The 57,390-nt window shown below is 60.3% G+C and carries 50 protein-coding genes, 5 tRNA genes and 3 pseudogenes (2 of these 58 running past the window's edge); 29 read left to right on the top strand and 29 right to left on the bottom strand.

Annotation, left to right across the window (positions count from 1 at the left end; all coding sequences use genetic code 11):
• A protein-coding gene (gene leuC, locus QLG10_RS13530) for a 3-isopropylmalate dehydratase large subunit (RefSeq protein ID WP_020795490.1) crosses the window boundary here: on the bottom strand, positions 1–1,308 show its 5' portion. The gene continues 111 nt to the left of window position 1, outside the view; the window shows 1,308 of its 1,419 coding nt (coding positions 1–1,308); it begins with the start codon at positions 1,306–1,308; its stop codon lies beyond the left edge, outside the window.
• Positions 1,309–1,456: 148 nt separating this feature from the next.
• Here leuC and QLG10_RS13525 point away from each other — a divergent pair, with 148 nt between their 5' ends.
• The 10 genes from QLG10_RS13525 to QLG10_RS13480 all read left to right on the top strand — a co-directional run bounded on the left by QLG10_RS13525 (position 1,457) and on the right by QLG10_RS13480 (position 13,907).
• Positions 1,457–2,347 carry a LysR family transcriptional regulator gene (locus QLG10_RS13525; protein WP_020795491.1) on the top strand — a complete coding sequence of 297 codons (891 nt, stop codon included), beginning with the start codon at positions 1,457–1,459 and terminating at the stop codon, positions 2,345–2,347.
• A 65-nt stretch (positions 2,348–2,412) separates the two neighbouring features.
• The gene (locus QLG10_RS13520; RefSeq protein WP_282487510.1) at positions 2,413–5,691 is read left to right on the top strand and encodes an EAL domain-containing protein; all 3,279 of its coding nucleotides are present in this window, start codon (positions 2,413–2,415) and stop codon (positions 5,689–5,691) included.
• 271 nt (positions 5,692–5,962) lie between these two features.
• On the top strand, positions 5,963–7,426 hold the full coding sequence (locus tag QLG10_RS13515) for a PAAR domain-containing protein (protein ID WP_282487509.1): 1,464 nt from the start codon (positions 5,963–5,965) through the stop codon (positions 7,424–7,426).
• Positions 7,423–8,040: a hypothetical protein gene (locus tag QLG10_RS13510; protein ID WP_110749192.1), complete on the top strand. Its 618-nt coding sequence runs from the start codon at positions 7,423–7,425 to the stop codon at positions 8,038–8,040. Before QLG10_RS13515 ends, QLG10_RS13510 begins: the two co-directional genes overlap by 4 nt.
• Positions 8,041–8,166: 126 nt before the next feature.
• Positions 8,167–8,790, top strand: coding sequence for a CDP-alcohol phosphatidyltransferase family protein (locus tag QLG10_RS13505; RefSeq protein WP_282487508.1), 624 nt, complete (start codon positions 8,167–8,169; stop codon positions 8,788–8,790).
• A gap of 10 nt (positions 8,791–8,800) precedes the next feature.
• Positions 8,801–10,555 (top strand): bifunctional alpha/beta hydrolase/class I SAM-dependent methyltransferase, encoded by a 1,755-nt coding sequence (locus tag QLG10_RS13500; protein ID WP_282487507.1) that lies wholly within the window; start codon positions 8,801–8,803, stop codon positions 10,553–10,555.
• Positions 10,555–11,898 carry a phosphatase PAP2/dual specificity phosphatase family protein gene (locus tag QLG10_RS13495; RefSeq protein ID WP_282487506.1) on the top strand — a complete coding sequence of 448 codons (1,344 nt, stop codon included), beginning with the start codon at positions 10,555–10,557 and terminating at the stop codon, positions 11,896–11,898. The genes QLG10_RS13500 and QLG10_RS13495 overlap by 1 nt, the downstream gene beginning before the upstream one ends.
• Positions 11,888–12,343 (top strand): hypothetical protein, encoded by a 456-nt coding sequence (locus QLG10_RS13490; protein ID WP_033042383.1) that lies wholly within the window; start codon positions 11,888–11,890, stop codon positions 12,341–12,343. The genes QLG10_RS13495 and QLG10_RS13490 overlap by 11 nt, the downstream gene beginning before the upstream one ends.
• A gap of 9 nt (positions 12,344–12,352) precedes the next feature.
• Entirely contained in the window at positions 12,353–12,973 is a 621-nt protein-coding gene (locus QLG10_RS13485) for a lysophospholipid acyltransferase family protein (RefSeq protein WP_020795500.1), read from the top strand.
• Between the two features lies 1 nt (position 12,974).
• Positions 12,975–13,907, top strand: a complete 933-nt coding sequence (locus tag QLG10_RS13480) for a phosphatidate cytidylyltransferase (protein ID WP_110749201.1) — start codon at positions 12,975–12,977, stop codon at positions 13,905–13,907.
• 96 nt (positions 13,908–14,003) lie between these two features.
• Here QLG10_RS13480 and QLG10_RS13475 read toward each other — a convergent pair whose 3' ends face one another.
• The 11 genes and pseudogenes from QLG10_RS13475 to gltX all read right to left on the bottom strand — a co-directional run bounded on the left by QLG10_RS13475 (position 14,004) and on the right by gltX (position 20,051).
• Positions 14,004–14,453: an Hsp20 family protein gene (locus QLG10_RS13475; protein WP_020795502.1), complete on the bottom strand. Its 450-nt coding sequence runs from the start codon at positions 14,451–14,453 to the stop codon at positions 14,004–14,006.
• A gap of 133 nt (positions 14,454–14,586) precedes the next feature.
• Positions 14,587–15,546, bottom strand: coding sequence for a tRNA-dihydrouridine synthase (locus QLG10_RS13470; RefSeq protein ID WP_110749203.1), 960 nt, complete (start codon positions 15,544–15,546; stop codon positions 14,587–14,589).
• A gap of 55 nt (positions 15,547–15,601) precedes the next feature.
• Positions 15,602–15,697, bottom strand: a pseudogene (locus QLG10_RS13465) (outer membrane lipoprotein carrier protein LolA); the annotation flags it as partial.
• A 21-nt stretch (positions 15,698–15,718) separates the two neighbouring features.
• Complete coding sequence (locus QLG10_RS13460) at positions 15,719–16,156, bottom strand: thioesterase family protein (protein WP_008056333.1); 438 nt, start codon at positions 16,154–16,156, stop codon at positions 15,719–15,721.
• 49 nt (positions 16,157–16,205) lie between these two features.
• Positions 16,206–17,039 carry an alpha/beta hydrolase gene (locus QLG10_RS13455; RefSeq protein WP_020795505.1) on the bottom strand — a complete coding sequence of 278 codons (834 nt, stop codon included), beginning with the start codon at positions 17,037–17,039 and terminating at the stop codon, positions 16,206–16,208.
• Between the two features lie 29 nt (positions 17,040–17,068).
• Complete coding sequence (locus QLG10_RS13450; protein WP_020795506.1) at positions 17,069–17,608, bottom strand: TetR/AcrR family transcriptional regulator; 540 nt, start codon at positions 17,606–17,608, stop codon at positions 17,069–17,071.
• Positions 17,609–17,792: 184 nt separating this feature from the next.
• A tRNA-Glu gene (locus QLG10_RS13445) sits at positions 17,793–17,868 on the bottom strand.
• A gap of 79 nt (positions 17,869–17,947) precedes the next feature.
• A tRNA-Ala gene (locus QLG10_RS13440) sits at positions 17,948–18,023 on the bottom strand.
• A gap of 53 nt (positions 18,024–18,076) precedes the next feature.
• Positions 18,077–18,152 (bottom strand) — tRNA-Glu (locus QLG10_RS13435).
• A gap of 79 nt (positions 18,153–18,231) precedes the next feature.
• Positions 18,232–18,307, bottom strand: a tRNA-Ala gene (locus QLG10_RS13430).
• Between the two features lie 262 nt (positions 18,308–18,569).
• Positions 18,570–20,051, bottom strand: coding sequence for a glutamate--tRNA ligase (gltX, locus tag QLG10_RS13425; RefSeq protein WP_020795507.1), 1,482 nt, complete (start codon positions 20,049–20,051; stop codon positions 18,570–18,572).
• Between the two features lie 220 nt (positions 20,052–20,271).
• Here gltX and QLG10_RS13420 point away from each other — a divergent pair, with 220 nt between their 5' ends.
• Together QLG10_RS13420 and QLG10_RS13415 are read left to right on the top strand one after the other, a co-directional pair.
• Positions 20,272–21,360, top strand: coding sequence for an HlyD family secretion protein (locus QLG10_RS13420; protein ID WP_110749205.1), 1,089 nt, complete (start codon positions 20,272–20,274; stop codon positions 21,358–21,360).
• A gap of 49 nt (positions 21,361–21,409) precedes the next feature.
• On the top strand, positions 21,410–22,900 hold the full coding sequence (locus QLG10_RS13415; protein WP_177411591.1) for an MDR family MFS transporter: 1,491 nt from the start codon (positions 21,410–21,412) through the stop codon (positions 22,898–22,900).
• A gap of 105 nt (positions 22,901–23,005) precedes the next feature.
• On the opposite strand, the gene uvrB is transcribed toward QLG10_RS13415, so the two are convergent.
• Positions 23,006–25,021, bottom strand: a complete 2,016-nt coding sequence (uvrB, locus tag QLG10_RS13410; RefSeq protein WP_188264700.1) for an excinuclease ABC subunit UvrB — start codon at positions 25,019–25,021, stop codon at positions 23,006–23,008.
• A gap of 336 nt (positions 25,022–25,357) precedes the next feature.
• Between uvrB and QLG10_RS13405 the strand changes: the two genes are divergently transcribed.
• From QLG10_RS13405 to QLG10_RS13395, 3 genes and pseudogenes are all read left to right on the top strand, one after another.
• Positions 25,358–26,554 carry an amino acid aminotransferase gene (locus QLG10_RS13405; protein ID WP_033042130.1) on the top strand — a complete coding sequence of 399 codons (1,197 nt, stop codon included), beginning with the start codon at positions 25,358–25,360 and terminating at the stop codon, positions 26,552–26,554.
• Between the two features lie 123 nt (positions 26,555–26,677).
• A pseudogene (locus tag QLG10_RS13400) lies at positions 26,678–26,761 on the top strand (outer membrane lipoprotein carrier protein LolA); the annotation flags it as partial.
• A 42-nt stretch (positions 26,762–26,803) separates the two neighbouring features.
• Positions 26,804–27,007: a hypothetical protein gene (locus tag QLG10_RS13395; RefSeq protein ID WP_020795512.1), complete on the top strand. Its 204-nt coding sequence runs from the start codon at positions 26,804–26,806 to the stop codon at positions 27,005–27,007.
• Here QLG10_RS13395 and QLG10_RS13390 read toward each other — a convergent pair.
• Positions 27,004–27,234: a hypothetical protein gene (locus tag QLG10_RS13390; RefSeq protein WP_110749209.1), complete on the bottom strand. Its 231-nt coding sequence runs from the start codon at positions 27,232–27,234 to the stop codon at positions 27,004–27,006. The two genes, QLG10_RS13395 and QLG10_RS13390, sit on opposite strands and share 4 nt — an antisense overlap.
• Before the next feature lie 230 nt (positions 27,235–27,464).
• Here QLG10_RS13390 and QLG10_RS13385 point away from each other — a divergent pair.
• Positions 27,465–27,540, top strand: a tRNA-Asn gene (locus QLG10_RS13385).
• Positions 27,541–27,668: 128 nt separating this feature from the next.
• Here the strand turns inward: QLG10_RS13385 and QLG10_RS13380 are convergent.
• Positions 27,669–29,186 (bottom strand): nucleobase:cation symporter-2 family protein, encoded by a 1,518-nt coding sequence (locus QLG10_RS13380; RefSeq protein ID WP_110749210.1) that lies wholly within the window; start codon positions 29,184–29,186, stop codon positions 27,669–27,671.
• 255 nt (positions 29,187–29,441) lie between these two features.
• Between QLG10_RS13380 and QLG10_RS13375 the strand changes: the two are divergent.
• Both QLG10_RS13375 and QLG10_RS13370 read left to right on the top strand, forming a co-directional pair.
• Positions 29,442–29,724 (top strand): annotated as a pseudogene (locus QLG10_RS13375) (BrnT family toxin).
• 3 nt (positions 29,725–29,727) lie between these two features.
• Positions 29,728–30,051, top strand: coding sequence for a BrnA antitoxin family protein (locus tag QLG10_RS13370; protein WP_020795516.1), 324 nt, complete (start codon positions 29,728–29,730; stop codon positions 30,049–30,051).
• Between the two features lie 63 nt (positions 30,052–30,114).
• Here QLG10_RS13370 and QLG10_RS13365 read toward each other — a convergent pair whose 3' ends face one another.
• Both QLG10_RS13365 and xth read right to left on the bottom strand, forming a co-directional pair.
• Positions 30,115–30,942: an arylamine N-acetyltransferase gene (locus tag QLG10_RS13365; protein WP_282487505.1), complete on the bottom strand. Its 828-nt coding sequence runs from the start codon at positions 30,940–30,942 to the stop codon at positions 30,115–30,117.
• A gap of 96 nt (positions 30,943–31,038) precedes the next feature.
• Entirely contained in the window at positions 31,039–31,833 is a 795-nt protein-coding gene (gene xth / locus QLG10_RS13360) for an exodeoxyribonuclease III (RefSeq protein WP_110749215.1), read from the bottom strand.
• Between the two features lie 155 nt (positions 31,834–31,988).
• Between xth and QLG10_RS13355 the strand changes: the two genes are divergently transcribed.
• On the top strand, positions 31,989–32,288 hold the full coding sequence (locus QLG10_RS13355; protein ID WP_110749217.1) for a hypothetical protein: 300 nt from the start codon (positions 31,989–31,991) through the stop codon (positions 32,286–32,288).
• 53 nt (positions 32,289–32,341) lie between these two features.
• Here the strand turns inward: QLG10_RS13355 and QLG10_RS13350 are convergent, their stop codons facing one another.
• Together QLG10_RS13350 and QLG10_RS13345 are read right to left on the bottom strand one after the other, a co-directional pair.
• On the bottom strand, positions 32,342–33,748 hold the full coding sequence (locus QLG10_RS13350) for a DUF1254 domain-containing protein (protein WP_110749219.1): 1,407 nt from the start codon (positions 33,746–33,748) through the stop codon (positions 32,342–32,344).
• Positions 33,749–33,871: 123 nt separating this feature from the next.
• Positions 33,872–35,443, bottom strand: coding sequence for a GGDEF domain-containing protein (locus QLG10_RS13345; protein WP_110749221.1), 1,572 nt, complete (start codon positions 35,441–35,443; stop codon positions 33,872–33,874).
• A 208-nt stretch (positions 35,444–35,651) separates the two neighbouring features.
• On the opposite strand from QLG10_RS13345, the gene QLG10_RS13340 reads away from it, so the two are divergent.
• Entirely contained in the window at positions 35,652–36,122 is a 471-nt protein-coding gene (locus QLG10_RS13340; RefSeq protein WP_188264600.1) for a hypothetical protein, read from the top strand.
• A gap of 7 nt (positions 36,123–36,129) precedes the next feature.
• Here QLG10_RS13340 and QLG10_RS13335 read toward each other — a convergent pair whose 3' ends face one another.
• From QLG10_RS13335 to QLG10_RS13325, 3 genes are all read right to left on the bottom strand, one after another.
• On the bottom strand, positions 36,130–36,789 hold the full coding sequence (locus tag QLG10_RS13335; RefSeq protein WP_110749225.1) for a ribonuclease T2: 660 nt from the start codon (positions 36,787–36,789) through the stop codon (positions 36,130–36,132).
• A 145-nt stretch (positions 36,790–36,934) separates the two neighbouring features.
• Positions 36,935–37,723, bottom strand: a complete 789-nt coding sequence (locus QLG10_RS13330) for a 6-hydroxymethylpterin diphosphokinase MptE-like protein (protein ID WP_110749227.1) — start codon at positions 37,721–37,723, stop codon at positions 36,935–36,937.
• Positions 37,724–37,833: 110 nt separating this feature from the next.
• Positions 37,834–39,588, bottom strand: coding sequence for a L,D-transpeptidase family protein (locus QLG10_RS13325; RefSeq protein WP_282487504.1), 1,755 nt, complete (start codon positions 39,586–39,588; stop codon positions 37,834–37,836).
• A gap of 82 nt (positions 39,589–39,670) precedes the next feature.
• Here QLG10_RS13325 and QLG10_RS13320 point away from each other — a divergent pair, with 82 nt between their 5' ends.
• The 5 genes from QLG10_RS13320 (at position 39,671) to codA (ending at position 44,321) form a co-directional block, all read left to right on the top strand.
• Positions 39,671–40,372 (top strand): murein L,D-transpeptidase catalytic domain family protein, encoded by a 702-nt coding sequence (locus tag QLG10_RS13320; protein ID WP_020795526.1) that lies wholly within the window; start codon positions 39,671–39,673, stop codon positions 40,370–40,372.
• Positions 40,373–40,476: 104 nt separating this feature from the next.
• Positions 40,477–41,556 (top strand): hypothetical protein, encoded by a 1,080-nt coding sequence (locus QLG10_RS13315; RefSeq protein WP_020795527.1) that lies wholly within the window; start codon positions 40,477–40,479, stop codon positions 41,554–41,556.
• 75 nt (positions 41,557–41,631) lie between these two features.
• Positions 41,632–41,988 (top strand): 6-carboxytetrahydropterin synthase QueD, encoded by a 357-nt coding sequence (queD, locus tag QLG10_RS13310; protein ID WP_008056290.1) that lies wholly within the window; start codon positions 41,632–41,634, stop codon positions 41,986–41,988.
• 83 nt (positions 41,989–42,071) lie between these two features.
• On the top strand, positions 42,072–42,902 hold the full coding sequence (locus tag QLG10_RS13305; RefSeq protein WP_110749231.1) for an alpha/beta hydrolase: 831 nt from the start codon (positions 42,072–42,074) through the stop codon (positions 42,900–42,902).
• A 171-nt stretch (positions 42,903–43,073) separates the two neighbouring features.
• Positions 43,074–44,321, top strand: coding sequence for a cytosine deaminase (gene codA / locus QLG10_RS13300; protein ID WP_110749233.1), 1,248 nt, complete (start codon positions 43,074–43,076; stop codon positions 44,319–44,321).
• A 110-nt stretch (positions 44,322–44,431) separates the two neighbouring features.
• Here codA and QLG10_RS13295 read toward each other — a convergent pair whose 3' ends face one another.
• A complete protein-coding gene (locus QLG10_RS13295) occupies positions 44,432–45,424 on the bottom strand; it encodes a diaminopimelate epimerase (protein ID WP_282487503.1) in 993 nt (330 codons plus the stop codon).
• Positions 45,425–45,590: 166 nt separating this feature from the next.
• Between QLG10_RS13295 and QLG10_RS13290 the strand changes: the two genes are divergently transcribed.
• The gene (locus QLG10_RS13290) at positions 45,591–46,742 is read left to right on the top strand and encodes an MFS transporter (protein ID WP_282487502.1); all 1,152 of its coding nucleotides are present in this window, start codon (positions 45,591–45,593) and stop codon (positions 46,740–46,742) included.
• Between the two features lie 60 nt (positions 46,743–46,802).
• Here the strand turns inward: QLG10_RS13290 and QLG10_RS13285 are convergent, their stop codons facing one another.
• From QLG10_RS13285 to QLG10_RS13265, 5 genes are all read right to left on the bottom strand, one after another.
• A complete protein-coding gene (locus QLG10_RS13285; RefSeq protein ID WP_282487501.1) occupies positions 46,803–49,220 on the bottom strand; it encodes a TonB-dependent receptor in 2,418 nt (805 codons plus the stop codon).
• A 98-nt stretch (positions 49,221–49,318) separates the two neighbouring features.
• Positions 49,319–50,302 (bottom strand): FecR family protein, encoded by a 984-nt coding sequence (locus tag QLG10_RS13280; protein WP_282487500.1) that lies wholly within the window; start codon positions 50,300–50,302, stop codon positions 49,319–49,321.
• Between the two features lie 43 nt (positions 50,303–50,345).
• Complete coding sequence (locus QLG10_RS13275) at positions 50,346–50,843, bottom strand: sigma-70 family RNA polymerase sigma factor (RefSeq protein WP_282487499.1); 498 nt, start codon at positions 50,841–50,843, stop codon at positions 50,346–50,348.
• 85 nt (positions 50,844–50,928) lie between these two features.
• Entirely contained in the window at positions 50,929–52,284 is a 1,356-nt protein-coding gene (locus QLG10_RS13270) for an ATP-binding protein (protein WP_248679492.1), read from the bottom strand.
• Between the two features lie 20 nt (positions 52,285–52,304).
• Entirely contained in the window at positions 52,305–53,054 is a 750-nt protein-coding gene (locus QLG10_RS13265; RefSeq protein ID WP_248679483.1) for a response regulator, read from the bottom strand.
• Positions 53,055–53,174: 120 nt separating this feature from the next.
• Here QLG10_RS13265 and QLG10_RS13260 point away from each other — a divergent pair, with 120 nt between their 5' ends.
• From QLG10_RS13260 to tynA, 3 genes are all read left to right on the top strand, one after another.
• The gene (locus QLG10_RS13260) at positions 53,175–53,495 is read left to right on the top strand and encodes a hypothetical protein (protein ID WP_282487498.1); all 321 of its coding nucleotides are present in this window, start codon (positions 53,175–53,177) and stop codon (positions 53,493–53,495) included.
• Positions 53,495–54,166, top strand: coding sequence for a DUF3313 domain-containing protein (locus tag QLG10_RS13255; RefSeq protein WP_282487497.1), 672 nt, complete (start codon positions 53,495–53,497; stop codon positions 54,164–54,166). Before QLG10_RS13260 ends, QLG10_RS13255 begins: the two co-directional genes overlap by 1 nt.
• A 147-nt stretch (positions 54,167–54,313) precedes the next feature.
• On the top strand, positions 54,314–56,602 hold the full coding sequence (gene tynA, locus QLG10_RS13250; protein WP_282487496.1) for a primary-amine oxidase: 2,289 nt from the start codon (positions 54,314–54,316) through the stop codon (positions 56,600–56,602).
• A gap of 135 nt (positions 56,603–56,737) precedes the next feature.
• On the opposite strand, the gene feaR is transcribed toward tynA, so the two are convergent.
• Positions 56,738–57,390, bottom strand: partial view of a transcriptional regulator FeaR gene (gene feaR, locus QLG10_RS13245; RefSeq protein WP_282487495.1) — the 3' portion only. 262 nt of this gene lie beyond the right edge of the window; the window shows 653 of its 915 coding nt (coding positions 263–915); its start codon lies beyond the right edge, outside the window; it ends in the stop codon at positions 56,738–56,740.

The raw sequence follows: 57,390 nt of genomic DNA, 5'->3' as shown, positions 1-57,390 counted from the left end.
GCGGTTCGACGTGGAAGCGCAATGCTCGCCAGACTCCAAGCGGTCCGGGTTCATCGCCAGGCACATCGAGCAACCCGGTTCGCGCCATTCGAAACCGGCTTCGAGGAAAATCTTGTCCAGGCCTTCCGACTCAGCCTGTGCCTTCACCAGGCCCGAACCCGGCACCACAATGGCCTGCTTGATCGTGGAGGCCACCTTGCGGCCCTTGGCGATCACCGCCGCAGCGCGCAGGTCTTCGATCCGCGAGTTGGTGCAGGAGCCGATGAACACACGGTCCAACTGAATGTCGGTGATCGCCTGATTGGCGGTCAAACCCATGTACTTCAGGGCGCGTTCGATGGAACCGCGCTTGACCAGGTCCATTTCCTTCGCAGGGTCCGGAACGTGCTGGTCGACCGCCAGGACCATCTCGGGCGAAGTGCCCCAGCTGACTTGCGGCTTGATCTGGGTCGCGTCGAGCTCGACAACCGTGTCGAACACCGCGTCGGCATCGGACACCAGGTCTTTCCAGGCTTCGACGGCCAAATCCCATTCCGCGCCTTTCGGGGCGAATGGACGGCCCTTCACGTAAGCCACGGTTTTTTCATCGGCGGCCACCAGGCCAACGCGAGCACCGGCCTCGATGGACATGTTGCAGATGGTCATGCGGCCTTCAACGGACAGGTCGCGAATCGCGCTGCCGGCGAATTCGATGGCGTGGCCGTTACCACCGGCGGTACCGATCTTGCCAATCACGGCGAGCACGATGTCCTTGGCAGTCACGCCAAACGGCAATTGGCCTTCGACGCGAACCAGCATGTTCTTCATTTTCTTGGCAACCAGGCACTGGGTGGCGAGCACGTGCTCGACCTCGGAAGTGCCGATACCGTGGGCCAGGGCACCGAACGCGCCGTGGGTCGAGGTATGGGAGTCGCCGCAGACCACGGTCATGCCCGGCAAAGTAGCGCCCTGCTCCGGGCCGATGACGTGGACGATGCCTTGGCGGACGTCATTCATCTTGAATTCGACGATGCCGTATTCATCGCAGTTATCGTCGAGGGTCTGGACCTGCAAACGCGAGACCTGGTCGGCAATGGCTGCGATGCCGCCCTTGCGCTCAGGGGTAGTCGGTACGTTGTGGTCCGGGGTCGCGATGTTGGCATCGATGCGCCAAGGCTTGCGCCCGGCCAGCCGCAGGCCTTCGAACGCTTGCGGCGAAGTCACTTCGTGGATGATGTGACGATCGATGTAGATCAGCGCCGAGCCATCGTCGCGCTGTTTGACCAAATGCGAATCCCAGAGCTTGTCGTAGAGCGTTTTGCCGGCCATCAGACGGTTTCCTCATCAGCTTGTTTCTATGCCCTGGGTCTTGAGTGATTCAATAACCCTTTGGCTTGTGAGGCTGATCCTATGGGGTTAGATTAAATAACTCAAATTCATATTTTTTATGCTTTGGATAACCAACTGGAATACAGCAATGGACCTCGCCAATCTCAATGCCTTTATTGCCATCGCCGAGACCGGAAGCTTCTCCGGCGCCGGCGAGCGACTGCATCTGACCCAACCGGCGATCAGCAAGCGCATCGCTGGCCTGGAGCAGCAATTGAAGGTGCGCCTGTTCGATCGGCTGGGCCGCGAAGTCGGCCTGACCGAGGCCGGCCGCGCCCTGCTGCCCCGGGCCTATCAAATCCTGAATGTCCTCGATGATACGCGCCGCGCCCTGACCAACCTCACCGGGGAGGTGACCGGTCGTCTGACCTTGGCCACCAGTCACCATATCGGCCTGCACCGTTTGCCGCCTTTATTGAGAGAGTTCACCCGGCGTTATCCCGAGGTGGCGCTGGATATCCAGTTTCTCGATTCGGAAGTGGCCTACGAAGAAATCCTCCATGGTCGGGCTGAACTGGCGGTCATCACCCTGGCGCCGGAGCCCCATGCCCTGGTCAAGGCCACACCGGTGTGGGACGACCCGCTGGACTTTGTGGTCGCCCCGGAGCATTCGTTGCTCGGCAACGGCAAGGTCAGCCTCGCGGACATCGCCCGACACCCGGCGGTGTTCCCCGGTGGCAACACGTTCACCCATCACATTGTCCAACGCCTGTTCGAGGCCCAAGGCCTGACGCCGAACATCGCCATGAGTACCAATTACCTTGAAACCATCAAGATGATGGTGTCGATCGGCCTGGCCTGGAGTGTCTTGCCACGCACCATGCTCGACGACCAGGTTGCGCGAATACCTTTACCGGGCATACAACTGACTCGCCAGCTAGGCTATATCCTGCACACAGAAAGGACGCTATCGAATGCAGCACGGGCCTTCATGGCCTTACTGGATGCCCAGATCGATCTGCCAGGGACTCAAGGCTAACTTGTGCTACTCCTATAGAGCCCGAATTTCTGTACCCGAGACCCCATTCAGCTCAAGGCTTGCCAATGCCGAAATCTGTTGACCGTATTCCGCCGATGCCGCGCATCCAGGCGCTTGACCCGAAAAGCTCCGAACAAAGCTGGGAAAGTGCCTCGCAATTGCTGGCCGCGCTCAATGGCGCGCGGCTGGGCGCGTGGTATTGGGATATCGAGCGTGGGCAGATCAGTTGGTCCCGGGGCACGCAGGCGCTGTTTGGCTTCGATCCCCGGCAACCGTTGCCGGCCGACCTCGAATACCTCGACTTGCTGCCTGCCGAAGATCGGGCAAAGACCCTTCGCGCCTTCCATGCCGTGATCGCAGGCGCACCGCTCGAGCAAGCGATGCACCACCGCGTTCGCTGGCCCGACGGCAGCCTGCATTGGCTGGAGATCAGCGGCAGCCTGCTGCCGGACAAATTCGGCCGCCCCCGAATGATTGGCGTAATCCGCGAAATCACCCACCAGCGCCTGCGCGAACAGGCGCTGAGCAGTTCGGAAAAACGCTTCGCGACGCTGTTTCACCTGTGCCCGAACATGGTCCTGCTGACGCGCCAGGATGACGGCCTGATCACCGAAGCCAACCAGTATTTCGAAAGCCTGTTCGGCTGGCCGGTACAGGACGCGATCGGCCGCACCACGCTGGAACTGGGCCTCTGGGTGCACCCCGAGCAACGCGCCCAATTGGTCAAGGCCACCAAGGCCAAGGGCGAGCTGACCAATATGGAGGTGCAGTTTCGCGCCAGCAACGGGCAGGTCCACGATGGCATCCTCAGTGCGCAAAAGGTCGAACTCGAAGGCCAGCCCTACCTGCTGAGCACCTTCCTCGACACCACAGAACGCAAAGCGGCCGAACACGCCCTCAAAGACAGCCAGGAGCGCCTCGACCTGGCCCTGGACTCGGCGCAACTGGGCACCTGGGACTGGCACATACCCAGCGGCATGCTGTATGGCTCGGCGCGCGCCGCCCAGTTGCACGGCATGGAGCCCGTTCCATTCCATGAATCCTTCGACGACTTTTTCGAAGGCGTGCCCGGCGAAGAACGCGACACCATGCGCGATGCGTACCGCAGCCTGCGCGAAGGCCCGGCCGGCAACTATCAGCTGACCTATCGGGTGCAAATGCCGGATGGCAGCTCTCGCTACCTGGAAAGCCGCGCTCGCCTCTACCGCGATGAAAACGGTGTCCCCCTGCGCATGGCCGGCACCTTGCTCGACATCACCGACCAGGTCGAACGCGAACAGCGCCTGATAGCGTCCGAAGAGAAATTCGCTACCCTGTTCCAGGTCAGCCCGGACCCGATCTGCGTGACGCGCCAGGACACCGGCCAATTCATCGAGATCAACTCCAGCTTCACCCAGACCTTTGGCTGGAGCGCCGCCGACGTGATCGGCCGCAGCGCCGACGAAATCGGCCTGTGGGACGCTTCGGCAAAAAGCCTGCAGCGGATCGAACAGGTGATTCGCGAACAAGGCCTGAACAATGTGGCAATCCTCGTCCAGCACAAGGATGGGCAATCGCTGACCTGCGTGATTTCCAGCCGTCAGATCAGCGTCAGCGAACAGTCCTGCATCGTTACCACCTTGCGCGACATCACCCAGCAGCAACGCTCGGAAGCGGCGCTCAAGGCCAGCGAAGAGAAGTTCGCCAAGGCCTTCCACTCAAGCCCCGACGCCATCACCATCACCGAACGCGATACCGGACGCTATCTGGAGGTCAACGACGGCTTTTGCCGCCTGACCGGCTACCGCGCCGATGAAGTGATCGGCCGTACCGTGTATCAGGTAGGGATCTGGGCCGAAGAGAAACAACGCTCGATGCTGCTGGCTGAGCTGCAGATCAAGGGCCGGGTACATCACCAGGAAATGCTCGGGCGCAACAAACGCGGCGAATTGCTGACAGTAGAAGTGTCGGTGGAGCCAATCACCCTCAACGAAACCGCGTGCCTGCTATTGACCGCGCGGGACGTCAGCCTGCTGAAAAATGCCGAGGCGCAGATCCGCCACCTGGCCTACCACGACCCGCTGACCAACCTGCCCAACCGCGCACTGCTGATGGATCGCCTGAGCCAGCAGATCGCCCTGCTCAAGCGCCACAACCTGCGCGGCGCCTTGATGTTCCTCGACCTCGACCACTTCAAGCACATCAACGATTCCCTCGGTCATCCGGTGGGCGATACGGTGCTGAAAATCATCACCGCACGCCTGGAAGCCAGCGTGCGCATGGAAGACACCGTCGCGCGCCTGGGCGGCGATGAGTTCGTGGTGCTGCTCAGCGGCCTCGAAGGCTCGCGCAACGAGGTCAGCGCTCAGGTCTGCGAGCTGGCCGATACCATTCGTGAGCTGCTGTCTGAACCGATGTTCCTCGACGGTCAGCGCCTGCAGGTGACGCCAAGTATCGGCATTGCGTTGATTCCCGACCATGGGTCCACGCCGACCGACCTGCTCAAGCGTGCCGATATCGCCCTGTATCGCGCCAAGGATTCAGGGCGCAATACCGCGCAGATGTACCACAACACCATGCAGAAGGCCGCAAGCGAGCGCCTGCGCATGGAAACCGACCTGCGCCTGGCGCTGTCGCGCGGCGAGTTTCGCGTGCACTATCAACCCCAGGTGGACGCCCGGGATAACCGCATTGTCGGTGCCGAAGCGCTGGTGCGCTGGAACCATCCGGAGCTCGGCGCGCAGTCGCCCACCGAGTTCATCAAGGTGCTGGAAGACAGCGGGTTGATCCTGGAAGTTGGCACCTGGATCGTCGACGAAGCCTGCCAGGCCTTCAGGCAACTGATCGCCGATGGCCGGGTGGACCCGCTGAAATTCAGCCTGTGCGTCAACATCAGCCCGCGCCAATTCCGCCAGAATGACTTCGTCGAACGCATCGAAAGCAGCCTCGCCACCTACGGCCTGCCCAGCTCGCTACTGAAGCTGGAAATCACCGAAGGCATCGTCATCCAGAACCTGGAAGACACCATCAACAAGATGCTGCGCCTGAAAAAACTCGGCGTGAGCTTTGCCATGGACGATTTCGGCACCGGTTATTCCTCGCTGACCTACCTCAAGCGCCTGCCGGTCGACACCCTGAAAATCGACCAGTCATTCATTCGCGACGCTACCACCGACCCCAACGACGCCGAGATCATCCGCGCCATCGTCGCCATGGCCCGCAGCCTCGGGCTGAAAATCATCGCCGAAGGGGTGGAGACCTCGGAACAGCTTGAGTTTTTGCAGGGGCTGGGCTGCCATCTCTATCAGGGGTATCTGCATAGCCGGCCGCTGCCGGTGGAAGACCTGCAAAAACTGCTCCTGTAGGAGCGAGCATGCTCCGGGCGGCGTTCCGACGATGGTCGTCAACGATAACGCTGGAAACCTGACACCCCGCGGCGCTCTCAGGTTCATCGCGAGCATGCTCGCTCCTACAAATCCCCACCTTCGATTCAATCCCCCTTTCCTACATACATTCCGGAAACGTCTGATTTACGCCTGACAGCCTCGTATAGAAACCTTGCGTTGCACTTTGCCTTGCCTCCAATCCTTCGGAGGCAGACGCAATTTGATGGCCAACAGACAAGGAGTTGCAGCTATGGCTAAGGGGTATTTCATTCGCAAGGGCGACAAGACCACTTGCGGCGGCGAGGTGCTGGAAGCTGATACCCGCGTCATGATGTTCGGCTTCGCCCATGCTCGCGCAGGGGATCGGGTTTCCTGTGGCAAAAACGACGAAACCTACGAAATCATCGGCGGCATCTCGTTCATCAACAGTCACGGCAGACTGGTGGCGGGATCGTTGGACAGCCGCAACAGCTGTCCCTGCAAGGCCGGGCTCATTCCTTCGTTTACCAACTCCACCTATGAGTCCAGACAGGATGCTGCGCCGCCAGTCGCGAGGGGTGCCCCTCCGCAGGAGTCCGCGCCCGCTACCACCAACAATCCAGTCGCGCCGCGACAATCCAGCTTCACGTCAGCACGAGCACCCTCACCGACGCTCAGCGAAGGGCCTGGGACCGTCTGTGAAAACCTGTGGCGCGGCTACCAGCAAAGGGTCGAAAACGTCGTGGCACCGGGCGGCAAGCTGATTGCCGACCCGAAGGCGCGCAACAAGGCGATCAATGCCGCTTACGCCCAGCTGTGGCGCCACGATCCGCGGTTTCAGTGGGCCGGGCTGGCAGCCTTCGCCTCCAAGCAGGTGGGCTGTGGCCTGCTGCACGCGGCCGACACGATCGAGAAAATGCAGGCGGAAGAGGAGGCAATGCAGCAACTGAAGGACAGCAGCAGGCAAGGGTTGGCGGGGTTGCTCAGCCCCAGTGAGTGGGAAAAACGCGCGATCATTCGCGAGTTTGAGCAGCGCCAACGCGAGTACGAGGAGGCCAATCGTGACAACCCGGTGTGGGGCTTCACCCATTGGGGGGCCGAGAGTCCGTTGTATTACTCGCAACGGATGTACCGGTTTGTGTACGAGATGCTGGCGATGGGCAATACCACGCTGTTCCTAGATGTGTATCCGTTGCATGTGTTCTACCAAGAGCGGGGGTTAGAGGCGCTGAAGGATTGCCTGGCTTCTCGGAAAAACATCTATGGCAGTAGTCAGCATCCGGTGCTGTGGCCGGTCGGACAAAAAACACTAGAGTTCGGTACTAGTCAGAAGGAAATTCTCCTGGCTTTCGAGGCTATTGAAGCCGGTAACATCGCCGAAAGCGTTGAGCATCTGGCTTGGCACGAGCAGCGGAACATTCTGCAACCGGCGATGTACAGCGACTGGCGGCTCAACGCGCTGTTGCGCAGTAACCATTTTTCCTACGTCATTGGAATCCCGGCCGGCGCTGCCGAAGCCGTCGAGCTGACGTTGGCCAGTCAGTGCCGGCGCATCGATGACGGACGCACCATTGGATTCAGCAACAGCATCAATGCCAACCTTGCCGATATCAATCAGCGCATGCCCTTCGTGCTCAGGGCGGCGAAGCAGTTTGATGATCTGCTGCAAAGCGAACAGAGAGAGCAGATTGAGCGGTCGATTCGGGATATCGCCCTGGGTGGTGGCGTGCGATGAGCCTGCTGAAGCGCGTGGGCTGGCGACGGGGTGCGTTGGCACTGGCAGTCGCGACCCTCCTGATAGTGGTGGCTACACAAACACTTTCGGATGAGCCGGAAATCGCCTTGCTGATTGGCGAACCTTGGGAAAATATGCGCAAGCGCTCCACCGCAGCGATTGATCCAGCCATCGCCGGCCATTTTTGGGGGCGTTTGCCTAAGTCGGACGCTCGCCTTCGTTTCATCGATCCTCAGTATGGGTTCATAACTCCGCTGGCGCGCTACTTCACGGTTACCTTCAACCGTGACGAGTCAATCAACGGTGTCAATATGTCCCCACAAATAGAGCCACTATTGCTCGACGACACCCTCAAGGTCGTACTGGATCTGCAAGAGCAATGGCGTACAGCCGGCTGGGTACCCATCCGCGTCGAAGAAGACCCACCATTCGCTGACACTCCACTCTGGCGAGCCCAATTGCGCGACGAGAACAAGGGCGGAACATCCTATTGGCATGCTGGCGACAAGTACCAGGTGATGCTGGTGGTCAATCGCTTCTTGGATTACAGGCATCCCACCGAGGAGCGCTACCTCATCAAGCTGTCACTGGCCACGCCATGGACGAATCCCTGACGTTGCGATATCGCGAAAGAGCAAGCCTTGAACATTAAACCCACGCACCAGGGGCCGCCCCCAAATCCATCCCCGGATGCCATCTACACTCAGTAACCATATCGCCTTCGCCGAGATCTCATCAACGTGCCCAGCATCTACCAGATCAAACCTGCATTCCAAAACCTCCTGCGCCCACTGGTCCGGCGCCTGTTCGACAAAGGCACCACCGCCAACCAGATCACCCTGATCGCCGGCATCGGCTCAATCCTGGTGGGCGTGCTGATCGCAGGTTTCGTGCATCACCCCTGGATATTCGTGCTGGTTCCGATCTGGATGCTGGTGCGCATGGCGCTCAACGCCATCGACGGTATGCTGGCTCGAGAATTCGACCAGCAGTCGCACTTGGGGGCCTATCTCAACGAGTTGTGCGATATCACCGCCGACTGCGCCTTGATCCTGCCCTTTGCCCTGCTGCCCGGCGTCAGCCTGTGGCTGGTGCTGCTGGTGACTTTGCTCGCCTTGTTCAGCGAATACAGCGGCGTGCTGGGACCGATGGTCGGTGCTTCGCGGCGCTATGACGGGCCCATGGGCAAAAGTGACCGGGCTTTCGTGTTGGGGGTCGTGGCCGCTGGCATCGTAGCGGGCTGGATCAGCCCATTCTGGATCAACGCGGTGTTCGCGATCATCGCGATGCTGCTGGCTTATACCTTGGTCAACCGGGTCCGCCAGGGCCTCAGGGAAGCACAAATCGACAGCTCTTCAGCCTAAGGAAATGGCAATGCGCGAAGCACAGGAACAGACCTTCACCACCCACGACGGTGTGCAATTGTTTTACCGCCACTGGCCCGGCCCCCCAGAACCGGGAACCCCACGCAAGGCCGTACTGCTGTTCCACCGCGGCCACGAGCATTCCGGGCGTATTGCCCACCTGGTGGATGAACTGGACCTGCCCGGCTTCGATTTTTTCGCCTGGGATGCCCGGGGCCATGGCCTTTCACCAGGCGCTCGGGGCGACAGCCCCAGCTTTGCCACCAGCGTGCGGGACGTGCAGACCTTCTGCGAGCACCTGAGCGCGTCCTACCAGATCTTTGAGGAAAACCTCGCGGTGATCGCTCAGAGCGTCGGCGCCGTGATCGTCGCCACTTGGGCCCACGATTACGCACCGCGCATACGGGCGCTGGTGCTGGCGTCTCCGGCGTTCAAGGTCAAGCTCTATGTGCCCTTCGCCCGCCAGGGCTTGGCACTGATGCGCCGGTGGCGCGGTAACTTTTTCGTCAACAGCTACGTCAAGGCGCGCTTTCTCAGCCATGACCCGCAGCGCGTCGCCAGCTACGACAACGACCCGCTGATCACCAAGGCCATTTCAGTGAATGTCCTGCTCGGCCTGTACGAGGCCGCCGATCGCGTGGTGGCCGACGCCCAAGCCATAACGATACCCACTCAGTTGTTGATCTCCGGGGCCGACTTCGTCGTGCATCGCCACCCCCAGGAACAGTTTTTCGAGCGCCTGGGCACTCTGCACAAGGAAAAACATGTGCTGCCGGGGTTCTTCCACGACACCTTGGGTGAAAAGAACCGTGGACACGCCGTCGCCAGCGCACGACGCTTCATCCTGCAGACCTTCGCGCAACCCATTGAACGCCCTGGCTTGCTGGCCGCCGATCGACTGGGCCTGACCTGCGCCGAATCCGAATCATTGGCCGCGCCGCTGCCGCGCAACTCCCTGCGCGATCTGTATTGGCGCATGACCCGCGCCAGCATGCGCCTGGGTAGCCAATTGTCGTCCGGGATCAAGCTAGGCTTCGACACCGGTTTCGACTCCGGAAGCACACTGGACTACGTCTATCGCAACACCCCCACGGGCACGTCGGCTGTCGGCCGCATGATCGATCGCAACTACCTCGATTCCATCGGCTGGCGCGGCATTCGCCAACGCAAGCTGCACGTCGAGGAACTGCTGCGCCTGGCGATGCAGCAATTACGCGACCAGGGCCGCGAAGTGCGCATCGTCGACATCGCCGCCGGACACGGGCGCTACATTCTCGAAGCCTTGCAGGGCGTCAGCCCGCTTCCCGAATCGATCCTGTTGCGCGACTACAGTGACATCAACGTGCGTGACGGAAGCGCGTTGATCCGCGAAAAAGGCCTGGAAGGGATCGCTCGGTTCGTCAAGGGCGACGCCTTCGACCGTGCCGACCTGGCCGCGCTGGATCCCAAACCTAGCCTGGCGGTGGTCTCCGGACTGTACGAGCTGTTCGCCGACAATCAGATGGTCAGTGCTTCCCTGGCGGGCCTGGCGGACGCGGTGGAACCTGGCGGATACCTGGTCTACACCGGCCAACCCTGGCACCCGCAACTGGAACTGATCGCCCGTGCGTTGACCAGCCACCGTGAAGGCCAGGCCTGGGTAATGCGCCGACGCACCCAAGCGGAGATGGACCAACTGGTGGAGGCGGCCGGCTTTCGCAAGGTCGGCATGCGCGTCGACGAATGGGGTATTTTCAGCGTGGCTCTCGCGCAACGGGTGTCTTGATGCTGCTCAGTGCAACGACGGCACGCGAGCCTGGTCTGCTCAAACCTGCGGTGCTCTGGCTGCTGCTCCTGGCGCCGTTGTTCTTCGGCACCTACGGTTTCGCCACCTGGTTCACCACCCAGCGCGACGATGTTGGCAGCCTGGTGTTCGGCTGGGAAAACCACATGCCGTTCTGGGCCTGGAGCATCGTCCCGTACTGGTCTATCGACTTGCTGTACGGGTTGTCCCTGTTGTTGCCCAATAGTCGCGAAGAACTCAAGCGGCACGCCTTGCGCCTGTTGACCGCGCAACTCATTGCGGTCAGTTGCTTTCTGATCTGGCCGTTGCGCTTCACCTTCGCCCGACCGGAACTGGACGGTGTATTTGGTTGGCTGTTCGACGTACTGGCCGGTTTCGACAAGCCGTTCAATCAGGCGCCATCGCTGCACATTGCGCTGTTGGTCATCCTGTGGACCTGCTATCACAAGCACTTGCAGGGCCTATGGCGCGGATTGATGCATGTCTGGTTTACCCTGATCGGGCTCTCGGTGCTGACCACTTACCAGCACCACTTCATTGATCTGCCAAGCGGAGCGCTGCTGGGCTGGCTGTGTGTCTGGCTATGGCCGCTGGAGGGACCAGGGCCTCTGCACGGTGCCCGGCTGGCGACCGTAAAAAAACGCTGGAGACTGGCGTTGTACTACCTGTCGGGAGCTGCCGTGTTCGCCGCCCCGGCCTTCTACTTAGGGGGAGCCTGGCTGTGGCTGGCTTGGCCGGCGATGGCCTTGCTGTTGGTATCGCTCAATTACGCCGTACTCGACGCAGGAGGTTTTCAAAAGCGTGCCGATGGACGCCTGTCCCCCGCCGCGCGCTGGTTGCTGATGCCCTACGTGGCTGCCGCCTGGCTCAACTCGCGCCTGTGGACCCGCAACAATCCGCAGCCCGACCAGGTGCTCGATGGTGTCTGGCTCGGGCGCATACCGACCCGTCGGGAACTCAAGGGCAGCACCTTTACTGCAGTGTTCGATCTGTGCGCCGAGCTGTCGCTTGATCCGGGGACCGTCGCCTACCGCACACTGCCTGTCCTGGATTTGACCGCCCCCACCACCGCGCAATGCCAGGAAGCCGCACTGGCTATCGAAAGCCTGCGCCAGCACGGACCGCTCCTGGTCTGCTGCGCCTTGGGCTATTCGCGCAGCGCCACGGCCGTAGCCGCCTGGCTGTTGCACACCGGGCGGGCCAGCAGTGTTGCCGAAGCCTTTTTGTTGATCCAGCGCGCGCGCCCGGGAATTGTCCTGGGGCCCTTTCACCGAGAGGCGCTAGAGCCGCTGGCGACCCCCATGGAGAAACGCAGTGTCCATTGATATGCAATTACAGGTGACAGCCAGTCTGTTGCGTCGTGGCGACATGCTGGATCGACTGTCCAACGGGCTTACCTTGTTGGGCGCCTTGTTCGGCCTGAGCCAGTCCCTCCTGGACGGCCAGGGGTTCTGGAGCGCGACCTGCAGCGGTGGGCTGCTGTTGCTCGGCCTGGGGCAAAAATACTGGGCGCTGCGGGTGGCATTCGATGCCGATCTGTTCCAACGCCTTGCCGAGCGAGCTGAAAACCTCCCGGAGCACACCCTGTCCCTGGATCAAGCCCTGACAACCCTGAATCTGCAGCCCGCCGAGCATGGCGGGCGCCCCTGGAGCGAACGTATCACCGGCGCCCTGAAGCTGTTGCGCAACCAGGCGCTGCTGGTGGCGGCACAGGTGCTGTTGACCCTGTTTTTCATTCTGGCCGACCCTTGGCTGAACTTTGCCGGATAAGGAGTTCCCATGCTCGAACCCGTGGTTGCCACCCTCATCACCTCGGCCGCACGCATACTGACCGGCGCGCGCAGCCTGTGGCTCGGCTGCGCACCGGAACCTGTACAGCGTATCTACTTCGCCAACCACAGCAGCCATGGCGATTTCGTCCTGCTGTGGGCCTCGCTGCCGCCGACCCTGCGCACCATCACCCGGCCCGTGGCAGGCTCGGACTACTGGCTGAAAAGCCCATTGCGGCGCTACATCATCAACCAGGTGTTCAACGGCGTGCTGGTTGACCGTGAACGCAAGGAACCCGCCGACAATCCCTTGCAACCGATGCTCGATGCCCTGGAAAACGGCGACTCGCTGATCATTTTTCCCGAAGGCACGCGTAACCCCGATGAGGGTTTATTGCCGTTCAAGAGCGGGCTTTACCACCTGGCAAGGCAATATCCCCAGGCGCAGTTGATCCCGGTGTGGATCGCCAACCTCAACCGCGTCATGCCCAAGGGGCGGGTCCTGCCGCTGCCGCTGTTATGCACCATCAGCTTTGGCGCCGCGTTGACCCTGGACGAAGACGAAAGCAAGACGCACTTTCTCGAACGCAGTCGCGAAGCGCTACTGAGCCTGGCCGGAGAGCATGCCTGACATGGATAGACAGACCTTGATGTTGTTCGGCGCGATTGGCGCGTTTCTATTGCTGGCCTCGGCAATTGGTTTCGTGCTCAAGCGTCGCAGCCACGGCAGCCCCAACCCGGTGATCGACAACCTCAACGCCCGGATCAACGCCTGGTGGGTGATGGTACTGGTGATCGGGATCGCCTTCTGGCTCGGCACCACCGCCGTGATCCTGCTGTTCTACACGGTGTCCTTCTACGCCCTGCGCGAATTCATGACACTCACGCCCACTCGCCGCAGCGACTATCCGGCTTTGGTCGCGGCCTTCTACCTGGCCCTGCCGCTGCAATACCTGCTGATTTACTACGACTGGTACGGGCTGTTCTCGATCTTCATTCCGGTCTACGTGTTCCTGCTGCTGCCGATCCTGGCGTCCTTGGGCGGCGACAGTACGCACTTCCTCGAGCGAGCCTCGAAAGTCCAGTGGGGCCTGATGATTGCGGTGTTCTGCGTATCCCATGTACCCGCCCTGCTGACCCTGGACATCGCAGGTTACGAGGGGCGAAACCTGCTGTTGATCGCCTATCTGGTGATCGTGGTGCAGATGTCGGATGTGCTGCAGTACGTGTGCGGCAAATTGTTCGGCAAACGCAAGATTGCGCCGAACCTGTCGCCGTCCAAGACCGTGGAAGGTTTTGTCGGGGGCATCCTGCTGGCCTCACTGATCGGCTGCGCCTTGTGGTGGATCACGCCGTTCACTGCCTGGCAGTCGCTGCTCATCGCCCTGCTGATCAACCTGCTGGGTTTCGCTGGCGGCATCGTGATGTCGGCGATCAAGCGCGACCGCGGAGTGAAGGATTGGGGGCATATGATCGAAGGCCATGGCGGCATGCTCGATCGCCTGGATTCGGTGTGTTTTGCCGCACCGATTTTCTTTCATCTGGTTCGGTATGGGTGGACTTGATTAAAAGAAACCGTTCCAAAAAAAAAGACCCCGACAAGTCGGGGTCTTTTGCTTCAGCCGGTCAAGTCGTCCTCAGACAACCCTGCCCGGTCCGACTCAATGCTGCAGAGCCGGTTTTTGTGTCCCGTTGATCGGGATGCGCTTGGCTTTGTCTTCTTCGGGAATCACCCGCAACAGGTCGATACTCAACAAACCGTTGCTCAGGTCGGCGGCCTTGATCTGGATATGGTCCGCCAGGCGGAAGGACAGTTTGAAGGCCCGCTGTGCGATACCCTGGTACAGGTAAGTGACGCCCTCGTTCACTTCACGTTTGCCGCCCCCACTGATGGTCAGCACACCTTTTTCCACTTGCAGCTCCAGGTCTTCTTCCTGGAAGCCGGCGGCCGCTACGACGATGCGGTATTGGTCGTCGCCGTGCTTTTCCACGTTATAAGGTGGGTAGGTGCTGCCTGGCTCGTTGCGCAGGGCGGTTTCGAACAGGTCATTGAAACGGTCGAAGCCAACCGAGGAACGGAACAGTGGTGCCATGGAAAATGCAGTACTCATGATTCAAATCTCCTGAAAACAGATCAGCAAGTTTTTTTGTCTCCGCGACCCGAATTCGGCATCGCGTAATCCTTAGATAGGGACCGCTGATTGGTTTTCAAGAGATTATTTTCTGCATTTTTTACAAAAAATTTCAGGCTGCTTCAGCCACCTGCAGCCCCAGCAGACGCGAAACCTGATCCAGCTCGGTCTCACGGCGCAGGACGCTGAACAACTCGACCGCCTCAGGATAATTGCGGGTCAACATCGCGAGCCACTGCTTCAAGCGGCCCGGCGATTGACGCGCTGTCATCTGCGCCTTGGCCTGCAGCCAGAAATCCTGGATCAGCGGCAGCAGCTCGGCCCAGGTCATCTCGACAACCTCTTCACCGGCCTTCGCCGCCGCGATTTGCCGGGCCAGATCGGGGCGCGAAACCAGGCCGCGACCGAGCATGATGTCTTCCACGCCGCTGATTTCGCGGCAACGGCGCCAGTCTTCGACGCTCCAGATATCACCGTTGGCGAACACCGGCACCTTGACCACGTCCTGTACCCGCGGGATCCACTCCCAGTGGGCAGGTGGCTTGTAGCCGTCAGTCTTGGTCCGGGCGTGGACCACGATATGCTCGGCACCGCCTTCAGCCAGCGCCGTGGCGCAGACCAGCGATCCGTCCGGGCTATCAAAGCCCAGGCGCATCTTGGCCGTTACCGGGATGTGCGCCGGAACGGCGCGACGGACATGCTCGACGATCTGGTTGAGCAGCTCTGGTTCCTTGAGCAGCACAGCGCCGCCCCGGGACTTGTTGACCGTCTTGGCCGGGCAACCAAAGTTGAGGTCGATCACCTCGGAACCCAGCTCGCAGGCCAGCGCGGCGTTTTCCGCCAGGCACACCGGATCGGAACCCAGCAACTGCACGCGCAGCGGCACACCAGAAGCAGTCCGGGCGCCGTTCAGCAGTTCCGGGCCGAATTTATGGAAATAAGCAGGCGTGAGCAGTTGATCGTTGACCCGAATGAACTCGGTCACGCACCAATCGATACCGCCCACTCGGGTCAGCACGTCGCGCAGGATATCGTCGACCAACCCCTCCATGGGCGCCAAGGCAATTTGCATGAAAAACACACTCAACGAAAAACGTGCGGCAGTTTACTGGATATCGCGAGAAATCGCAGAACCCTGTAGGAGCGAGCCTGCTCGCGGTGAACCTGAGAGCGCTGCGGGGTGTCAGGTTCCCAGCGTAATCGTTGACGACCATCGCGAGCATGCTCGCTCCTACAGGGGGGTGTCAGGCCGGGGCTTGCAATGCCGGGCCATAGCCTTCGATGAACTCCGCTGGCATGCGCTTGGGCTTGCCGGTGGACAGTTCGATGCAAACGAACGTGGTTTGCGCGCGCAGCAAGGTCGAATTGTCGCTGGGGCGCTTCAACTGGAAATGCCGGGTCATTTTCAGGCGCTGGTCCCAATCGACGATCCAGGTCGCCAACTGCAACTCGTCGCCTTCATAGGCGGCCGCCAGGTAATCGATTTCGTGGCGCACCACCGCCATTGCCCGGTCCAGCCGACGGTATTCGACCAGATCCAGGCCGAGGCGCTGGGAGTGGCGCCAGGCACAACGTTCGAGCCAGGTTACGTACACCGCGTTATTGGCGTGCCCCAGCCCGTCGATGTCCTCGGCGCCCACTTGCAGATCAATGATAAACGGCGTTGCCCGATCCCAGCCCATGCCCCACTCCCCGGTCAGATTGATTCGACCGGGCCAGTGTAACGGATGCTCAAGCCGATTGGCGCGATTGCAGGCTGCGACCGGCCAGCAGTGATAACACGCCATCAATCACCCGCGGGTCAGCCAGCACCCGCTGATGACCGCCTTCCTGCAAACGCAGCAGACGACTGTCGAACCAGGCTTCGTGGATCAGTTGTGATTCCTTGACCGGGACATGGGTGTCGTCCTCGGCGTGCACGATCAGGCCAGGCATGTCGAGCTGGTAGTGCGCGACATCCAGCATCGCCGCGCGCATGCCGACGTCAGATTCGACCTGGCGGATGAACGCCGAGCGGGCTTTCGGGGGCAGCCCCACATAGCGGGCGAAACCGCGCAATACCCCGAGAATCCTCGCCGGGGCGGCAATGCTGACCAGGGTTTCGGTGCGCAGGCCCATTTGCACGGCAAGCATGGCACTGGCGCCGCCCATGGAGTGGCCGATGACTGCTTGCAGCGGCGGCAATTCGGCGGCGGCTTCCAGCAGGGCTCGGGCGAACAGCACGACATTCGCCTCGCGCCCGGGCGAGCGACCGTGCGCCGGGCCATCCAAAGCGACAACCGAATACCCGGCATCGACCAGCGCCGTGATCAGGCTGGCAAACTGTGTGGGCCGACCTTCCCAGCCGTGCATCAAAAGCACTGCCGGGCCTTGCCCCCAGCGCAACGCTGAAAGGCCGAAACGCAAAGTGATGCGTTCGGATTTGGCCAGCAGCGGCAGTTCCCAATCACGCGGTGGAAAATCGCGCGGCGTCATGAACGCCAATCGCATTTTGCTCGCCACCAGCTTCGGGGCGAACCAGCCCAAGGTGCCATTAACGCCACGAACCCACTTCAACGTGCTCATCGCATTCTCCCCAGGCCGCAGCCTTCAGGTCAACGCACCGCCGACTTGGCCGCGCGCAGCAAACGATCGGATAAATCACCGGGGCCCAGCGCCCGTGCCAGCGCCAGGCCGCCCACCATCAAGGCCAGATCAGCCAGGGCTTTGTCGGTATCTTCAGGACTGGCCGCCAATTGCGCGACCATCAGCTCCATGTGTTCATTCAGTGCAATTCGAAACGCCTCGGGCAGGCGTCCAAGCTCACCGATCGAGGCCGGGATCGGGCACGCAGACTCGCTGGAATCGCGGTGTTTGCGTGACAGATAAAACGCTGCAACCAACGCGCGACGCTCTTCACCGGTCAACTCGGCATCCATGTCGGCAATCAGGTCACGGCGGTGACCCAGCAACTGCTTGAACGCTTCCAGCATCATCGCGTCCTTGCTTTCGAAGTGCGCATAAAAGCCGCCGACGGTCAGGCCGGCCGCGCCCATCACTTCGCCAACGCTTGGCTCGGCCGGACCACGCTGGATCAGCGCGGCGCTGGCTGCCTTGAGGATGCGTTCGCGGGTTTGAGCTTTTTTATCGTTCATCGTTGCCTCCGAATATTACGACTAGAATATTATTCTCATAATAATTTTCTGCAAGTCGTGGATGTGACCGCTGGTCTGAAGAACAGTTTGGGAGAAAGAGGGAGATTTGGCCAAACGCCAGACAAACAAAAGGGCCATTCAATAATTGAATGACCCTTATAAAATCCCGCAGAGCGGGTAATCGTGGCGTCCCCTAGGGGACTCGAACCCCTGTTACCGCCGTGAAAGGGCGGTGTCCTAGGCCACTAGACGAAGGGGACGCAAACCCTTCTATACAATGATCAGCGCTGAGAACTGATCGATTCAAGGCCGGTGTGGCCAGACCTTGAACTGTAAAATTGGTGGAGCTAAGCGGGATCGAACCGCTGACCTCCTGCATGCCATGCAGGCGCTCTCCCAGCTGAGCTATAGCCCCGGATTTTTCGCCTCGCGGCGGAGCGACATTTTGCAACATCGCTTCTGTAAAACTGGCGTCCCCTAGGGGACTCGAACCCCTGTTACCGCCGTGAAAGGGCGGTGTCCTAGGCCACTAGACGAAGGGGACGCAAACCCTTCTATACAACTGATCAACGCTGAGTGTTGATCGCCTCGAGGCCGGTGTGGCCAGACCTCGAAGTGTAAATTGGTGGAGCTAGACGGGATCGAACCGTCGACCTCTTGCATGCCATGCAAGCGCTCTCCCAGCTGAGCTATAGCCCCTCATCGTTGATGTTGCCGTTGGCTTCATCGCTGAGGACGGGGCGAATCTTAAGGGCGTATCGAAAGTCTGTCAAACTTATTTTTCAAAAAATTTAAAATTTTTTGCCGACATAACAATCACTTACCGCCCTCCCCTCGAAAAATCGGGCTGTTTGCGAGGAACGCAGACCCGTAGGAGCTGCCGAAGGCTGCGATCTTTTGACGTTGGCTTTTAAAAGCAAGATCAAAAGATCGCAGCCTGCGGCAGCTCCTACAGTGGGAATCAGGCAATAGCGCCCAACAGCTTTTCCCACTCCTTGTTTTCTTTCTTCGACACGCCACCCAGCAGGTCGATCGCCTGGCGCAGGCGGAATCGGGTCAGGTCCGGCCCGAGGATTTCCATCGCATCGAGCACCGACACCGAGCTGGCCTGGCCGGTGATCGCGGCGAACATCAGCGGCATGGCATCACGCAGCTTCAACTCCAGGGATTCGACCACTGCCTGAATGGTCGCGGTAATGCTGTCTTTCTCCCACTGGCGCAGGCTTTCGAGCTTCCACAGGATCAACTGCATCAACTGGCGAACCTGATCGCCCGAGAGCTTTTTCGATTCGAACAGCCTGGCGTCCGGATTCACGCCACCGGCAAAGAAGAATCCGGCCAGCGGTGCAACCTGGCTGAACGTCTCGACGCGGCCCTGCACGTGCGGCGCGATCTTCATCATGTATTCGGCATTGAATGCCCACTTCTGCACGCGCGCAGCGAACTCTTCCACCGGCAGGTCACGCAACCACTGGCCGTTGAGCCAGGACAGTTTCTCGATGTCGAAAATCGGTCCGCCGAGGGAGACGCGCTTGAGGTCGAAGTTATCGACCATTTCCTGCAGCGAGAACTTCTCGCGCTCGTCCGGCATCGACCAGCCCATCCGGCCCAAGTAGTTGAGCATCGCTTCGGGCATAAAGCCCATGCGCTCGTAGAACGTCACCGAAGTCGGGTTCTTACGCTTGGACAGCTTGCTCTTGTCCGGGTTACGCAGCAGCGGCATGTAGCACAGCTCCGGTTGTTCCCAGCCGAAGTATTCGTACAAGAGGATCAGTTTCGGCGCCGATGGCAGCCACTCTTCGCCGCGCAATACGTGGGTGATGCCCATCAGATGGTCATCGACCACGTTGGCCAGGAAGTACGTCGGCAGGCCGTCGGTCTTCATCAGGACTTGCATGTCCATGCGATCCCACGGGATTTCAACGTCGCCACGCAGCATGTCCGGCACCACGCACACGCCTTCGCTCGGCACCTTCATGCGGATCACGTGCGGTTCACCAGCGGCCAGGCGGCGCGCCACTTCTTCCTTGGACAGCAACAGCGCTCGGCCGTCGTATCGTGGGGTTTCGCCACGGGCCATTTGTTCGGCGCGCATCTGGTCCAGCTCTTCGGCGGTGCAGAAGCACGGGAAGGCATGGCCCATGTCAACGAGCTGCTGACAGTACTTCTGATAGATCTCGCCGCGCTCGCTTTGACGATACGGACCGTGGGGACCGCCGACGTCCGGGCCCTCGCTCCAGTCGATACCCAACCAGCGCAGGGCATCGAAAATCTGCTGCTCGGACTCGCGGGTCGAACGCAGCTGGTCGGTGTCTTCGATCCGCAGGATGAACTCACCGCCGTGCTGCTTGGCAAAGCAGTAGTTGAACAATGCGATGTAAGCGGTACCTACGTGGGGGTCCCCGGTAGGCGATGGCGCGATGCGCGTGCGGACGGTGGTCATGGCAAGTCTCGAAAAGAAGATCAAACAAAGGGCGAATGGTAACAGGCGACACCCGCCCCGCTCCAGTGAACAGGGCATTTAAGCCAAGTTTGCGTCTACAACGCCTGTATGCCGTGGTGAATGGCCGAATATCAGCCGATGGCATTTACCGTTTATCGGCTGTGTGCCAGATTCACCAGCTGATAACTTTCCTTACATATTCTCGACTACAGTTTGCCCCATGCCTGCCCAACTCAAGCGTCGCCTGTCCCTCTTCCTGTTGATTGTCCTGCTGATCGCCGGGGGCTTTCTCGCCCATTGGTTTTTCAACGGGCGGTTTTATGAAAGCACCGATAACGCCTATGTCCAGGGCGAAATCACCCGCGTGTCGAGCCAGTTGGGGGCGCGCATCGATGAGGTGTTGGTGCAGGACAACCAGCACGTCGAGAAAGGCCAGTTGCTGATAAGGCTCGAAGGCGATGATTTCCGCCTCGCCGTCGACCGCGCCAATGCGACGCTCGCCACCCGCCAGGCCGAACGCCTGCAAGCCCAGAGCAAACTGACCCAGCAGGCCAGCCTGATTGCCGCCAGCGACGCGCAAGTCGCGTCCAGCCAGGCGAGCCTGGGCCGTTCACAGATAGATCTGACCCGCGCCGAAACCTTGCGCAAGCCCGGTTATGTCTCGGAAGAACGCGTGACCACGCTCTCGGCCGACAACCACATTGCCCGCTCACAGCTGCTCAAGGCCCAGGCGGACGCTCAGGGCCAGCGCCAGCAAATCAACGCGTTGAGTGCCGAAATCAAACGCCTCGACGCGCAGATCGCCAATGCCAGGGCCGACCTGGCCCAGGCCGAGCTGAACCTCTCCCGCAGTGAAATCCATGCACCGATCAGCGGCCTGATCGGCCAGCGTGCCGCGCGCAATGGCCAATACGTGCAGGCCGGCGCCTATCTGCTGTCGGTGGTGCCTGATGAAGACATCTGGATTCAGGCCAACTTCAAGGAAACCCAGATTGGCCACATGCAGCCCGGACAGAAAGCCGAGCTGACCTTCGACGCCTACGGCGACACGCCGATCGAAGCCCGGGTCGACAGCCTGTTCGCCGCCTCGGGCGCGCAGTTCAGCCTGTTGCCGCCGGACAATGCCACGGGCAACTTCACCAAAGTCGTGCAACGGATCCCCGTGAAGCTGACCTTCGCCGCCGATAACCCGTTGCGCGGCAAGATCCGCCCGGGCATGTCGGTGACCGCCAAGGTGAATATCAAGGACGCCCCGGAAGATCTCACCACCAAAGTGAGCAGCAAAGACACCCTTGACGATGGCCGGTGATCAACTGATCCGCCCGGTCGGGGAACCGACCCGGCGGGACTGGATCGCGGTGATGAGCGTGATGCTCGGCGCCTTCATGGCGGTGCTCGACATCCAGATCACCAATTCATCGCTCAAGGATATTCAGGGGGCGCTGTCGGCCACCCTGGAAGAAGGCTCGTGGATTTCCACCTCGTACCTGGTGGCGGAAATCATCATGATCCCGCTGACCGCATGGCTGGTTCAGCTGTTATCAGCGCGACGCCTCGCGGTGTGGGTTTCCCTGGGTTTTCTCGTTGCCTCGCTGCTGTGCTCCATGGCCTGGAGCCTGGAAAGCATGATCGTCTTTCGCGCACTGCAGGGCTTCACGGGCGGCGCGCTGATTCCGCTGGCCTTCACCCTGACCCTGATCAAACTTCCCGAACATCACCGCGCCAAAGGCATGGCCATGTTTGCGATGACGGCAACCTTCGCGCCATCGATCGGCCCGACGCTCGGTGGCTGGCTGACGGAAAACTGGGGCTGGGAATACATTTTCTACATCAACATACCGCCTGGCCTGCTCATGATCGCCGGGCTGATGTACGGCCTGGAAAAGAAAGCGGCCCACTGGGAATTGCTTAAAAGCACCGACTACGCCGGCATCGTTACCCTGGGCGTCGGCCTTGGCTGTTTGCAGGTATTCCTGGAGGAAGGGCATCGCAAGGACTGGCTCGAGTCCAACCTGATCGTGGCCTTGGGCAGCATCGCGCTAATTAGCTTGATCACTTTTGTGATCGTACAGTTTTCCAAGCCCAATCCGCTGATCAACCTCGGCATCCTGGGCAATCGCAATTTCGGTTTATCGAGTATTTCCAGCGTCGGAATGGGGGTTGGCCTGTACGGTTCGATTTATTTGCTACCGCTGTACCTGGCGCAGATCCAAAACTACAACGCCCTGCAGATCGGCGAAGTGATCATGTGGATGGGCGTGCCGCAGCTGTTCCTGATTCCCCTGGTGCCGAAATTGATGAAGGTGGTCTCGCCGAAATGGCTGTGCACGATCGGTTTTGGCTTGTTCGGCCTGGCAAGTTTCTACTCCGGCGTGCTCAACCCGGACTTCGCCGGGCCACAGTTCAACCAGATCCAGATCATTCGCGCATTGGGCCAGCCGCTGATCATGGTCACCATTTCGCTGATCGCCACAGCGTACATCCTGCCCCAGGATGCGGGGTCGGCTTCGAGCCTGTTCAACATCCTGCGTAACCTCGGCGGCGCCATTGGCATCGCCCTCCTCGCCACCCTGCTGGATGCACGGACCAAGACCTATTTTGATTATTTGCGCGAGTCCATCGTGCCAAGCAATCCACAGGTGGCCGAACGCCTGGCCACGTTGACCAACACCCTGGGCAACGAAACAGCGGCTTTGGGCAAACTCAGTGAGATCGCCCACCAGCAGGCGTCAATCATGGCCTACAACGATGCGTTTCATTTTGTCGGGATTGCGCTGGGGATCAGCATGTTGGCGGTGTTGTTGACCAGGACATTGCCGGCAGGGTTGAAGGCTGGGGAAGCACATTGAGACCGAGTCGCGGCCTTCGCGAGCAGGCTCGCTCCCACAGGAATTACGCTAAACCTTGTGGGAGCGAGCCTGCTCGCGAAGAGGCCCGCGCACGCAACGCAAACCTCAGACTGTAATCAAGCGCTCGCGCAACTTGGCAATCTCGTCACGCATCTGCGCCGCCGCTTCGAATTCCAGGTCACGCGCCAACTGGTACATCTTCTCTTCCAACGCCTTGATACGCTTGGCGATCTCACCCGGCGAGCGCAACTCGGCTTCGTACCGGGCGTTTTCCTCGGCGGCCTTGGCCATGCCCTTGCGCTTCTTGCTGCGCGAACCCGGCACGGTGGCGCCTTCCATGATATCGGCAACGTCCTTGAACACGCCCTTGGGCGTGATGCCATTGGCCAGGTTGAAGGCGATCTGCTTGTCGCGGCGACGCTCGGTTTCGCCGATCGCCCGCTCCATGGAGCCAGTGATCCGGTCGGCATACAGAATCGCCCGGCCATTGAGGTTACGCGCCGCCCGACCGATGGTCTGGATCAGCGAACGCTCGGAACGCAGGAAGCCTTCCTTGTCGGCATCGAGGATCGCCACCAGCGACACTTCCGGCATGTCCAGGCCCTCGCGCAGCAAGTTGATCCCCACCAGCACATCGAAGGTGCCAAGGCGCAAGTCGCGGATGATTTCCACCCGCTCCACGGTGTCGATGTCCGAGTGCAGATAGCGTACGCGCACACCGTGATCGGCCAGGTAGTCAGTCAAGTCCTCGGCCATGCGCTTGGTCAGCGTCGTGACCAGCACTCGCTCTTCCAGGGCGACGCGCTTGGTGATTTCCGACAGCAAATCGTCGACCTGGGTCAGTGCCGGGCGGATCTCGATCTGCGGGTCCACCAGACCGGTCGGACGCACCACCATGTCAATGACGCGCCCAGCGTGCTCGGCCTCGTAATTGCCTGGCGTCGCCGAGACAAAAATCGTCTGCGGGCTGATGCTTTCCCACTCATCGAAACGCATCGGCCGATTGTCCAGCGCCGATGGCAGGCGGAAGCCATATTCCACCAACGTCTCTTTACGTGAGCGGTCGCCTTTGTACATGGCGCCCACTTGCGGCACGCTGACGTGGGATTCGTCGATCACCAGCAAAGCGTCGGACGGCAGGTAATCGTACAGGGTCGGCGGCGGCGCCCCGGCTTCGCGACCGGACAGGTAGCGCGAGTAGTTCTCGATGCCATTGCAATAACCCAGCTCAAGAATCATCTCCAGGTCAAACCGGGTGCGCTGCTCCAGGCGCTGCGCCTCCACCAGCTTGTTGTTGGAACGCAGGTAGTCCAGGCGCTCCTGCAACTCGACCTTGATCCCTTCAACGGCATCCAGCAAGGTTTCCCGAGGTGTCACGTAGTGGCTTTTCGGGTAGAAGGTGAAGCGCGGCAGCTTGCGAATGACTTCACCGGTCAACGGATCGAAGGCCGACAGGCTCTCCACTTCGTCATCGAAGAGCTCGATGCGGATCGCTTCGAAATCTGATTCCGCCGGGTGGATATCGATCACATCGCCGCGCACCCGGAACGTCGCACGGGCAAATTCCATGTCGTTGCGGGTGTATTGGAGGTCAGCCAGGCGGCGCAACAATTCACGCTGGTCAAGCTTGTCGCCACGATCCACGTGCAAAACCATCTTCAGATAGGTTTCCGGGCTACCCAGACCGTAGATGCACGACACCGTGGTGACGATGATCGCGTCCTTGCGTTCCAGCAAAGCCTTGGTCGCGGACAGCCGCATCTGCTCGATATGGTCGTTGATCGAGGCGTCTTTCTCGATGAAGGTGTCCGAAGACGGCACGTACGCTTCAGGCTGGTAGTAGTCGTAGTAGGAAACGAAGTACTCGACGGCATTGTTCGGGAAGAACGCCTTGAACTCGCCGTACAACTGCGCCGCCAGGGTCTTGTTCGGCGCCAGTACCAGGGTCGGGCGCTGTACCTGGGCGATCACGTTGGCGATGCTGAAGGTCTTGCCGGAACCTGTCACACCGAGCAAAGTCTGGTGCGCCAGACCGGCCTCAATGCCCTCGACCATCAGGCGGATGGCCTCTGGTTGATCGCCGGCAGGCTCGAAGCGGGTGACTAGCTGGAATTCAGACATGTAAAACCTCTGGGATCACTCTTGCCAGAAAAACCGGCACGAACGAGAAAGACCGCAAACGACCGATGTCGCCCGAGGAAAAAACTGGATTGCGCTCAATGTGGAGCCGATTGCGGGCGCTTTCAAGGTAAACGTCCTACAACGCGTAAAGCCTTTGACGGCGCTAATCGACTAATGGTCGAAAAATAATAGAAAAAACTTACCTTAAAAGCCGATTCGTCTGTCGCCATCCCTCGCGGATGGCCTCTATACTAGCTCCCCGTTTGTGCACCGCTCTAGTGCATTCGGCTGGAGCGCGACACGTCCCTCCATTCTCCATTCAGAGCCGCCGCAAAAATGAGCCTGTTCTCCGCTGTCGAAATGGCACCACGCGATCCAATCCTGGGCCTCAACGAAGCATTTAACGCCGATACCCGTACCAACAAGGTCAACCTGGGAGTCGGTGTTTATTGCAACGAGGAGGGGAAAATCCCACTCCTGCGCGCCGTTGTCGAAGCCGAAACCATTCGCGTCGCTCAACACGCTTCCCGTGGCTACCTGCCAATCGACGGCATCGCCGCCTACGACCAGGCCGTGCAAAAATTGCTGTTTGGCAATGATTCGCCACTGATCGCCGCTGGCCGAGTCATCACCACCCAGGCCGTTGGCGGTACTGGCGCACTGAAAATCGGTGCCGACTTCCTCAAGCAACTGCTGCCGAACGCCGTCGTGGCGATCAGCGACCCAAGCTGGGAAAACCACCGCGCGCTGTTTGAAACCGCCGGCTTCCCGGTGCAGAACTATCGCTACTACGATGCCGCCACCCATGACGTGAACCGTGCTGGTTTGCTGGAAGACCTGAACGCCCTGCCGTCCGGCTCGATCATTGTGTTGCACGCTTGCTGCCACAACCCGACCGGTGTGGACCTGAGCCCAGCGGACTGGAACAACGTTCTGGAAGTGGTAAAAGCCAAGGGTCACGTGCCGTTCCTCGACATGGCATATCAAGGTTTCGGCGACGGCATCGATGAAGACGCCGCTGCCGTGCGCCTGTTCGCCGAATCGGGCCTGACCTTCTTTGTTTCCAGCTCGTTCTCCAAATCGTTCTCGCTGTACGGCGAGCGCGTTGGCGCCCTGTCTATCGTCAGCGAATCGAAAGAAGAAAGCGCGCGCGTACTGTCGCAAGTCAAGCGCGTGATCCGCACCAACTACTCCAACCCGCCAACCCACGGTGCAAGCATCGTCGCCGCCGTACTCAACAGCCCGGAGCTGCGCGCCCAGTGGGAAGCGGAGCTTGCCGAAATGCGCCTGCGCATTCGTGGCATGCGCACGCAAATGGTCGAGACCCTGGCGAAAAACGCGCCGCAGCGTGACTTCAGCTTCGTCGGTCGCCAGCGCGGCATGTTCTCGTACTCTGGCCTGAGCGTTGAACAAGTGCATCGCCTGCGCAATGAGTTCGGCATCTACGCCCTGGACACCGGCCGTATCTGCGTGGCTGCCCTGAACCAGAGCAACATCAAGGTTGTAACGGATGCAATTGTTCAGGTGATCTGATTGGTCTGCTGATGCGAAAAACGGGAAGCCTCTGGCTTCCCGTTTTTTGTTTGGCGCAGATAATTTTCAGCAACCAGAGCGAGCCCTCTAAACTGCACACATCCATCCACTGCAGGAGCGAGCATGCTCGCGATGGTCGTTAACGATGACTCGGAAAACCTGACGCCCCGCGGTGCCCTCAGGTTCTTCGCGAGCATGCTCGCTCCTGCAAGGTGTGGTGTACACCCGAGATTTCTTACGAGAGCCGATATGAAAAACGATGACCTACGCGCTGATCGCGATGACCTGGACGACTTCATCCCCCGCACCCCGGCCAGACAACGCGGCAACAACCTGGTGATGCAAGTCGCTGCCGGCGTGTTTCTCGGCGGCCTGGCCCTGTGGCTGGTGCAACTGGGTGCGACGGCGCTCTACGCCAAACTGATGCTTGGCACCATTACCTTCGGCGGCTAGGAAAGTTCGGTCGCGCGCTGGCTGGCGGCATCGTCATAGGCGACATACAGCGATTCAGCGACCTGGCTCTTGATCGCCTTGGTGCTTTCCAGGCCCAGGACAAAACCCTCGGCCTTGCCCCCTGCACGGTTCAACTCATCGGCGCTGCTGGCCTGGGTGATTGCATCGAACAGTTTTTCGGCGTGCGGGCCGACCCCTTTGGGCAGGCTGATTTGCGCGATGCTCATGGGAATACCCCATTGTGTCGAAGCTTTGTAACGGTCAAGCAAGTCATGGCACGTACCTTATCGGCGAATGGCCGGCAGCGCGTGGAACCACTTCCGGGTTGCCATGTTAGCCCTCGCCAGCGATTCCGGTAACCGCCAATCAGCGATAAATCACCGTCCGTCCCGATGAAACCCCGATTTTACTATCAGGTGCTTGACTTCTCTTTTTGAATCAGTAACATAGGCGCCATTCCGCGATAGCTCAGTTGGTAGAGCAAGTGACTGTTAATCACTGGGTCCCTGGTTCGAGTCCAGGTCGTGGAGCCAGACAGCAATATCGAAAAGCCCCTGAATCGAAAGGTCCAGGGGCTTTTTTGTGGTCGTTGTTTTTATTTCAAAAGAAAAAAGCCGACCTGTCTATTCAACAGATCGGCCCTTTTCAGTGACGCCTTGCGTCAGACATGCTCACTGTTCTTGGCCAACACTGGTCGCGGGTCCACCGCCCCATGTGCCGATTCCACCACTGGAATCTCCTTGCCATCGCAGTCGTGCAACTTGCCGTCGCTGAAGTAATCCCCTTCGCGCAACGCCGCCAGGTCCTGGTAGCGCAACACCCGCTCGGTGCCCGCCGCAAACACCGACTGCTGGTCGGAGTTACCGGCCGTGAGGTGGTTGAAGGTCAGGTTGAGCACGATGGCCATGATTGCCGAAGAGCTGATACCCGAATGGAAGATCGTGGCGAACCAGCTTGGGAAGTGATCGTAGAAGTTCGGCGCGGCGATCGGGATCATGCCGAAACCGATGGAGGTCGCGACGATGATCAGGTTGACGTTATTGCGGTAGTCGACCTTGGACAGCGTGCGAATACCGCTGGCCGCAACGGTGCCGAACAGCACGATACCGGCCCCGCCGAGGACGGAGGTCGGCACGGCGGCAATCACACGCCCCATGAACGGTAGCAGGCCGAGGATCACCAGGAACAGGCCGCCGGTGGCCACCACATAACGGCTCTTGATGCCGGTCACCGCCACCAGCCCCACGTTCTGGGCGAAGGCGCTTTGGGTGAAGGAGCCGAAGATCGGGGCGATCATGCTCGACAGCATGTCCGCGCGCAATCCGTTGCCCAGGCGCTTGGAATCGACCTTGGTGTCGATGATTTCACCCACGGCCAGGATATCGGCCGAGGTTTCCACCAGGGTCACCATGACCACGATGCACATCGACAGGATTGCCGCGAAGTGGAAGGTCGGCATACCAAAGTGAAAAGGTGTCGGGAAACCGAACATTGGCCCCTGGCCGACGGACGAGAAATCCGCCATGCCAAGGAACACCGCGACGACCGTACCGATGACCATCGCCAGCAGGATCGACAACCTTGAGATGGTGGCGCTGCCGATCTTGCTCAGCAACAGCACCAGCACCAGCGTCACCGCTGCCAACCCGATGTTGGCCATGCTGCCAAAGTCAGGGGCGTGACTGTTGCCACCCATGGCCCAGCGTGCCGCCACCGGCATCAGCGTTAGACCGATGGTGGTGATCACGATGCCCGTGACCAGCGGCGGGAAGAACTTGGTAATTCGCGAGAACACCGGCGTGATCAGCAATCCGATCAGGGAAGCGGCTATGACCGCCCCCAGGATCGACTGAAACCCGCCCTCGCCGCCACTGCTGACAATCGCCACCATGGTCGCGACGCCGGAAAACGACACGCCCTGCACCAGCGGCAACTGACAACCGAAAAACGGCAGACCCAGGGTTTGCAGCAACGTGGCCAGCCCCCCCGCAAACAATGAAGCAGCAATCAACAAACCGATGTCCGCCGGCGACAGCCCGGCCGCCTGCCCAATGATCAAGGGCACCGCGACGATGCCACCGTACATGGTCAGAACATGTTGCAGGCCGTAAGCCATATTCGCGCCGATCCCGAGATTTTCATCTTCAGGCCGTTGGTGTGAAACATGGGGCGTTTTCATGTTAGGGGGTTCCCTGGTTTTTGTTATGCGCACACTGTATTCAAGATCCAGGACAAATGTCTATAGAGTTGTATACAACTTGCCAGTCAAATTATGAACGGTCGTTCATGCAGGCTGTGTGCCATCGCGCATCACATCGTAAAAAACCTTGAAATACATCCGCGCGCCCCATTCTCCCGCGCCCACTAGTCTTTTGAATTCCTGGTGACCATCGGTAGTGATCGCCCCCTTTCATATACATATAAAGTATGCATAATGAAGTCATTCGAAATTCAGTATCACAGGGCGAAGAACGCAGCCAATAAACTCAAGCACCTGGGTATCAGCCTCGCAGAGACGGAGCCAGTGTTCCATGATGAACGGGCGCTAACCTTTGAAGACAATCATCATGACGGAACAGCGCTGGATCATCATGGGGCTGGACGGCAAAGGTCGTTTGCTGGTCGTGGCGTACACCCACCGTGACCCGAATTTCGTTCGAATCATTTCGGCGCGCCTCGCCAGCAAAAACGAGCGCCGTCAGTATCTGGAGGCTTGACCCATGAAAGACGAGTACGACTTCAGCCATGCCAGGCGTGGGGCAGTTGCCTCCAGCAAAGGCAAGACCCGTATCACCATCATGCTTGATGACGTCGTCATCGAAGCGGCACGCGCGCTCGCGGAGAGCGAGGGTTATGGCTACCAGACCGCGATCAACAACACACTGCGCAGGGCGTTGCTGACCGGGCATGACAAAACAGAAGGGAGCACTGGCAGGCACCTGAAAAAGGGGATCACCGCCTCTGAGTTGAAAAACCTGGAAAAAAAGCTCGCGCAAGCCCTCAGTGAAATTCAGCGGGTGATGGAGCCTGATGCCCGGCCTTAGAAAAGCACGGAAAAGGTGCAAATTGATCCAATCCGCACTTTTTTTGTGTGCACGATGCGTCGACTATTGCGGCGCTATCAATCGCTCAAGTGTGCTCATCAACGATGCATGCGTGGGCACCCGAATCTCGAACTCGCTTTCCAGCACGCCAATCAACTCCTGTAGGTCGGCCACTTCCCGGCGTTCACTGTCCTGCCCTGTACGATGGATTGCAAAGCTGCCGTTATTGAGGGTCCGTCGCCATCCTTCCCCGGTTCGAGCCACCATCAGTTGCCTGGCGAACGGTGATTCGGGGTGGGTCGAGACGTACCAGTTGCCAACGGCGTAATCGATGTCCTCCTGGCGCTGCAGATCGAAGATGTACATGGGTCGCCATTCATTCGCGACCTTGGCGCGAAGGGTGTAGCCGTCAACGTGCTGTTCAATGCGATACGGCTCGTGGGGAGTCCATTGTTCATCGCGGCTGTCGAGCAACAGCGGTGCCGTGGGCACCATGCCGCCGAAGCCGACGTCAGTGATGTAGCGCACGCCATCGAGCGTCACCAGGCTCAAACGGTGCGTACGCGCGGTCCAGGCACCCTCCGGCTGGCCCATGACCACGCGCCCGCTGATGCCCCGCGCGTCGAAGCCGAGCGCCTGGAGCAAGACCAGAAACAGATAGTTGAGTTCGTAGCAGTAACCGCCGCGCCCATCCTGCAGGACCTTTTGCTCGATCGATGCCAAGTCGATGCGCACCGGCTCGCCTGCCAGCGTGGTGAGGTTTTCAAACGCAAAGGCACCGGTGTGACGCAATTGAAGCAGGCGCAGGGTTTCAAGCGTCGGTGCCGGGGGAGCGTCGAATCCCAGGCGCCTTAGATAGGAAACAGTGTTTGCCAGACGTGGCTCGCTCATCGCTTTATCCTTATGCACGCAAGCTGTGGACGCTATGTATAAGGGATGAAGGGGTACGGCCGACAATTGATTTAGCCAATCGTCCGGCAAGAACACTCAACGGCGCTTGCGCGAGCTTAACTGAATCCAGGTGGGCGCATGGTCGCTGGCATGGGGTTCGTTGCGCACCCAGGCATCGACACCTGCGTCCTCCAGGTATGGACTCAAGGCCGGGTTGAGCAACAGGTGATCGATGCGTAAACCGGAGTTTTTCTGCCAGTGCTGGCGAAAATAATCCCAGAAGGTGTAGACCCGCTCATTCGGATACAGGTGTCGCAGAGCATCGGTCCAACCCTGGTCCAGCAGACGCTGGTAACACTCGCGGCTCTCGGGTTGCAGCAAGGCATCCTTGAGCCAGGAACGCGGGTTATAGATGTCGAGGTCGGTGGGAACCACATTGTAGTCACCCGCCAGCACTACCGGATGCTCACTGCCCTGCAGCGCCTTTGCGTAACGTATCAGGCGCTCGAACCAGGCCAGTTTGTAATCAAACTTCGGCCCTGGTTGCGGGTTACCGTTGGGCAAGTACAGACAACCCACCACAATCCCGTGTACGGCAGCTTCCAGGTACCGACTGTGACTATCCTCGTCATCGCCCGGCAGACCTCGACGGCTTTCCAGTGGCTGCGCATCGCGTGCCAGAATCGCCACCCCGTTCCATGACGCCTGCCCCTGCCAGATCGCTCCGTAGCCGATGGCCTCAAGCTGCGCGGCGGGAAACGCGCTGTCGACCGACTTGAGCTCCTGGAGACAGGCGATATCCGGTTGTTCGCGCTCAAGCCAGGCCAACAGATTTGGCAGGCGGGCGCGCATGCCGTTGACGTTGAATGTCGCAATTCGCAGCTTTTTCATGACCACCGTCCCGTTTGGCTGGGTCTCATGGGTGTGACCGCACGGCCTGCCAGGTGTTCGGTCCACCATAGACTGCCACTCGTCATGCTGCTGGCACCAACCGCCCTGCCCTTCACACCAACTTCAGGTAACGACTCATCTTTTGGAGACGGACCATGAAAAACGCCAGAATCACTTCGCTGTTTCTCGCTGGATTGCTTTGCGCGGCCTCCCTGGCCACCTTCGCAGCCGGCGATGGTGCTGATGCCGCGGGTACTAAATCCGGAGCATCCAGCGGGCCGGTCATGCCACCGGACAACACGCCGAGCTCGCCCTCGGGCGGCAACGCCGGTGACGGCGGTGCAACCGGCTCATCAAGTGGAAGCGCGGGCAGCAACAGCGGTTCGGGTGCCGGAGGGGGCACCGGGGCGGCTGGCGGAGGGACCGGCGGGGCTGGCGGCGGGACGGGCAGCTGAACGCGTAAAGGCAGCCGATGACGGATCATCGTCGGCTGCCTCGATTGCCCGCACTACATCTGCTTGACCGCTGGCGGATTCCACTTGCCGTTCAAGGCCTCCGACTTCGGACCGTACAAGCGCATGGTCAGGTTGAACGGCCCCTTGGGCGCCGGCAGCCAATTGGCTTCCAGGTCCTTGCCAGGGTTTTCATTCTGGAAATAGATATCGAGCGAGCCGTCAGCGTTGTTCTTGAACGGCATCCAGCTGCTGACCGCGAATCGGTTGAGCTCGTTCCCTACCTGGAAACCTTCAGGGTCGTACAGTGTGATCGACCAGAAGGCATTCACTGGAGGCACTTCATCCTTGGCGAAATGCAGCACGTATTTGTGCGCGCCGTCGAGGGCATTGCCATTTACATCACCGATATTCAAGGGATAGATCGCGTCTTCCGGCAGATTCGCGCCGAGCCCCACCTGCGCCACAATCGCGCGTTTGAGGTAGTAGTTGCCGTAGACGCCCATGGTGTCGGTGTTCATCGACCAGCCGTTGACCACTCGTGCGAGGGTAGGCACCTTCCACGCCATCAGTGCTTGCGCGTCCTTGGGCGCAGTCTCCAAGGCAGCTTTTATCTCAGGGTCCAGGGCATCCATGCTGAACGACTTGCCAGGTTCGATGCCAATGCGCTTGATTTGCGCCAGTAGCGGCTGATCGGTGCCGTGGGCCGGATGCACCTTGAGCAGTTCGGCGGCGTAGGCGAAGTAGTCGGCCGCCGACATTGTATCGACCTGGATTTTCGGCGGGGTCTTCATGTCCACGGCCGGGTCGATCTTGACGCTGACCGGTTCAGCACCTTTGCCCAGCCGAGACAACGGCGTCACGGTGTAGCCGGCCTGGATCTTGTGCACCGCCGCGTAGTCCGCCGCGCCATCGGTCTTGGTTCGCCCGATCACCCAGACAAAGGGCGTCGGCGCCGGCAGATGGTTCAGTCCCGCAGGTACTGTGCCGGTCCATCCCGGTGGGGTCACCAGGAACTGCGCTGCGTCGGTTCCGGTGGTGCGCCAGCCTGGCGAAGCGAATACGTCACTCCACATGTCGAGCATCGGCAGCAAATAGAAGCGTCCGGCTGTATCTGGCGCAGCGATGACCAGCGGTTCTTTGGTCAGGTCGAGCCATGCGATGGAATACAACGTGTCGAAATTCGACCGCACCACCCCTTTGAAATCTGCAGGCGGGTACTCAGGCACACTCACAAACATGTTCATCGGGCCTTTGCCAAACTCCTTGCCCGGTTCAATGTTGGTGAATTGCTTGCGGGTGATGTCCATGGTCAACAGCGGATAAAAGTAAACGTAGGCATCCACGCCAATGGCATGCGCTTCTTCGGCGGTGATTTTCGATTGCGCCTGACTGACCAGCGGAAAGACCGCGCTGGACGCAACAATAAGGGCTATGGAGGTCAAAGCTTGGGTTATCGACATAGTGGCGATCGTCCGTGCGATGGGGAGATCTGCCGGAAGTGGCAGAGCTATCGGAACTCTAGACGATCAATTGCACAAGTTCTGACAGGCAGACAATCGGCTACCGCTAGTCGCGCAGCCACGTCAGCGGTCCGATCGCACGAGTGCCTGCGCCCCGCCCTCCACCGACAACGTCGCCGAACGGTTCCTGCCCGAATGCTTGGCCTGATACAGCGCAGCGTCCGCGCGCTGGATGAACACTTCCACGCTATCGCGCCCCGTTGGCACGAACGAATAGCAACCGAGGCTGACGGTCACGTATCCGCAGGGCGATCCCGAATGGCTGATGTTCTTGTCCATGACGCCGCGACGGATCTGTTCGGCAATGTTCATGGCGCCCTGAATATCGGTGTCAGGCAGCAACACCGCAAACTCTTCGCCACCGTATCGCACTGCCAGATCGGCTTTGCGATGGCAGCAACTTTTCACGGCACGTGCCACTTCGGCCAGACAGTGATCGCCCACCACATGACCGTAGGTATCGTTGTAACGCTTGAAAAAATCGATATCGAGCATGATCAGGCTCAGCGGGCTGTGTTGCCGGGCGCCGCGCCCGAATTCGATATCGAGGGCCCGCTCGAACAACCGGCGATTGGCCAGGCCGGTCAGGCTGTCGTGGGTGGCAATCAGCTCAAGTGCTTGCTGAGCTTGTCGCAAGTCCGCCTCGACCTGCTCACCCACACGCACCTGGCGTATGAACACCCAGCCGATCAGTCCGATGCCCAGCATGACCAGCACGACGATGGCGCTGGAGCGAAATGCCGTGTCGTACCAGTCCGCGAGAATCGAATCCCGCGACGATGCCGCCGAGACCACCAGCGGGTAGGCCTCCAGCTGCCGATAACCATGCAGGCGGACAATCGAATCCATCTCTGAGGCGAACATCGCGTTGCCGGAAGTCGCGCGAGGCAGCAGGTTCTGAAAGATTTCACCCTTGGCCAATGACGTACCGATCTGCGCTTGCACATAGGGCCGACGGGCGAGCAACGTGCCATCGGTCAATGCCAGGAACATCGCGCCGTTGTCATCGATACTGAAGCTTTTGAAGAACTGCTCGAAGTACGACATCTTGATGCCGGCCAGCAGCACCCCCTGGAACTGCCCCTTCCTGTCATTGACCCGCTTGGAGATCGGAATGATCCATTCGCCATTTTCCCGACTGCGGATGGCCGGGCCGATGTGCGCCACGGAAGAAATGTTCTGCTGGTGAAACCTGAAATATTCGCGATCGGCCACGCCGTTGCCGCGAGGCAGTGCTTCAAACGAGGTCACGACCCACTGGCCCTTTTGGTCGAACAACAGGATGCCGTGCAATTGATCCAGCGCCTGCACCCGCCGGACGAAGGTCTTCTGCAAACGTGGACGTTGGGCTGGGCCGAATCCGTCGGCCTGAATCCAGTCCACCAGGCTGGTCAGCACCAGATCGGCTTGCATGAAGGTGTCTTCGGCCTGCTGCGCCATGGCCCGCGTCAGGTTCGACGAGGCGACCTGGGCCTGGCTCAGGTCATGGCGCCGGGACTGCTCCAGTTGCAGATAAAGCAAGGCGCACAGGCATAGGCACACCGCGCCGATAAACAACACTGCGGCGTTGCGCAGCGGTATGCGTTTCAAGGCGATCCCTTGGGCGTGATACAACTCATCAAGGCGTGTTGGCAAAAAGCGCTCCCTGAAAGGACAAGGCACGAGCGACACCCCCATGCCTCTGGTTTTGGGCGCCAAGTCTACGATGTTACCCGCGGGAAAAGCGCAGCAGATGCCAAATGTTTAACCATCCCCTGGAAACTGTCAGCGACATGACACAGGACAACTGCCACATCACCATCAAGGAGCTACGATGAGTGTTACACCACGACAGGGAAATGAAATGAGCAAGGCAGACGAGCTGGCCGTAAAACTGAAACAGACCCGGCCCTCCGGCATCGATCAGGCGATCGACAGTTGGCCGGGCCAGGTCTATGAGCTGTATCACCGGATCGAGGCCTGGTTACAGCCATTGACCGAGGCCGGCCTGGTCCTGCGGCGCAACCCCACTCACGTGTTCGAGAGCCACCCACAGGGTGACACCTTCGACTATGCCATCGACCAACTGGTGATCACCGGCAATCGCCAAAGCATCACGCTCGATCCCGTCGCGCGCTTCACGGCGGATGGCGAGGGGCGGGTCGAAATCCACTGCAAAGGCAACGAACTGGCCCTGTTGCGCACCGTGGACGAACACGGCGCAACACATTGGTGGCTACAAGTGATCGAACAAGCCGCAGCGCAACCGGATGCGGTCGCGCTGACCGAAAACAATCTGCTGTCGGTGGTCCAGGCAGGACTGGAGCTCGGGTGAAGCACCATCACCGCAAAGGTGGAACCCGGATATCACCGGCACGGCATTGTGTCTTCACTCCGGTGCCACAAGACGCAAACGCCAGGTCCTTGTCCATGCAGACCCGAACCTCCGACAACTGCGGCCCGTTGCAGATCACCGCAATGCCATCCCCCGGCAACCCCGGATTGCTCTGGCGAAACATCTGCTCAATGTCCCGGGCTGAAAAATAAAGCGTGTTATTCAAGGGTTGCAGTTGCTCGGGAATCCTGACCGCGCCCAAGGCCTTGTCGGAGGCCTCCAGGTAACCGATGGCACCTAGGCCGCTGCACGTGCCGTGCTTGGCCCATTCGTGCTCGAGCAGCTTGTTGGTCGGGAACAGCATCAAGCCCTTCGCCCGCTCCTCTGGCGAAAGCTTCACCCTCGGCGCGCAGGACTTCGGCCAACCACCCCGGGCGTATTGCGGCCAGAGGCCGTGAAGTACAAAGCCATAGCCTTTGCCGGAACATTGCGCGTCGTCACGATGGGTCAGGCAGTAGGTAGGAGACCAGGACAGCACCAACAGATAGTAGTCAAACACCCCCGCCACGGATGGCGGCCTGGCGCTCCCTGAATCCCGGGCGCTGCTTGGGCCCACGCTGGCGAACGTCAACACGATCAGCGCGACCATGGCGTAAAGTCTTTTCATCGGCACGTTCCTTCGAGGTGATTTCATTGGAAATAACACCGACCGACACTGGACCGGTCAAAAGCCGATACTTTGGCACAGCCACGAACGCGCTCCACCAAGAGAGTCATTCGAAATGTGTGATGTCGTGCAGAAGAACAATCCGTCAAAGCAACCTGTCGAGCTCTTCCAGGGTCATCCGTGGAATCAGTCGCGATGGAATTTTCGAGACGCCGGACAAGTTGTAGACCTGAAAATCCTCGTTGATGACTTGCTTCGACAGGATCTCGAACGACGGCAGGATTCTCGTCTGAAAATGGTCGTCGAGCACGCAGGGTGAAACGAATTTGCCTGGCGTTTCATAGAAGCGCCCCGCTGTCGGGTCCAGGTCGACGCCCACCAGGAACACCCGATTGAATCCCAGGTGGTAGGCGAGCTGCAAAGCCAGGTAGGCGACGGTACGCGCGTCAAAAAAACCGCGTTTGAGGTTCTTGCTGAAACCCAGGGTTTTACTCCGCCCCCTGCCTAGCTTGCGGACCCTGACAAGGTCTTTGTCAGTCCTGAAAAAATCACTCCACACCAACTTGGGTGCCCGGCTTAGCAAGTACAGCTTGCCTTGGGGCTTTAGCGAGGTGTGCCAGACATGTTTTTCCCACAGCGCAACCCGCTCGCTGATGCGCATGGCCTCGGTGAACAATTCCGGCTGCTGCTCGGAAAACCCCTGGTCGGTACACACATAAAAGTACGGCTTGATACCTGTACCCGTGAATTTCGAAATGGCACCGTTCATGCTGATCATTGGAACGCCAGCATACCTGTGCAACGGGAAATCCTTGGCCGATTTACCCGACGCCACGATGAACACGGGTCCCTTTTGAATGTTGCGACACTCATCCAGGTCGTGCACCCGAAGCGCCCGGGTAATGAGTGTCGTTTTTTTGTCGGCAACATCCATCGTCAATGTCCCTATCCCTATCCCTATTTAACTGAACAACTGTGACCCATTTTCATGTCCATGGTTCTCAATGGGTCCCCCCGGCCTGGCTTCTCGCCAAGGCGCCAGGACTACAGCGTGTCTTGCCCCCTAACGACCAGTGACGGCTCTGCTCGTTGCAACTCCAGGGCAGGCAACTTGGAAGGCTGGTTCAAGAGTCGCAGCACTGGCGAATCGTAACCGTAAACGTCCGGTTTGAACGTCACCCGTCCGTCGTTATTCAGATCCACTGTCCAATAGGCCAGCAGCACGGGCACCTTGACGGGAAGGCTGATGTTTTGAGTCTTGCCGTTGGCCAGTTGCTTTTGAATACCCGCCGCGTTCCAGCGCACAGGGTCGTTGAACAGCAGTTCAACCAGCTGCAATGGATTCTCCACCCGGATGCAACCGGAGCTGGTGGCACGCATGGATTTGGAGAACAGCTCGCGATGCGGGGTATCGTGGAGGTAGATCGCATAGTCGTTGGGGAACCGGATCACCACCTGCCCGAGCGAGTTATCCGGGCCGGCGTCCTGGCGCAGGGTGATGCCGCGCGCATTGGACCAGTCGACGGTCGACGGGTCGAGCGTGTTGCCTTGCCGATCCAGGGCGCGAATCCGGTTGGCCGCCAGGTAACCGGGATTCTGCTGAATCTTGGGCAACATATCCTTGACGAGAATCGTTGGCGGAACGGTCCAGGTGGGGTTGAAGGTGACGTAGGTGATTTCGGACTGGAACACCGGCGTGCTGCGAAACGGTTTGCCGACCTGCACCCGGGAACGCCAGATCGGCTGACCGTCGCGGTACAGGGCGACCTTGTAGCCAGCGATGTCGACGATGACAAAGGTGCCTTGCAGCTTATAGAGCAACCAGCGCGCCCGCTCCATGTTCACCCGCACCTGGTCGATTCGCGCCTCGACCGGTACATTCAGCGCCGCCAGGGTTCCCGCGCCCGCCACGCCATCTGCGCCGAGGTATTGTTCCAGCTGATATTTCTTCACCGCGGCGATGACGCTGTCGTCGTAATCGGTACGCTTGGACTTGTGCGGGTCCAGGTACCCGGCGGCCACCAGGCGCGCGCGCAATTGCTTGACAGCTGCATTGTCCATGCCGGGCTTGAACGACTGCCCTTCGGCGACTTTCGGCCAACCACCGGCATCGCGCACCTTGCGCAACTGCGCAAGGCTCTCGCGCAGGCGGCGATAAACGGCCTCCTGGGGCGGCGCTTGGGCGAAAGCACGAGCCACGTCGTGATCATCCAGGGCGGTGAAGAAGGTGTTCATGTCTTCGCGAGGATCGATGCCCTCGGGTTCGAAGTTCCAATGAAAATCCAGGCGTGCCGGGTCAACCTTGCCCCGGCGCAATTGCAGCAACGCCGTGACGTACGTGCGGGTCGCCGCAATATCGAACGCCGCCCATTGCGCCGGGGTTGGTGCCGTGGCCTGCAACGCCAGTTGCGCCTGGGCCAGTTCACCGGCCCGATAATCGGCAGGAACCAAGCCATCGGCCTGGGTATCATCCAGGCCCTTGAGCAACTGGCTGACATCTCGCCCGTTCCTCCACGCGGCGCGGAAATTGCGGTGTGAATAGAAATCCAGCACCACCCGGGCCACATCCACCCGTTGATGCTTGCGTGAGGTCAGCAGCGGAGGAAATGCCGATTGCAAGGGTTCGAGCTGCGCCTGGATCGCCTGGCCGATTTCGTCATCGGGTGCTGCACCAAGCACGCTCACGGACACCGGAGATACCGGCACGATCGGCGAAGTTTCACCCACAGCAGTGCCGCTGATCAGAAAGACCATAAAAAATACGCGGCTTATGACGAATAACCTTGTTAATTGACCCATGGATAATCCTTAATCGCCTGTAATCAAAGGGCTAGCGTTCAACTCGCTGCTAGACTCGACATATTCCTGATGAGACATTTTTATGGCGCTACATCGCTTTGGCTTCCTGACAGCCCTGTTGCTGACGTCGGCTATCCTTCCATCAGCCTACGCCGATTCGCTCGAAGTCGCGCTGGCCAAAGCTGCTCCAAACGCCAATGCCAAGGTCATTGCCCTGGCGGTTCGCGCAACACAGTGTACCCGTGCCCAAGGTGCAGCACCGGCACAGAGACTAGCAGTGATCGATTATTCACTGCCTTCTACCGAACAGCGCCTGTGGGTATTCGACCTGAAAAAACGCAAGCTGCTGTTCCACGAACTGGTTGCCCATGGCCGTAACAGCGGCGAAAACATGGCGACCCAGTTCTCCAACCAGAACGAAAGTTTCGCCACCAGCCTGGGCCTGTACCGCACCCAACAGAGTTATGTCGGCCAGAACGGTTATTCGTTGCGCATGGAAGGCCTGGAGCCTGGCTTCAACGATAACGCCTTCGACCGGGCAATCGTCATTCACGGCGCGCCCTATGTCAGCCCCGTGCTGGCCCGCGCCAACGGCCGGATCGGCAGGAGCCTCGGCTGCCCGGCGGTCAGGCCGGCCATCGCTCACCGCCTGATCGACTCGATGAAAGATGGGCAGCTGCTGTTTTCCTATTACCCGGACCAGCGCTGGCTGAAATCCTCTTCGTACATCAATTGCGGCAGCGGCACGGTGGCCTCGTCGGACAAGGTCACGTCACGCCAGTAAACCGACTGCTGAAGCGGGTATCTACTAAAGGCGGACATTGCATCACGGAAATTGCGTCATCCACACGCTTATAATCCGCTCGTTCGCCCGCATTCGAGACCGGTATGACCGCTATCCATATCAAGTTCCCCTCCCTGACCCTCAAGGCCGGCGCCAGGGCGCTGGCCCGCATTCGCGAGCGTGGCTTGAGCGCTGCGGACGTCGGCACGCTACCCGGTGCCGCTGGCGGTCCCAAAGCCCTGGGGATTCAGGGTCTGGACCTGGCATTGTTCGGCGAATGGCTGCCGGCGGCACCGCGCGAGCGCTCGTTGATCGGCGCATCGGTGGGCTCCTGGCGCTTTGCCAGCGCCTGCCTGCCGGATGCTGCCGAGGGCTTGCGGCGCCTTGGCCACCTCTATACCGAACAGAATTTCGCTAAAGGCGTAACCATGGCGCAGATCAGCCAAAGCTCGCGGCGCATGCTCGATGATCTGCTCGATGGTCGTGACGCGACCCTGCTCGACAACCCCTACTATCGCTTGAACATCATGGTAGTCAAAAGTCACGGCTTGCTCGCGGACGACCACCGTGGCCGCCTGGGATTGGGCTTGTCGTCGGTGATCGCCGATAACCTGCGCGGTCGTGCGCGGCTGGCCCGGCACTTCGAACGGCTGATCATCCATGACCCGCGCCTGGCACCACCGGTCAACGCGCTGAACGACTTCCCGTCGCGCTTCGTCGCACTGGACACCTCCAATCTACGCCAGGCCCTGCTGGCCTCGGGTTCGATCCCGATGGTGATGGAAGGCGTGCGACACCTGCCGGGCGCTGGTGCGGGCACGTTCCGCGATGGCGGCCTGCTGGACTATCACCTGGACCTGCCCTACAGCGGCAACGACATCGTGCTGTATCCGCACTTCACCGACCGGGTGATTCCCGGTTGGTTCGACAAGACCTTGCCGTGGCGCCGCGCCTGCCCTGCGCGCTTGCAGGATGTCGTACTGCTGGCGCCATCGAAGGAATACCTGGCGCGCCTGCCTTATGGCAAATTGCCGGATCGTAATGACTTCAAGCGCTTCATGGGCGACGCCCCGAGCCGCCAGAAATACTGGCGCACGACGATGGAGGAAAGCCGCCGCCTGGGCGACGAGTTTCTCGAACTGACGGCCAACGGTCATCTCGCCGAACGCTTGCTGACCCTTTAGTCAGGACAAGCTGTTAAACTCGCCGTCTGCCCACATCGCCGCGGCGATCGCCACCTGAACAGAGCTCAAACCACTGTGGAAATTTTCAAAGAGTTTACCTTCGAATCCGCCCACCGCCTGCCTCACGTCCCGGACGGCCACAAATGCGGCCGCCTGCACGGTCACTCGTTCAAAGTGGCGATCCACCTCAGTGGCGACCTCGACCCGCACACTGGCTGGATTCGTGACTTCTCGGAAATCAAGGCGATCTTCAAGCCGTTGTATGAGCGCCTGGACCACAACTACCTGAACGATATTCCTGGCCTGGAGAACCCGACCAGTGAAGTACTGGCCAAATTCATCTGGGCTGAACTCAAGCCGCTGCTGCCGGAATTGAGCGCCATCCGGATTCACGAGACCTGCACCAGTGGGTGCATCTATCGCGGCGAGTGAGCCAATCGATGAAAAAAACCACCGAGACCGGTGGTTTTTTTATGCCTATGCTTTGCCCTTGCATCCGCCAAGAGGACACGCAAATGACTGACTGGCCGCTGGCTCAAAGCTATCGTTTCAATGGGCATAACGTTCGCTACGCCGTGCGCGGCGATGGGCCGCCGCTGGTGTTCGTGCATGGCACGCCCTTCTCTTCGTTTGTCTGGCACCGGATTGCGCCGCACTTCATCGCCACTCACCGGGTGTACTACTTCGACTTGCTGGGCTACGGGCAATCGGAAAAGGTCGATGGCGATGTTTCCCTGGGTGTGCAAAACCTACTGTTGGCCCAATTGCTGGAACACTGGGGCCTGGACCGTCCGGATGTGGTGGCCCACGACTTTGGTGGCGCGACCGCCCTGCGCAGCCATTTACTCAACGGCAAGGATTACCGCAGCCTGACATTGATCGATCCGGTGGCGCTAACGCCCTGGGGTTCGCCGTTCGTGCAGCATGTCCGACAGTACGAAGGCGCTTTCAGTGGTGTGCCGGATTACATCCAGCGAGCCATCGTGGCGACTTATATTCGCGGGGCAATCAAGCGAGACATCCCGGATGACGAACTCGCACCCTACGTGCAACCGTGGTTGGGCGATCCTGGGCAAGCGGCATTCTATCGGCAGATCGCACAAATGGACGAACGCTACACCCGCGAGGCCGAGGGGCTGTACCCGACGATTCGCTGCCCGGTGCAGATTCTCTGGGGAAAGGACGACCAATGGATTCCCATCGAACGCGGTCGGGCCTTGCAGCAGATAATTCCTGGGGCGCAGTTTCATGCGGTGGCCAACGCCGGGCATCTGGTGCAGGAGGATGCACCTGAAGCCATTATTGCTGCGCTGATGCGTTTTTTGCCGTTGGCTATGACGGCCTGATAGCGCGCCTCGGCGGCCTTGAATTTTGGGTTGGTCTTTAAGTCGTCATCGCTGGAGAGCCAGCGCCTACAGTAGAGAGTGCGCATCCGCGAAAAGACCACTGGCGGCATTCGCCGCTGCCGAGCTAACGTAGAGCTATTGTCCAAACGGTTCTCTGAAAGGATCTGCCCGATGCACATCATCAACGCCCGGCTGCGCAACCAGGAAGGCCTGCATGAGCTGCACCTGGAAAACGGCCTGATCAGCAACATCGCCCGGCAGACCGAAGCGCCGACCCTGGGCCCCGACGATCTGGACGCCGGTGGCAACCTGGTGGTACCGCCCTTTGTCGAGCCGCACATCCACCTCGACGCCACCCTGACCGCTGGCGAGCCGCGCTGGAACATGAGCGGCACGCTGTTCGAAGGCATTGAGTGCTGGGGTGAGCGCAAGGTCACCATCACCGAAGAAGACACCAAGGTCCGTGCCAGGAAAACCATCAGGGCCCTCGCCGCCCATGGCATCCAGCACGTTCGCACCCACGTCGACGTCACCGACCCGCAGCTCACGGCGCTCAAGGCCCTGCTCGAGGTGCGCGAAGAAAGTCGGCATCTGGTCGACATGCAGATCGTCGCTTTCCCCCAGGAAGGCATCGAGTCATACCGCAATGGCCGCGAGCTGATGGAAGAAGCCATCCGCATGGGGGCCGATGTGGTGGGCGGCATTCCGCACTTCGAGTACACCCGCGACCAGGGCGTCAGCTCGGTGAAGTTCCTCATGGACCTGGCCGAGCGCACCGGCTGCCTGGTGGACGTGCATTGCGATGAAACCGACGACCCGCAGTCACGCTTCCTGGAAGTGCTGGCCGAAGAAGCCCGCAGCCGCGACATGGGCTCGCGGGTCACCGCCAGCCATACCACGGCCATGGGCTCGTACGACAACGCCTACTGCGCCAAGCTGTTTCGCCTGCTTGGGCACGCCGGCATCAGCTTCGTCTCCTGCCCTACCGAAAGCATTCACCTGCAGGGGCGTTTCGACAATTTTCCGAAACGCCGGGGCGTGACCCGGGTCAACGAACTGCTGGAAGCCGGCATGAACGTATGTTTCGGCCAGGACTCGATCGTCGACCCCTGGTACCCGCTGGGCAACGGCAACATCCTGCGGGTGCTCGAAGCCGGCCTGCATATCTGCCACATGCTCGGGTATCGCAACCTGCAAAACGCCCTGGACCTGGTCACCGTCAACAGCGCCAAGGCCATGGCCCTGGGCGAGCGCTACGGGCTTGAACCCGGACGGCCGGCGAACCTGCTGATCCTCTCGGCGGAAAGCGATTATGAGGTGATTCGCAGCCAGGGCTTGCCGCTGTATTCAGTACGCGGCGGCAAGGTATTGATGAAGCGCACGATGCCGGTGGTGGAGTTCTCCAGCGAACAGATCTGAAGGTTGCTGTGATTGGAATGCCCCCTTCGCGAGCAGGCTCGCTCCCACAGTTTTGTGAACGACAAAAAACTACTGTGGGAGCGAGCCTGCTCGCGAAGGCGATCTCAAATTCACCTCACTAATTGAGCCGTACCAAACAGGCTGACCCGACTCAGCTCCCCCTGCTCCTCTTCCAGCAAAATCGGCGCCGTACCACCCGGCATCACCACGTTCACCTCCCCGGCATTCACCCACCCTATCCGCCAAGCCGAACACGCCACTGCTGAGGCGCTGGTGCCGGATGATGCTGTCGGCCCTTCACCACGTTCAAATACTCGCGCGATCACTCGCTGCCCGGACTCACGCATCGCCCATTGCAGATTAATCCCCGCCGGGCAGGGTTTACCCGCACCGGCAGGCATCGCATAGGCGATTCGCATCAGTCCCTCGGCCAATGGCGATTGCCTCATTTGCTCATTGCCCGGCAAGGCCTCGGCACTGTCCACCAGCGTCACACAATGCGGATTGCCGACCCGGGCAAACTGACTGCGCGTCCAGGCGCCATTGAGTGCTGACAACTGACGCACGTGGCTGAGCTCACGGCCGTTCAACTGCACAGCTTCAACGTCAACGGCACTGACCGCCGATGGCCCGAAGCCAGGCTCGCCCAGGTCTAGCCAGAAACCCTGCGCACCCTCGACTTGCGCGGCTTTCACCGACGTTTGCCCCGGCGAGGGTGTGTCGGATTTGTCGTGATGCACCCTGAGTACGCAGGCTTCATCGCTTGGAAACAGTCCCTGATCGCTCAACGCCTGGGAAAAAATCGTCAGCCCGTTGCCGCTGCGCTCGGCCAGGGTGCCGTCGGTGTTGACGATCAACAGGTCAAAGGGCGGCGATGACTGAAACGGCCCGACCAGCAAACCGTCGCTGCAATGATCCTTGCTGCCCGGCGGTTGCGTGCCGGGCGCCCAGGCACAGCACGCTTCGATGGCCGCCAGCGCCCAGTCCTCGCGAGTTTGCGCGGCGCGGTCGGCCTGATCGGGCACGTCGATGCCCTGCTGGCGCAGCGCCTCGGGCGCCACCACCTTGTAGATATTGCCCCGTGCATCGTACATCCGCGCCATGGCGCCCTCCCTGTTGGACATCTGGTTCTGGCACAACATATCGCGAAACACCGTCTGGCTGTGCAAGGATGTCAGCTTGTGGGCGTGCCAGATCACGGACGCTGAGCGAACCCTCGGGGCCAGATCACTGTCAGTTGCAGACGCGACGTTTTTTCCAAGGATTGATATGACCAACCTCAACACCCAGACCTCATTCGTGCCAGGGCGCCTGGAACAGATGTCCACGCGCGTCGCCTTTTTCATCGCCGGGTTCGGCATCGCCGCGTGGGCGCCGCTGGTGCCCTATGCCAAGGCGCGGGCCGGGCTGGACGAAGGCACCCTGGGTTTGTTGCTGCTGTGCCTCGGTGTGGGCTCGATATTGGCGATGCCTATAGCTGGAATCCTGGCCACGCGCTTCGGGTGCCGCAAAGTGGCGACCGGTGGCACCTTGCTGATCTGTGCGGCGTTGCCTTTGCTGGCCACGGTATCGTCGATTCCGGCCTTGATCGGCGCATTGTTCATGTTCGGCGCGGGCCTGGGCACCGTGGATTCGACGGTGAACCTGCAGGCGGTGATCGTCGAACGCGCCAGTGGCAAAAACATGATGTCGGGGTTTCACGGGTTGTTCAGCCTGGGCGGAATCGTCGGCGCGGCGGGCGTCAGTGCGTTGCTCGGCCTGGGGCTTGCGCCACTGGGGGCGATGCTGGTGGTCATCGTGTTGCTGCTGGTCGCACTGCTCAAGGCTGCCCCGCACATGCTGCCCTATGGCAGCGAAAGTTCGGGACCGGCCTTCGCTGTTCCCCACGGTATCGTGCTGTTTATCGGCGGGATGTGTTTCATCGTGTTCCTCGCCGAAGGTGCCGCCCTAGACTGGAGCGCGGTGTTCCTGGTGCAGGAACGCGGCATCGACAAGGCCTACGCCGGACTGGGGTACGCGGCCTTCGCACTGACCATGACGGCGGGTCGGTTAACCGGTGACGCCATCGTGCGTCGCCTGGGCGCAACGCGGGTCATTGTCTTCGGTGGGGCGGCGGCGGCGGCCGGTCTGTTGCTGGCCACGTTCGCCCCCAGCTGGGAAGCGGCGCTGGTGGGTTATGCGCTGCTGGGAGCCGGATGCTCGAACATTGTCCCAGTGCTGTATACCGCGGTGGGCAAGCAGACCGTGATGCCGCAAAGCATCGCCGTGCCGGCCATTACCACCCTGGGTTACGCGGGGATACTCGCAGGGCCTGCGTTGATCGGATTCGTCGCCCATGCCGCCAGCTTGAGTTTTGCCTTCGGGTTGATGGCGCTGTTGCTGCTGGCGGTTGCGATTGGCGGGAGAGTGTTGAAGGTTTGAAGCGAAAAGATCGCAGCCTGTAGGAGCTGCCGCAGGCTGCGATCTTTTGATCTTCAGCTTTTAAAAACCGACACTGGCCTGGACGAAGAACGTGCGCGGCGTGCCGACGTACATGCCCGCATTGTTGTCGCTGGAGCGGGTGAAGTACTGCTTGTCGAAGATGTTTTTCACCCCGGCCCCCAGCTTCAGGTTCGACACCTGCGGACCGAAATCATAGCCGGCGCGCACGTTCCAGGTGACGTAGCCCGGAATGTCGCCGTACTGCCCATCCGCCGTGCCTTCAGTGATGTAGTTGTTGCTGAAGCTGCCGTCAGCATTCACCGCCACGCCGGGGGAGCGTTGCTTGGACTGGGCGAAGGCATCCAGGTTGTAGGTCCAGCGATTGATGTCGTAGCGCAGGCCAGCGGTTGCTACCTGGCGCGAGTAGAACGGCAGGTCACGCCCCTTGAAGTCCGGAATATCTCCTTCATAGACGGCGCGGGTGTAGGTGTAGCCGGCATTGGCGGTAAGACCGGCCAGCCGTGGGTCCAGCGCCGCCATGTCGTAGTGCACCGATGCCTCGATGCCCCGGTGCGTGGTAGCGCCGAGGTTGGTCCAGCCCGCATCGTTGCTGATGTATTGCAGCTCTTTATCGAAGTCGATGTAGAACAGCGTCACTTCACCGCCCCACACCTCATCGTTGTAGCGCGTACCGAGCTCGTAGGTCTTGGCCTTTTCCGGTTCCAGGCCATTGGCCGTTTCGTCACCTGCGCCACCCTGGCCGAGCTGAAAATACTGCAGGGAGCCGAATGACGTTTCGTAGTTGGCGAACAGTTTCCAGGCATCAGACATGTGATACATCACGCTCAGCGCCGGCAGCGGTTCGTTACTCTCGATGCTGCGGCGTTTTTCCTGCACTGGCCTGCCTGCGGTGTCGAGCACCGGGCGGTCATGCCACTCGGTCTGGATATGTTCGAAACGTACACCCGGAGTGATGGTCCAGTTGCCGACATCGATTTTGTTGTCGACATACACCGCGTGGGCTTCAGTACCCCCGGTACGGTCCTGGTACACATGGCCGTCCGAACCCGGACGCGCGACCGGCTCGTTGTTGACCAGCGCCAGGCGGCTGGCTTCTTCGTGCATGCCTTCTTTCAGGTAGCGATAACCGACGCTCACTTCCTGGGTCGTCTGGCCGACGTCGAACACGTGGGACACACGCGGTTCGATGCCATAGGTGTAATAGGTGCGCGGAAACGAACCCAGGGTCTTCTGGTCGCGAGCGGCGATGTTGCTGCCACGGAAACTGTCGGAGTAGTAGGTCAGCACTTCGGCCTGGGTGCGGTCGTCGAGTTGCCGAATCCACTTGAACGACACGTCCTTGCGGCGGCCGCTGAAGTTATCGTGGTCGCGGTCGGACTGGAACGGGTCGGCGTCATACTGGGCCTGGGTCAGGCCGCCGGGCATGTCGGCGCTGGCGTCGTAATAGTGGAAGTTGAGGCTGAAGTCATCCACATCGGTCGGCGCCCAGTGGGTCTTGAGGATCACGTCGTCGATGTCATTGCCATTGTTGCTTTTGCGATAACCGTTGCCGTTCACCCCGGAATACAACAGCGCCACGCCCATGCCGTTGTCGGCGGTGCCGCCGGCGAACAGCGTGTCGATGTGCTTCCAGCCCCCGTGTTGGGAGGTTTCCAGGGTGCTGCCGATTTCAGCCGAGGCTTGTTCCGGGATCGCACGGGTCACGAAGTTGATCACCCCGCCCACGTTCTGTGGCCCGTAACGCACGGAGCCGGCGCCGCGCACCACGTCGATGCTGTCGAGGTTGCCGGAGGAAATCGGCGCCATGGACAACTGCGGCTGGCCATAGGGGGCGAACGCCGCCGGCACGCCATCGATCAACACGGTCGAGCGTGGCGACAGGCGCGAAGTCAGCCCGCGAACGCCGACGTTCAGCGAGATATCACTGCCACCGGTACCGTTGGCCTCCTGCACTTGCACACCCGGCACGCGCTTCAATACGTCGCCGACGTTCATCGCGCCTTGCTCGATCATGGCCTCGCGGCGAATCACGGTACGGGCGCCGGGGTGGTTCTGCACCACCGCGGCATCGGCATCACCGAGCCAGTCGCCCACCACCTTGATGTCGGTCATGCCTAGCTCCAGCGGGCCGTCTGCCGCAGGGGCCGGCAGCAGCGTCACCGAGCCTTCGTTGATCTGGTATTGCAGGCCGCTGCCTTGCAACAACTGGCGCAGCGCCTCTTCCGGCGAGATATTGCCATCCACGGCGGGGGCCTGCTTGCCGGCCACCAGTTCCGGACTGAAAAAAACCTGCAGCGACGTTTGCTGGCCCAACTGGCTCAGGGCCTGCCCCAAAGGTTGCGCCGGGATATGGATAGCCTCGGCAGCGAATGCCTGGGGCAGCGCCAGGTTGACCGCCAGTGCAAGGGCCAGCGGCAACCAAGGGGAATTGTTGTTTTTAGCGATGGTTTTTTTCACGTCGAACGTAGTCCTGAAGATCGCAAAAGTGTGCGCTTGTTAATGCAAACCAGTTGCAGTTGAACAGGAAGACGCTGAACTCGAAAAAAACCTGAATTTTATTTTGAGATTATTTCCTGACTGCCGTCATCGAGCGTGCGCACGGCCACCGGAAGGATGCTCGGCAAGGCCTTGAGCAACGCGTCAGTGTTGTCAGACTTGAACACGCTGGTCAGGCGCAGATTGCCGATTGTGGCATTACCGACCTTGAGCGGCTTGTCTCGGTAACGCGAGACCTGCTCGGCGACATCGGCCAGGCTGGCGTTATTGAACACCAGCTTGTCGTTGCGCCAGGCCGTCAGTTCAGCCGGGTTGACCGGATAGGCCACAGCGACCTTGCCCCCGGCATCGACATGGGTACCGAGACCCGCGGTCAAGCTGATGAAATCATCGGCGGCGGCATCGCGCCCCTGCACCTTGACCGTGCCCTGCTCCACCACGACCTGGGTTTCGGCGCTGCCCCGGCGTACATCGAAGCGGGTTCCGGTGACCGTGACCCTGCCACTTCCCGCCTCAACGACAAAGGGCCGACTGCTGTCATGCTGGACGCTGAACATCGCCTCGCCTTCGCTCAGCTCAATGGCGCGGCGATGCTTTTCGAAGCGCACCTGAATCCGGCTGCGGCTGTCCAGGTCGACCATCGAACCATCGGGCAAGGCTACTTGGCGACGCTCGCCCAGGGCTGTGGAAAACTCGGCCGTGTAAGGCGACGGTTGCTTCAACCCGTTGGACAGGCCCAAGCCAACTGCCACCGCCAACACACTGGCGGCCACGGCATAGCGCAATATCGGTCGACGTTTGCTGCGTGATGGTGTTTCTTCGCACAATGCTCGCAGACGCGCCGCCGGCACCAGGTCGGCGGCTGTCCACAGGCCCTGGAGCAACGCGAATTCGTCCCGGTGTTGAGGGTGTTCATTCAGCCAGCGTTCGAATTGGCGTTGCGCGCCCACATCGACGACGGGCTCCTGCAAACGCACAAACCAGCGCGCCGCTTCATCGCGAACCGTTGTTTGCCCGCACGCACAATCACGAGTATCCATCATGGAAGTTCCTGTTGAGCCGGGGATGAAAAACCACACCGCATCATCACTGCAACCCGTCCAGGCGGTCGCGCAGATGCCGCAGGGTGCGGATCATATACTTTTCCACCATGTTCCTGGACAGCCCCAAGCGTTCGGCGATTTCAGCCTGGGTCAAGCCCTCGATCTTCTGCCAGACAAACACCTTGCGGCAGTTGACCGGCAGCTCGGTGAGCGCCCGCTCGATGGAGTCAGCCAACTGGATCGCCTGCATGTAATGCTCCGGGTCGCCGGACGACGACACACTGAGATCAATTGCCCCTGACTCCATGGCACTCCGTCGATCCTCACGTCGATAACCGTCCACCGCGATGTTGCGCGCAGTCTGGTGCAGATAGGCCCGGGGTTGCTGCACCGCCGCCGAATCCGACTCGAGCACGCGCACGAAGGTATCGTGGGCCAGGTCCTCGGCCTGCTGACGGTTTCTCAGGCGACGGGTCCAGGTGCCAATCAACTCTTCGTAATGCTCGAAAAAGCCGTGTCTGCGGGGCAGCTTGGGGGTCATTGCGGTGTGCTGTGGAGACGAGGGCGTGAATAGTAATGCTTCCTATTAACCTAAGGCAACGGTTTGCGGCTGAGCGGCGCGAAGGCTAACGCTCATTAGCCTTCGCGCCGCGAGTACCCGGCAGTTCCACACGCGCCACCAGCCCTGCGCCTTTGCGATTGCGCAGTGTCAGCTCCCCACCCTGCTCTCGAACGATCGCCCGCGCAGCAGACAATCCCAGTCCCACGCCACCGGTATCCCGGTTGCGTGAGGTCTCCAGCCGGTAGAAGGGATCGAACACCTGTTCGAGGGCGGACTCGGGTATGCCGGGGCCCTCGTCACTCACTTCGATGCAGACCATTCGCCCTTCATGCCTTAGCTCGATTGCCGGTTCATGTGCATATTTCACGGCGTTTTCCAGCAGGTTGACGATCACACGTTTGATCCCGAGCGGGCGGCCGTCGTACACCAGGTGAGCGGGACCCGTGAAGTGGACGACGATGTCCTGGTCGCGAAAGTCATCGACGATCGTTTGCAGCAATTCCGAAAGGTCGAATGCCGTGGCGTGCTCCCCGTGGCTTTCATCACGGAAAAAACCCAGCGCCGCGTTGATCATCGTTTGCATTTCTTCGATGTCGCGCACCATTTTGCGCTGCTGTTCCAGGTCGTCCATGAATTCGCTGCGCAGACGCATCCGGGTCAGGGGCGCGCGCAAGTCGTGGGAGATGGCCGCGAGCATCTGCGTACGCTCGCTGAGAAAGTGCCGGATCTGCGCCTGCATGGTGTTGAAGGCAATGGTGGCCTGGCGTATTTCATGGGGGCCTTCGATCTTGATCGGCGGCGCGCGCAGGTCATCGCCAAAGCGCCGTGCAGCGCTGGCAAAACGTTGCAGCGGACTGGCCAGTTGTCGCGTGGCAATCCAGGCGACCAGCAGGGTAGCCACCAGCCCCAGGGCGATGATGATCGCAATCCGTACGCTGGAGTCGAGCCCCCAGCTGCGTTCCGGCGGGGTGAACGACAGCCAGCTGCCATCGCGCAGCTCAACCAGTGCCACGTAGTGCGCCTGGGGGCTTTCGTCCGGCCAGTCGCCGGGGTTGAAGACTCGAATATCGCGAGGAACATCCCCCAGCAATTGCTGCAGCGGCGAATGCTCGTGCCCCACCTGCATACCGCCCGGGGGCAGATGGAAGTCGGCCCGCCGTTCGTGCCAAACCACCTCAAGCATCGGATGGCTGGCGGCAGAGGCCAACGACGAGCGCAACGGCACAGGCGCTGCCTCGATCACCCGAACATTCGCGGCCATTTGCTCGAGCAGGCCGGTGCGCTCAATGGGCGGACGGCCCCAGGTTCCGGCGAGCTGAACGAACAGGCCATTGAGGGCCAGGGACGCGAGCATCGCCGCGACGATTGTCAGCGCAATGCGCGACCTGAGGGTATCGCGAGGGACTATTCGAGGGACCATTCGAGCGACCAGGCGGCGGATCATGAGCGGGTCACCTTGGCGCAGAACATATACCCGCCGTTACGTACCGTGCGAATCAGATCCGGGCGCTTGCTGTCCGGCTCGATCTTGCGTCGCAGCCGACTGACCTGCACATCGATGCTGCGGTCATAGGCATCGTGCCCCTGGCCACGCGCCAGGTCGATCAGCTGTTCCCGGGTAAGAATGCGCTGTGGATGCTCGAGAAAAACCCGCAGCAGATCGAACTCGCCCGCGGACAACGGAATCATCACGCCCTCGGGCGAACGCAATTCACGACAAGTGATGTCCAGGTGCCAATCGGCGAATGCGATGATCGGACGCGAGGGCTCGAGCCCCGGGCTTTTCTCGCCCGCGCGACGCTGCACGGCACGCAGCCTGGCAAGCAGCTCCCGAGGGTCGAATGGCTTGGTCAGGTAATCGTCGGCGCCCAGTTCCAGGCCGACAATGCGGTCGCTCAGTTCACCCATCGCGGTCAACATGACGATCGCAATATCCGTCCGTGCCCGCAGTTTCTGGCAGAGGCTCAGGCCACCTTCGCCGGGTAGCATCAGGTCCAGGATGATGATGTCCGGGCGGTTCTTTTCGATCATCGCCCACATGGCCTCACCATGGGTGGCCAAGTCCACCTCGTAGGCATGCTGAACAAAAAACTGTTTCAGCAGGGACAGGATTTCCACATCGTCGTCGACGATCAGCAGTCTGCTCACGTTCGGGGATCCACGGCCAAAAAAGAGCGTATCTAAAACCATTCCGGTGCCAGGGTCATATATTTCAATCCAGCAACATTTCTACTTGCATGACATCAATCGGACATACGGTCGCAACCCCCTTGCGGCACCCTGCGCGAATTCCAACTCATGAGGTCTTCCATGCAGGGTTCGAACAGCACCTACGCCACCGAGACAACCGACAGCGCTCACACGGTGATCCTCAACCAGCGCACCAGTGCGCCAGGGCAAGACGAGCCGATTCTATTTCAGCAATCGTGCCTGGGACTGACCGACGATCGGACCCACGTCGTGCTGCGCCGCTATTTCGAGCGCTACAGCCCGACCACCAGCAACTGGGTGGAATACATCCACCGCGTGCCGATTGCCGAGTTTACCCAGTGGATCATGGCCAACGGCGATCTGCGTATCGAATGCTCGGAAGACCTGCCAGGCTCCACCCTCCAATCAGGAACTTCTTGATGAGAAAGCGCTTCTCGCTGCCGCTATTGGCCGCTGTAACCCTCGTCCTCTCGGCGTGCAGCAACAAAAAAGTCCCATCACCCGACACCTATTCAGGCTTTCTGAACGACTACAGCGCCTTGACCGAGCACCAGTCACCTTCAGGCCAACCGGTGCTGAGCTGGGTAAACCCCAAACTTGAGCTTGACCGCTACACCCAGGTTTATATCGAACCGAGCCAATACTACCCGCAGCCCAAACCCAGCGAGCGCCTGCCACAGACCACGCTCGGCGACACGACCTGGTACTACGATGCGGTGCTCAAGTTTGAGTTGGGCAAGGTCTTGACCGTGGTCCCCACCCCGGGCCCGAAAACCCTGATCGTGCGACCGGCAATCACCCGAGTGAGCGCCAGCACCCAGGGCCTGCGCTATTACGAATGGCTACCGATCACCCTGGTTGCAGCAGGCGTCAGCACCGCCACCGGGATCCGCGACCAGGACAGTGAAATTGCCACCGAGGTCGCCTTTCTCGACGGCGAGACCAGGACCCTTGTCGCCAAAGTGGTGCGCGTGGGCACGGGGATACCGCTGGAGAACGACAATCAGGTCATCACCACGGCAAACATCAAGGGCGTGCTCGACGGCTGGGCCAGCGACCTGCGCAAGTCGTACCTGGCGATGCGTAAATAAAAGGCTGCTTGCCAATCGGGATCCAATGGGGAAAATTGATTCAGGCAGGCAGTCAAAGCAATCTGGCAGGAATCCAAATGCAGGTTTCGACGGGATGTAGCAAAGTGCAAGCATGCCAGTCACCGGCTTTTCCCCAGGAATGCACCCATGTCCAGCGCCAAAGCACTGCCAAAAAGATCACCGCTTGCCCGGCTCGCCCTGGCCATCTCCCTGAGCGTCCTCGGCCTGCCCATGTGCGTGGGCAATGCCCAGGCCCACGGCGGCCAAGCCGAAATGGTGCCGCTGCAGGCAGGCCTTGAGGAATTTGGCGCCACGGTCAAATGGGACGACTACTCGAACCTGTTCACCATTGCCAAGGACGGTGTCTACCTCAAGGTCAAGCCGGATAGCAAAGTAGCCATGCTCAACGGCAAGCGCATGGAGCTGACGGTGCCCGTGGTGTTCAAGGGCAAGACCGCCTTCATGTCCAAGGACTTCATCAACCAGGTGTTCCAGTCCGGCCTGGACACGACCTTTGTCGTCGAGACCCGACCCAACCCGCTCAACCCCCTGAGTGCGGACGAAATCACCGCGGCGGTGGACATCGTCAAGCAATCGGAACATTACAAGCCAGGTTTTCGCTTCACCGAAGTCTCGGTCAAGGCGCCGCCGAAGGATCAGGTGTGGAACTTCATCTACACCGGGCAAAACGTGACCCAGCCGCGCCAGGCCAATATCGTCGTGCTGGACGGCAAGCACGTGATCGAAGCGCTGGTGGATCTCGACAGCAAGGCGTTGCAATCCTGGAAGCCCATCGAAGGCGCCCATGGCATGGTGCTGCTGGATGATTTCGCCACGGTGCAAACCGCTGTCGAAACCAGCCCCGAATACGCACAAGCCCTGGCCAAGCGCGGCATCAACGATGTGAAGAAAGTCGTCGCCACGCCGCTGACCGTCGGATACTTCGACGGCAAGGACGGGCTGGCCCAGGACAAGCGCCTGCTGAAGATCGTCAGCTACCTCAATGTCGATGACGGCAACTACTGGGCGCATCCGATCGAGGGCCTGGTGGCGATTGTCGATCTGGAGCAGAAAAAACTGATCAAGATCGAAGACGAAGCGCTGGTTCCGGTCCCGATGAAACCGACGCCCTACGACGGACGCGGGCGCAAGGTCGTGGCGGTCAAGCCGCTGGAAATCATCGAACCCGAAGGCAAGAACTACACCATCACCGGCAATAGCATTCACTGGCAGAACTGGGACTTCCACGTTCGCCTCGATTCGCGGGTCGGCCCGATCCTGTCCACGGTCACCTATGACGACAAGGGCAAGAAGCGCAAGATCATGTACGAAGGCTCCCTGGGCGGGATGATCGTGCCTTATGGTGACCCGGATGTCGGCTGGTACTTCAAGGCCTACCTGGATTCCGGCGACTACGGCATGGGCACCCTCACCTCGCCTATTGCCCGTGGCAAAGACGCCCCGGAAAACGCCGTGCTGCTGGACGCCACCATCGCCGACTACACCGGCGCACCGACGTCGATTCCGCGCGCCATGGCCGTGTTCGAGCGCTATGCCGGCCCGGAATACAAACACCAGGAAATGGGCCAGCCCAACCTCAGTACCGAACGGCGTGAGCTGGTGGTGCGCTGGATCAGTACCGTCGGCAACTATGACTACATTTTCGACTGGGTCTTCCAGCAGAACGGCACCATCGGCATCGACGCCGGCGCCACCGGCATCGAAGCGGTCAAGGGTGTGAAATCCAAAACCATGCACGAAGAAACCGCCAAGGAAGATACACGCTACGGCACCCTGCTCGATCACAACATCGTCGGCACCACGCACCAGCACATCTACAACTTCCGCCTGGACATGGACGTGGACGGCGAAAGCAACTCGCTGGTGGAAGTGAACCCCGTCGTACTGCCCAACGACCGTGGCGGGCCGCGCACCAGCACCATGCAGACCGAAACCCGCGTGGTCGGCACCGAACAACAGGCCGCGCAGAAGTTCGACCCCTCGACCGTGCGGCTGCTGAGCAACTTGAGCAAGGAAAACAAGGTCGGCAACCCGGTGTCGTACCAACTGATTCCCTATGCCGGCGGCACGCACCCGGTGGCCAAGGGCGCCAACTTCGGCACGGACGAATGGCTGTACCACCGCCTGAGCTTCATGGACAAGCAGCTGTGGGTGACGCAATACAACCCTGAGGAAAAGTACCCGGAAGGCAAATACCCGAACCGCTCGGACAAGGACTCGGGACTGGGGCAATTCACCCAGGATAACCATTCCATCGAGAACACCGACGACGTGGTCTGGCTGACCACCGGCACCACCCACATCGCCCGGGCCGAAGAATGGCCGATCATGCCGACCGAGTGGGTGCATGTCCTGCTGAAGCCGTGGAACTTCTTCGATGAAACGCCGACGCTGAATCTCAACGCCCCGAAATAACCAGGCAATGCACATACTCCCTGTGGGAGCGGGCTTGCTCGCGAAGGCGTCGTGTCAGTCGACATTAATGTTGATGACACACCGCTTTCGCGAGCAAGCCCGCTCCCACAGGGGTTATGTGTTGCTCAATGGAAATCACGCATGCCGCTTGCGATATTCCCCCGGCGCAATGCCGAAGCGCGATTTGAATGCCGTGGAAAAATAGCTCGAATCGGAAAAACCCCACGAATACCCCAACACCGACAACTTCTGCTCCTTGCCCGATTGACGCAGGGTTTCGGCACACAGGTCCAACCGACGGTTCTTGATGTAGCGCGCCACCACCAGGCCTTTCTTGGCGAACATCCGGTACAACCCACGGGTCGACATGCCGACTTCCCGCGCCAGCCATTCCGGGCACAGCTCTTCGCAGCGGATGTGCTGGTCGATGAAACTCAGGGTCTTGCGGAAGGTGCGCTCGTGTGGATCCGTGCAATCGTCGCCCTGGCTGATGGCCGGGCGCAGCAGGCTGACAATGGCCTCCAGGGTCGCCTCGCTTTCCTGGCGACTGAGGTTCTGCTGGCGCGTGGCATCGATGATCAAGCGGTGCGAAAGCATGGCGATGGGCGATGTCGCGGCAATCCGATGGCCGCACTTGACCGGGTTGAAGCGCAGCGTCTGCTCCACCAGTTGGTACGGCAGGATCAGCGACAATTGGCGGGAGTTTTCGCTGTAGGTGAAGTCGCTGGGCCGCGCAGCATCGATCAACGTGATGTCCCCGGCGGACAGCTGGACCCTGTCGTCGCCCT

The sequence above is a fragment of the Pseudomonas sp. V98_8 genome (assembly GCF_029967975.1).
In the GTDB taxonomy this organism is placed as follows: domain Bacteria; phylum Pseudomonadota; class Gammaproteobacteria; order Pseudomonadales; family Pseudomonadaceae; genus Aquipseudomonas; species Aquipseudomonas umsongensis.
Note: the sequence above shows the minus strand (reverse complement) of the source record. Positions and strands in the feature narration are given on the sequence as shown.

Bases quoted from the DNA above. Each gene is read 5' to 3' on its own strand.
- QLG10_RS13525 (WP_020795491.1), top strand. From the start codon at position 1,457: ATGGACCTCGCCAATCTCAATGCCTTTATTGCCATCGCCGAGACCGGA.
- QLG10_RS13520 (WP_282487510.1), top strand. From the start codon at position 2,413: ATGCCGAAATCTGTTGACCGTATTCCGCCGATGCCGCGCATCCAGGCG.
- QLG10_RS13515 (WP_282487509.1), top strand. From the start codon at position 5,963: ATGGCTAAGGGGTATTTCATTCGCAAGGGCGACAAGACCACTTGCGGC.
- QLG10_RS13510 (WP_110749192.1), top strand. From the start codon at position 7,423: ATGAGCCTGCTGAAGCGCGTGGGCTGGCGACGGGGTGCGTTGGCACTG.
- QLG10_RS13500 (WP_282487507.1), top strand. From the start codon at position 8,801: ATGCGCGAAGCACAGGAACAGACCTTCACCACCCACGACGGTGTGCAA.
- QLG10_RS13495 (WP_282487506.1), top strand. From the start codon at position 10,555: ATGCTGCTCAGTGCAACGACGGCACGCGAGCCTGGTCTGCTCAAACCT.
- QLG10_RS13485 (WP_020795500.1), top strand. From the start codon at position 12,353: ATGCTCGAACCCGTGGTTGCCACCCTCATCACCTCGGCCGCACGCATA.
- QLG10_RS13480 (WP_110749201.1), top strand. From the start codon at position 12,975: ATGGATAGACAGACCTTGATGTTGTTCGGCGCGATTGGCGCGTTTCTA.
- QLG10_RS13475 (WP_020795502.1), bottom strand. From the start codon at position 14,453: ATGAGTACTGCATTTTCCATGGCACCACTGTTCCGTTCCTCGGTTGGC.
- QLG10_RS13470 (WP_110749203.1), bottom strand. From the start codon at position 15,546: ATGCAAATTGCCTTGGCGCCCATGGAGGGGTTGGTCGACGATATCCTG.
- QLG10_RS13460 (WP_008056333.1), bottom strand. From the start codon at position 16,156: ATGGGCTGGGATCGGGCAACGCCGTTTATCATTGATCTGCAAGTGGGC.
- QLG10_RS13455 (WP_020795505.1), bottom strand. From the start codon at position 17,039: ATGAGCACGTTGAAGTGGGTTCGTGGCGTTAATGGCACCTTGGGCTGG.
- QLG10_RS13450 (WP_020795506.1), bottom strand. From the start codon at position 17,608: ATGAACGATAAAAAAGCTCAAACCCGCGAACGCATCCTCAAGGCAGCC.
- gltX (WP_020795507.1), bottom strand. From the start codon at position 20,051: ATGACCACCGTCCGCACGCGCATCGCGCCATCGCCTACCGGGGACCCC.
- QLG10_RS13420 (WP_110749205.1), top strand. From the start codon at position 20,272: ATGCCTGCCCAACTCAAGCGTCGCCTGTCCCTCTTCCTGTTGATTGTC.
- uvrB (WP_188264700.1), bottom strand. From the start codon at position 25,021: ATGTCTGAATTCCAGCTAGTCACCCGCTTCGAGCCTGCCGGCGATCAA.
- QLG10_RS13405 (WP_033042130.1), top strand. From the start codon at position 25,358: ATGAGCCTGTTCTCCGCTGTCGAAATGGCACCACGCGATCCAATCCTG.
- QLG10_RS13395 (WP_020795512.1), top strand. From the start codon at position 26,804: ATGAAAAACGATGACCTACGCGCTGATCGCGATGACCTGGACGACTTC.
- QLG10_RS13390 (WP_110749209.1), bottom strand. From the start codon at position 27,234: ATGAGCATCGCGCAAATCAGCCTGCCCAAAGGGGTCGGCCCGCACGCC.
- QLG10_RS13380 (WP_110749210.1), bottom strand. From the start codon at position 29,186: ATGAAAACGCCCCATGTTTCACACCAACGGCCTGAAGATGAAAATCTC.
- QLG10_RS13370 (WP_020795516.1), top strand. From the start codon at position 29,728: ATGAAAGACGAGTACGACTTCAGCCATGCCAGGCGTGGGGCAGTTGCC.
- QLG10_RS13365 (WP_282487505.1), bottom strand. From the start codon at position 30,942: ATGAGCGAGCCACGTCTGGCAAACACTGTTTCCTATCTAAGGCGCCTG.
- xth (WP_110749215.1), bottom strand. From the start codon at position 31,833: ATGAAAAAGCTGCGAATTGCGACATTCAACGTCAACGGCATGCGCGCC.
- QLG10_RS13355 (WP_110749217.1), top strand. From the start codon at position 31,989: ATGAAAAACGCCAGAATCACTTCGCTGTTTCTCGCTGGATTGCTTTGC.
- QLG10_RS13350 (WP_110749219.1), bottom strand. From the start codon at position 33,748: ATGTCGATAACCCAAGCTTTGACCTCCATAGCCCTTATTGTTGCGTCC.
- QLG10_RS13340 (WP_188264600.1), top strand. From the start codon at position 35,652: ATGAGCAAGGCAGACGAGCTGGCCGTAAAACTGAAACAGACCCGGCCC.
- QLG10_RS13335 (WP_110749225.1), bottom strand. From the start codon at position 36,789: ATGAAAAGACTTTACGCCATGGTCGCGCTGATCGTGTTGACGTTCGCC.
- QLG10_RS13330 (WP_110749227.1), bottom strand. From the start codon at position 37,723: ATGGATGTTGCCGACAAAAAAACGACACTCATTACCCGGGCGCTTCGG.
- QLG10_RS13325 (WP_282487504.1), bottom strand. From the start codon at position 39,588: ATGGGTCAATTAACAAGGTTATTCGTCATAAGCCGCGTATTTTTTATG.
- QLG10_RS13320 (WP_020795526.1), top strand. From the start codon at position 39,671: ATGGCGCTACATCGCTTTGGCTTCCTGACAGCCCTGTTGCTGACGTCG.
- QLG10_RS13315 (WP_020795527.1), top strand. From the start codon at position 40,477: ATGACCGCTATCCATATCAAGTTCCCCTCCCTGACCCTCAAGGCCGGC.
- QLG10_RS13305 (WP_110749231.1), top strand. From the start codon at position 42,072: ATGACTGACTGGCCGCTGGCTCAAAGCTATCGTTTCAATGGGCATAAC.
- codA (WP_110749233.1), top strand. From the start codon at position 43,074: ATGCACATCATCAACGCCCGGCTGCGCAACCAGGAAGGCCTGCATGAG.
- QLG10_RS13295 (WP_282487503.1), bottom strand. From the start codon at position 45,424: ATGGCGCGGATGTACGATGCACGGGGCAATATCTACAAGGTGGTGGCG.
- QLG10_RS13290 (WP_282487502.1), top strand. From the start codon at position 45,591: ATGACCAACCTCAACACCCAGACCTCATTCGTGCCAGGGCGCCTGGAA.
- QLG10_RS13280 (WP_282487500.1), bottom strand. From the start codon at position 50,302: ATGATGGATACTCGTGATTGTGCGTGCGGGCAAACAACGGTTCGCGAT.
- QLG10_RS13275 (WP_282487499.1), bottom strand. From the start codon at position 50,843: ATGACCCCCAAGCTGCCCCGCAGACACGGCTTTTTCGAGCATTACGAA.
- QLG10_RS13270 (WP_248679492.1), bottom strand. From the start codon at position 52,284: ATGGTCCCTCGAATAGTCCCTCGCGATACCCTCAGGTCGCGCATTGCG.
- QLG10_RS13265 (WP_248679483.1), bottom strand. From the start codon at position 53,054: ATGGTTTTAGATACGCTCTTTTTTGGCCGTGGATCCCCGAACGTGAGC.
- QLG10_RS13260 (WP_282487498.1), top strand. From the start codon at position 53,175: ATGCAGGGTTCGAACAGCACCTACGCCACCGAGACAACCGACAGCGCT.
- QLG10_RS13255 (WP_282487497.1), top strand. From the start codon at position 53,495: ATGAGAAAGCGCTTCTCGCTGCCGCTATTGGCCGCTGTAACCCTCGTC.
- tynA (WP_282487496.1), top strand. From the start codon at position 54,314: ATGTCCAGCGCCAAAGCACTGCCAAAAAGATCACCGCTTGCCCGGCTC.